Here is a 57,087-nt window from a genome sequence, read left to right as displayed (position 1 = left end):
ACACCGGCAGCACCGGTTCGGCGTGCTCGGCATGGCCCGTGACGGGCGAGAGCCAGTCGACGAACACGTCGCCTATCGCGAGCAGCCCGCCCAGTGCCACCGAGCCGACCGCGAGGACGATCATGGGCGCCGTCATGAGCGCGGGCGACTCGTGCGGGTGCTGCACGGGGCCGTCGGTCGAGAGAGGCCCCGTGGGGTTGCCCGACCCGTCGTTCCAGCGCTTGTGCCCGTGGAAGGTCATGAAGAACAGGCGCGACATGTAGAACGCCGTGATGCCCGCTCCCAGCAGCGCGACGCCGCCGAAGACCCACGCGCGCCACTCCTGGCCGTCGATCGGCACGAACGCCGCCTCGATGATCTTGTCCTTGGACCAGAACCCGGAGAACGGCGGGATCCCGAGGATCGCGAGCCAGCCCAGGCCGAACGTGACCCAGGTGACCTTCATGTACCTCGACAGTGCGCCGAAGCGGCGCATGTCGACCCCGTCGTCCATGCCGTGCATGACCGAGCCCGCCCCGAGGAACATGCCTGCCTTGAAGAAGCCGTGCGTCACGAGGTGGAAGATCGCGAACGCGTACCCGATCGGTCCCAGCCCGGCCGCGAGCATCATGTAGCCGATCTGCGACATCGTCGAGGCCGCCAGGACCTTCTTGATGTCGTCCTTGGCGCAGCCGACGATCGCCCCGAACAGGAGCGTGACCGCGCCGACGAGGACCACGACGAGCTGCGCCGTCGGGGCTCCGTCGAAGATCGGCGCCGAGCGCACGACCAGGTAGACGCCCGCGGTGACCATGGTGGCCGCGTGGATGAGCGCCGAGACGGGCGTGGGGCCCGCCATGGCGTCACCGAGCCACGCCTGGAGCGGGAACTGCGCCGACTTGCCGCACGCGGCGACCAGGAGCGCGAGGGCGATCGCGGTCAGCAGCGCCGTGCCCGCCCCCGGGGCGTCGGCGAAGACCGTCGCGAAGTCCACCGCGCCGAAGCCCGCGAACATGAGCATGAGCGCGACGATCAGGCCGAGGTCGCCCACGCGGTTCATGATGAACGCCTTCTTGGCGGCCACCGCGTTGGCCCGCTCGTGGTTCCAGAACCCGATCAGCAGGTACGAGGCCAGGCCCACGCCCTCCCAGCCGACGAACAGCACGAGGTAGGAGTCCGCGAGGACCAGGACCAGCATGGCCGCGACGAACAGGTTGAGGTACGCGAAGAACCGGCGCTTGTCCTTGTCGTGCTCCATGTACGCGACCGCGTAGACGTGGATGAGCGTGCCGACGAACGTCACGAGCAGCACGAACGTCATGGACAGCGGGTCGAGCCGCAGGCCCACGCCCACGTCGAGCCCGCCTGCAGCGATCCAGTCGAAGAGCCGGTGGTCGACCACCCGCTCGTCGGCGGGCAGGCCCAGCATCGAGAAGAACACCACCAGCGCGACGACGAACGCGCCGCCCGACATGAGCACCCCGAACCACGCACCCCACCGGTCGCTGCGCCGTCCCGCGAGCAGCAGGACCGCGGCCCCCAGGAGCGGCAGCAGGATCAGCAACGGGGCAAGCAGGAACGGCCCGGGCACGACGGTCGAGGCCGGGACGATCTCCTGGGTCGGCAGCGCGGCCGGCACGACGTGCGCGAGGGCTGGAAGCAGAGTCACCGTTGGCATGCCTGCCCTCTCAGTTCTTCAGCAGGTTGACGTCGTCGACCGAGGCCGAGCGGCGGGTACGGAAGATGGCCACGATGATCGCGAGCCCCACGACGACCTCGGCCGCGGCCACCACCATCACGAAGAAGGCGATGACCTGACCGTGGAGGTCACCGTGCATGCGGGCGAACGTCACGAACGTCAGGTTGGTGGCGTTGAGCATGAGCTCGATGCCCATGAAGACGATGATCGCGTTGCGTCGCAGCAGCACGGTCGTCGCGCCGATCGCGAAGAGGATCGCGGCGAGCACCAGGTAGTTGGTCAGCTCCATGTCAGCTCTCCTTCCCGTGCTCGGTGGTCGGCCCGGACGTGGTGTCGGTCGGGAAGGCCCCCGGCTCGGCCGCAGGCACCGGCGCCTCGCCCGACAGGTCCGCGGCGGCCTCCTCGTCGGTGGCGGCCGTGAGCTCGGGGAAGCGCCGGGCCGTCAGCTCGGGCTCGTGCTCGGCGAGCACGGCCCGCTCCTTGGCGAGGATCCGTCCCGCGGAGCGCTCCTGCCCGCGGATGCGCAGGATGCGCGAGACCGAGTGCTCGATGGGGCGACCCTGCGGGTCGAGCGCGGGGGTGTCCATCGCGTTGTTCTGCGCGTAGACGCCCGGCGCCGGAAGCGGGGTCAGGAGCCCGCCCTCGGCGAGCGCGGCGACCTTGGCGTCGGAGATCTGCCGCTGCCCGACGCGCGGCACGAGCCGGCGCCGGTGCGTCAGGACGAGGGCCGCGATCGCCGCGGTCACGAGCAGGATGCCGACGACCTCGAGCGCGAACACGTAGTCGGCGAACAGGATGCGGGCGAGCGCGACGGGGTTGGACTCGGCGTTGGCCGCCGTGAGCCCGACCGAGGGCGGGAACGTCGCCTGTGCGACGACCCCGACCAGCACCGAGCCGAGCCCCAGCCCGAGCAGCACCCCGATGAGGCGCTGGCCGCGGATGGTCTCGACGAGCGAGTCCGACGCGTCGACGCCCACGAGCATGAGCACGAACAGGAAGAGCATCATGACGGCGCCCGTGTAGACCACGATCTGCACGACGCCCAGGAACGCCGCCTCCTGCGCGATGTAGAGGATCGCGAGGCTGATCATGACGAACACGACGCAGATCGCGGCGTGCACGGCCTTGCGGGCGAACAGCAGGCCGAGCGCGGCCAGCACCATGAGCGGGGCGAGGACCCAGAACAGGACGACCTCTCCCCCGCTGACGGTCACCGGACCACCTTCCGGACCTCGGGGCGCCGTGCGGCGGCGGGGTCCTCGACGGGCGGCAGGGTCGGGTCGTCGGGCCGGTGCGCACGCACCCAGTCGATCTGCTCGGGCACGGGCCCGGTCACCTCTCCCCGGTAGTAGTCGGTGTCGGTCGTCCCGGGCACCATGGGGTGCGGGGCGGCGAGCATGCCCTCGCGCAGCGGCGCGAGGAGGTCTTCCTTCTCCCAGATCAGCCCTTCGCGGGTCGGTCCGGTGAGCTCGTACTCGTTGGTCATCGTGAGGGCCCGCGTGGGGCACGCCTCGATGCACAGCCCGCAGAAGATGCAGCGCAGGTAGTTGATCTGGTAGACGCTGCCGTAGCGCTCGCCGGGCGAGCGGTACGCCCCGTCGGGCAGCGCGGAGTTGTCCGCTCCCTCGACGTAGATCGCGTCCGCGGGGCAGGCCCAGGCGCACAGCTCGCACCCGATGCACTTCTCGAGGCCGTCCTCGTACCGGTTGAGCTGGTGGCGACCGTGGTAGCGGGGCTTGGTCGGCACCTTCTCGAACGGGTACTGCTCGGTCACGGTCGGCTTGAACATCGAGGAGAACGTGACCCCGAATCCGGCGACGGGCGCGAGCAGCCCGCCGAGCCCCTTCCTCTGGGGGATCAACGACTCGTAGTCAGCCACGGGGGACCTCCTCGTCCTGGGCGTCGGGAGCTGCGAGGCCCCCGCCGGATGGCGGGCTGCCCTCGGGGACCAGGCGCCGGGCTCGGCGCGAGGCGCTGGGCAGGGACTGGCCGGGCAGCGGCGGGACGGGGAAGCCGCCCGCGAAGGCGTCGAAGGGCTCGGGCGAGGCGGTGGCCGCCTTGCGATAGGGCGAGGTGCCCGACGGCGTCGCTCCCCCGGCGTCTCCGGCTCCCCCTCCGGGTTCCTTGCGGGCGGGCCACAGGAAGATCGCGAGCAGCGCGACGGCGAACAGCGCACCGGCAGCGACGAGGATCGTGCGGTTGTCGACGTCGCCGAAGCGGATCATGCCCTGGACGACCGCGAGCACGACGATCCAGGCGAGCGCGGCCGGGATGAGGATCTTCCAGCCGAACTTCATGAACTGGTCGTACCGCAGGCGCAGGAGCGTCCCGCGGACCCACACGAACACGAACATGAAGGCCCAGACCTTGACGAGGAACCAGAGGATGGGCCACCAGCCCTCGTTGAACATGCCGTCGTTGATCGCGGACAGCGGCCAGGGGGCGCGCCACCCGCCCAGGAAGAGCGTGGTCGCCACGGCCGAGACGTTGATCATGTTGATGTACTCGGCGAGGAAGAACCAGGCGAACTTCATGGACGAGTACTCGGTCATGTAGCCCGAGACGAGCTCGCCCTCGGCCTCCGGGAGGTCGAACGGCAGGCGGTTCGTCTCGCCGATCATCGCGATGATGTAGATGACGAAGCTCGGGATGAGGATGAGGGCCCACCAGACGCGCGTCTGGGAGTCGACGATCTCCGAGGTCGACATCGAGCCGGCCATGATGAACACGCTCACCAGGGCCAGGCCCATCGCGAGCTCGTAGCTGATGACCTGGGCCGTCGAGCGGACCGCGCCGAGCAGCGGGTAGGTGGAGCCCGAGGACCAGCCGCCGAGCACGATCCCGTACACGCCCACCGAGGCGCACGCCAGGATGTAGAGCACCGCGACGGGGAAGTCGGTGAGCTGTGCGGGCGTCGAGTAGTCCGTGAACGGGATCGTGACGTTCGGCCCGAAGGGGATGACCGCGAACGTCAGCAACGAGCAGAACACCGCGATCATGGGCGCCAGGATGTACACGAACTTGTCCGCCGCGGAGACCGTGAGGTCCTCCTTGAGCAGCAGCTTCATGGCGTCCGCGAGCGACTGGAGCAGCCCGAAGGGCCCGTGCACGTTGGGTCCGGGACGGACCTGCATGCGGGCCACGACCTTGCGCTCGAACCAGATGGCGATGAGCACGCTCGTGAGCAGGAACACGATGATGAGGACGGCCTTGACCAGGTAGGTCCAGCCGTTGTCCTGCGAGAAGTCGGCCGCGATCCCCGGTACTCCCGGAGTCTGTGTGACCAGGGCCGCCTCGGAGGCCAGGGCCAGGTTCAGCAGGCCGGTCATGATGCTCCCCCGTCGGTGGGCTGGGTGGACCGTGCGGTCACGGTGGACCGCGCGGCGGGCTCGATCCGCACGAGCGTCCCCGGCGCGACGCCGAGGTCGCGGTGGACCTGCGACCCCTGCGAGCCGAGCGGGAGCCACACGACGTGCTCGACCATGTCGGTCACCACGACGGGCAGCTCGATCGACCCGCGGTCGGTCGAGACCCGCACGACGTCGCCCTCGAAGAGGTCGGCCGCAGCGGCGGTCGTCGCGGACAGGCGGGCGACGGGGCGCTTGGCGGTGCCGGCGAGGAACCGCTCGCCGTCCTGGCCGCGGCCTGCGTCGAGGAGCAGCCGCCACCCGGCGAGCACCGCGGTGCCCGGCGCGACTGCGGGCGGCTCGGCGGCCGCGGCGGCGGGTGCCGCCGAGCGTTCGCCGTCCCAGGTGCCGAGCTGGTCGATCTCGGACCGGACCTCGTCGAGCGTCCGGGTCCCGAGCGTGACTCCCGCGGCGTCGGCGAGCGCGTCCAGGACGCGGTGGTCGGGCATCGCGGTCGTGGCGAGCGCCGCGGGGAAGGTCCGCACGCGGCCCTCCCAGCTCACGAACGACCCGGCCTTCTCGACCGGCGGGGCCACGGGCAGGACCACGTCCGCGAGCGCCGTGACGTCCGAGGCACGGACCTCGAGGGACACGACGAAGCCTGCGGTGCCCAGCGCGCGACGCGCGTGGTCGGGGTCGGGCAGGTCGTCGGTGTGCAGGCCGCCGACGAGCACCCCGCCGAGCTGCCCCACGGACAGCGCGTCGAGGATCTCCCCCGTGTCGCGTCCGGTCGCCTCCGGGAGGTGCTCGACGCCCCAGGTGACGGCCACGTCGACGCGTGCTGCGGCGTCGGGCACGGGGCGTCCGCCCGGGAGGAGGCCCGGCAGCGTGCCTGCCTCGACCGCGCCGCGCTCCCCCGCCCGGCGCGGGACCCACGCGAGCCGTGCTCCCGTGCTCTCGACCAGGCGCAGCAGCGCCGAGTACCCCCCGGGGACGCCGGCGAGACGCTCGCCCACGAGGACCACGGCTCCGGGCCGTGCGAGCGCTTCGCGCAGGGCCGAGACCTCGGTGGGCTCGTCGACCGACTCGGGCGCGTCGGGGCCCACGGCGCCCTCGTGGCCGAACAGGGTCTGCGTGCCCGAGGCGAGCGCGTCGAGCCACTCGGGCTCGGTGCCGGGCGCTGCCCGCAGGAGCGTGCCGTCGAGGCGCTGCACGCCCCGGCTCGCGAAGGGGGCGATCGAGAAGACCCGCAGGCCACGCTTCTGCACGCCCTTGCGCAGGCGCAGGAACGTGACGCCCGCCTCCTCCTCCGCCTCGAGGGCCACGAGGAGCACGGCGGGAGCCTTCTCGAGCTCGTCGAACGTCACGCCCAGCCCCGTGCCCGCGACGCGGTGGGCCAGGAAGTCGGCCTCCTCGGCCGAGTGCACGCGGGCGCGGTGGTCGACGTCGTTGGTGCCCAGGACCACGCGGGCGAACTTGCCGTACGCGTAGGCGTCCTCGACGGTCAGGCGACCGCCGGGGAGGACCCCGACGCCGCCCGCCGCGCGGGCCCGAGACAGTCCGTCGGCCGCGACCTCGAGGGCCTCGGCCCAGCTCGCGGGGCGCAGCTCGCCGCGCGCGACACGGCCCTCGGTGTCGACCTCGCGGTCGCGCACGAGCGGGTGGGTCAGGCGGTCCGGTGCGTCCTGCCAGTGGAACGCGAAGCGGTCCTTGTCGGTGATCCACTCCTCGTTGACCAGCGGGTCCTCGCCCGCCAGGCGCCGCAGCACGACGCCGCGGCGGTGGTCGACGCGGATCGCGGACCCGCACGCGTCGTGCTCGCCGACGCCCGGGGTGGAGACCAGGTCGAAGGGCCGCGAGCGGAAACGGTACGCCGCGCCCGTGAGGGCCCCGACCGGGCAGATCTGCACGGTGTTGCCGCTGAAGTAGGACGCGAACGGGCGACCCGACTCGTCCTCGAGGGCCGCCCCGACGGGGGCCTCGAACCCGGCCTGCGCGCCGTAGGGCATCGCCGCCGCGGGAGTGCTCGGCTCCGCGTCACCGTCCGCGAACCCCAGGACGCGCGCGTCGTACCGGCCGATCTGCTGCTGCGCGCCGCGCTTCTGCAGGTCGATGAACGCGTCGCCCGCGATCTCTGCGGAGAACCGGGTGCAGCGCTGGCACAGGACGCAGCGCTCGCGGTCGAGCAGGATCTCGGTCGAGATCGCGATGGGCTTGGGGAACGTGCGCTTGACGTCGACGAAGCGGCTCGTCGCGCGCCCGTTGCTCATGGCCTGGTTCTGCAGGGGGCACTCGCCGCCCTTGTCGCACACCGGGCAGTCGAGCGGGTGGTTGATGAGCAGGAGCTCCATGACGCCGTGCTGCGCCTTGTCGGCGACCGCGGAGGTGTGCTGGGTCTTGACGACCATGCCCGGCGTGGCCTCGAGCGTGCACGAGGCCTGCGGCTTGGGCATGGGGCGGACGTTGCCCTCGCGGTCGGGGGTGGCGACCTCGACGAGGCACTGGCGGCACGCGCCCGCGGGGGCGAGCAGCGGGTGGTCGCAGAACCGCGGGATCTGGATGCCGACCTGCTCGGCGGCACGGATGACCAGGGTGCCCTTGGGCACGGCCATCTCGATGCCGTCGATCGTGAACGACACGTCGTCGGGGCGGGCGGGGGGCTTCGCGCCTCCCGCCGCGACCGCGCTCGACGGGCCGGGCGTCGTGGTCGTCATCAGTGCGCTCCTGCCGTCAGGGCCTGCGGGGCACGCCGGGGCGTGTAGTCGAACAGCGCGGCGGCCGAGGGGTCGAACGGGCAGCCGCGCCCGGTGATGTGCGCCTCGTACTCCTCGCGGAACAGCGCGATGCTGCTCGTGACGGGCGAGGTGGCACCGTCGCCGAGCGCGCAGAACGCGCGGCCGAGGATGTTGTCGCACGTGTCGAGCAGGACGTCGAGGTCGCCCTCGGTGCCCGTGCCGGTCTCGATGCGGCGCAGGATCTGCTTGAGCCAGTACGTGCCCTCGCGGCACGGGGTGCACTTGCCGCACGACTCGTGCGCGTAGAAGTCCATCCACCGGCTCACGGCCCGCACCACGCACGTGGTCTCGTCGAAGATCTGCAGCGCGCGCGTGCCGAGCATCGAGCCCGCCGCCGCGACCGACTCGTAGTCGAGCGGGGTGTCGAGGTGCGCGTCGGTGAACAGGGGCGTCGAGGACCCGCCCGGCGTCCAGAACTTCAGGCGGTTGCCGCCGCGGACCCCGCCGGCCATGTCGAGGAGCTCGCGCAGCGTGATGCCGAGCGGCGCCTCGTACTGTCCCGGACGGACCACGTGCCCCGAGAGCGAGAACAGCCCGTGCCCTGCGGAGCGCTCGGTGCCCATGGACTTGAACCAGTCGGCGCCCTCGTTGACGATCGCCGGGACGCTCGCGACCGACTCGACGTTGTTGACCACGGTGGGCCGCGCGTACAGGCCCGCGACCGCGGGGAACGGGGGCTTGAGTCGCGGCTGGCCGCGCAGGCCCTCGAGCGAGTCGAGCAGCGCGGTCTCCTCGCCGCAGATGTACGCCCCGGCGCCCGCGTGGACCGTGACGTCGAGGTCGAAGCCCGAGCCCTGGATGTCCTTGCCCAGGTACCCGGCCGCGTAGGCCTCCTCGACGGCCCGCAGCAGGCGGCGGTACACGTGCAGGACCTCGCCGCGCACGTAGATGAACGCGTGGTCGCACCCGATCGCGTACGACGTGATGGCCACGCCCTCGATCAGGAGCTGGGGGCTCGCGAGCATGAGCGGGATGTCCTTGCAGGTCCCCGGCTCGGACTCGTCGGCGTTGACGACGAGGTAGCGGGGGCCGCCGTCGGGCGCGGGCAGGAAGCCCCACTTCATGCCCGTGGGGAACCCGGCGCCGCCTCGGCCGCGCAGGCCCGAGTCCTTGACGACCTGCACGACGTCCGCTGGCGGCTGCGCGAGGGCCTTCGCGAGGCCCGTCCAGCCGCCGCCGGCGACGTAGGCGTCGAGGGTCCAGGAGCGGTCCGCGTCCCAGGTCTCGCTGAGGATCGGGGTCAGCGGGTCGATCGTCTTCTCGCTCACGGCTGCTTCCCCTTCGAGGCGTCGGGCTTCTCGCCCGTGGCGTCGGCGGGCGTGGTGGGCGTGCGCTCGGCGCTGGACTGCTCCCGCCCGACGGCGGAGGCGCCCGCCGCGGCCGCCGCACCCGTGTCCGTGGCCGGCTCGTCGGCCTGCTCCGGTGCCGCACCGCCGGGGGCGGTCCAGTCGTGCTCGCGGGCCAGGCGCAGACCGGCGAGCGTGGGGCCGCCGGCCCCGACGCCCTCGTCCGCGCGGCCGTCCGAGAACCCGGCGAGCACGCGGCTCATCTGCTTGAACGTGCAGACCGAGGCCGCGCCGCGCGTGGGGGCGACGTCCTCTCCGGCACGGAGGCGGTCGGCGAGCTGCGTGGCACCCGCGGGGGTCTGGTTGTCGAAGAACTCCCAGTTGACCATCACGACGGGCGCGTAGTCGCACGCCGCGTTGCACTCGACGCGCTCGAGGGTGATCGCCCCGTCGTCCGTCGTCTCGTCGTGCCCGACGCCCAGGTGCTCCGAGAGCTCGTCGAAGATCTCGTCGCCGCCCATGATCGCGCACAGCGTGTTGGTGCACACGCCCACGGTGTAGGTGCCGTTGGGGTGGCGCTTGTACTGCGTGTAGAAGGTCGCGACGGCCGACACCTCGGCGGCCGTGATGCCGAGCTGCTCGGCGCAGAACGCGATGCCGTCGCGCGAGACGTAGCCGTCCTCCGACTGCACCAGGTGCAGCATGGGCAGCAGCGCGGACCTCTTCTCCGGGTACCGGGCGATGATCGCCGCGGTGTCCGTGGCGAGGCGCGCGTACGTCGCCTCGTCGTATCCGGACCTCCTGGCCTCGAGCGTCATCGGTCCACCCCTCCCAGCACCGGGTCGAGCGAGGCGACCGCGACGACGACGTCGGCGACCTGGCCGCCCTCGCACATCACGGCGACCGCCTGCAGGTTGTTGAACGAAGGATCACGGAAGTGGGCCCGGTAGGGGCGCGTGCCGCCGTCGGACACCAGGTGCACGCCGAGCTCGCCACGTGGGTGCTCGACCGACTGGAACACCTGCCCGACCGGGACCCGGAAGCCCTCGGTGACCAGCTTGAAGTGGTGGATCAGGGCCTCCATCGAGGTGCCCATGATCTCGCGGATGTGGTCGAGCGAGTTGCCCTGACCGTCCGCGCCGACCGCGAGCTGAGCGGGCCACGCGATCTTCTTGTCGGCGACCATGACGGGCTGGCCCGCCGTGGCCTCGAGGCGTTCGAGGCACTGCTCGACGATCCGCAACGACTGGTAGCACTCCTCGAGGCGCAGCACGACGCGCGAGTAGCAGTCGGCCTCGTCCGAGGTGGGGACGTCGAAGTCGTACGTCTCGTAGCCGCAGTACGGGGCGGCCTTGCGCACGTCGTACGGCAGGCCGGTCGAGCGCAGCACCGGGCCCGTGATCGCGAGCGCCATGCAGCCCGAGAGGTTGAGGTGCCCGACGCCCTGGAGGCGTCCCTTGAAGATGGGGTTGGCCAGCATGAGGTCGCCGAGCTGGCCGAGGTAGCCGCGGATCAGCGGGTCGGCCTTGCGGATCTGGGCGACGACGTCCGGCGGGACGTCCTGCGCCACGCCGCCGGGGCGCACGTACGCGTGGTTCATGCGCAGGCCCGTGACGGCCTCGAAGACGCGCAGGATCTCCTCGCGCGCCGTGAAGGAGATGGTCATGACGGTCGTCGCGCCCATCTCGTTGCCGCCCGTGCCCAGGCAGACGAGGTGCGACGCGATCCGGTTGAGCTCCATCATGAGGACGCGGATGATGCTCGCGCGCTCGGGCACGTCGTCCGTGATCCCGAGGAGCTTCTCGACCGCGAGGCAGTACGCGGTCTCCTGGAAGAGGGGGGCGAGGTAGTCCATGCGGGTGCAGAACGTGACCCCCTGGGTCCACGTCCGGTACTCCATGTTCTTCTCGATGCCCGTGTGCAGGTAGCCGACGCCGCAGCGGGCCTCGGTCACCGTCTCGCCGTCGATCTCGAGCATGAGCCGCAGCACGCCGTGCGTGGACGGGTGCTGGGGGCCCATGTTGACGACGATGCGCTCCTCGCCCAGGGAGGCGGCCTCCACCGCGTTCTTGGTGATGTCCGCCCAGTCGCCGCCCGAGGCCTCGAAGCTGGGGATGCTCGGGTCGAAGTCCCCGTACGGCGCCTTCGTGGCGTGGGGGGTGGTGGTGCTCACGAGTACGACCTCCTCTGGTCCGGCGGGGGCACCGTGGCGCCCTTGTACTCGACCGGGATGCCGCCGAGCGGGTAGTCCTTGCGCTGCGGGTGGCCGGGCCAGTCGTCGGGCATCTCGATGCGGGCGAGGGCCGGGTGGCCGTCGAACACGATCCCGAAGAAGTCCCACGTCTCGCGCTCGTGCCAGTCGTTGGACGGGTAGACCGACGTGCTCGACGGGATGTGCGGGTCCGCGTCGGGGACGGAGACCTCGAGGCGCAGGCTGCGCCCGTGGGTCACCGACGTCAGGTGGTAGACGGCGTGCAGCTCACGGCCCACGTCGTGCGGGTAGTGCACGCCGCTCACGCCCATGCTCAGCTCGAAGCGCAGGTCCTGCTCGTCACGCAGCGCGCGGGCGACCGTCACGACGTGGTCGCGGCGCACGTGCAGCGTGAGCTCGGCGTGGCGCCCCGGGGGGTCCACCACGACCTGCTCGACCGCGTCCTCGAAGCGCACGCCACCCTCGGCGAGGACCTCGGCCAGGACGTCGACGGCCTCGTCGAACCAGCCGCCGTACGGACGAGCGCTCGGCCCCGGCAGCACCACGGGCCGCACGAGCCCGCCGTACCCCGAGGTGTCGCCCGAGCCCTTGGCCCCGAACATGCCCGTGCGGACCTCGACGACCTCGAGCGGCTCGCGGCCGCCCGTGGCCGGCCCGGTCACGAGCTCGTCGCCGGGGACGTCGCCCTTCGCGACCTTCTCGCGCTGGACGTCGTCCGCGGGCCGGCCCGTCGAGCCGTCGTTGGTGCTCGTCACCGCAGCAGTCCCTTCATCTGGAACGTGGGGGTCGCCTCGAGGGCCGCGGCCTCCGCGGCCTTCGCCGCCTCGCGCCGGTTCACGCCCAGCGGCTCGGCCTGGATCTGCTCGTGCAGCGCGAGGATCGCGTTGATGAGCATCTCGGGGCGCGGCGGGCAGCCGGGCAGGTAGATGTCGACCGGCACGATGTGGTCGACGCCCTGCACGATCGCGTAGTTGTTGAACATGCCGCCGCTCGACGCGCACACGCCCATCGACAGCACCCACTTGGGCTCGGACATCTGGTCGTAGACCTGGCGCACCACGGGCGCCATCTTCTGGCTCACGCGACCCGCGACGATCATCAGGTCGGCCTGCCGCGGCGAGGCCCGGAAGACCTCCATGCCGAAGCGGGACAGGTCGTAGCGCGACGCGCCGGCCGCCATCATCTCGATGGCGCAGCACGCCAGGCCGAACGTCACCGGCCACAGCGACGCCTTGCGGAAGTACCCCGCGAGGTTCTCCACGCTCGTGAGCAAGAAGCCCGAGGGAGCCTCTTCGATCCCCATCTGCGTTCTCCCTAACTGGTTCCGGCTAGTCCCACTCGAACCCGCCACGGCGCCATTCGTAGACGAACGGCACGGTGATCAGGGCGAGGAAGCTCAGCATGGCGACGAGCCCGAAGGTGGCCAGGACCGTGAAGTCCACCGCCCACGGGTAGAGGAAGACCACCTCGATGTCGAAGATGATGAAGGTCATCGCGACGAGGTAGTACTTGATCGGGAAGCGCCCTCCGCCGACCGCGTGCGGCGTGGGCTCGATGCCGCACTCGTACGCGTCGAGCTTGGCGCGGTTGTACCTCTTGGGGCCGATCACGGCGCTCGCGGCGACCCCGCCGAGAGCCAGGACGGCTCCGATCCCCATCAGGACGAGGACGGGCACGTACGGGTTGGTCATCGGTCTGCTCTCCGGGGGGTGCGCTGGGGCAAGTCGGGAGTGCTGCCGCCGGGCGTCCGCGCATCGTTGCGTCGGCCCGGGTCCGAGGGGCTGGGTGGTGACTGCGTGAACAGCGATGACGGCTTCCTTGCCGTCGCACCAGGATCGGTCATGCCGATGGCACCACCCTCGTCAGGCCCGCGATGACGCGGTCGACGACGTCGCCCCCGCGGGGTTCGTAACAGTCGGACAGCAGCTTGAGGACGAAGCGCATGACGAGCGGTCGAGGCAGGCCGTACCTGGTGCACAGCCGCATGATCTCGGGGTGCTCGATGAGCCGCACGAAGTACCGGCCGAGCGTGTAGTACCCGCCCAGGTCGCGGCGCATGATGTCGGGGTAGGTCGCGAGCGTGCGCTCGCGGGCGGCGTCGGTGCTGCGGGCCCGGGACTGGGCCACGACGTCGGCCGCCACGCGCGCGGCCTGCATGGCGTAGGCGATGCCCTCGCCGTTGAACGGGCTGACCATGCCGCCCGAGTCGCCCACGAGCACCACCCCGCGCGAGTAGAGCGGCTTGCGGTTGAAGCCCATGGGGAGCGCGGCGCCGCGCACGGGGCCGAGCTGGTTCTCCGGGGTGAACTCCCACTCCGCGGGAGCGTTCGCCATCCACCTGGCGAACAGGTCCTTGTAGTCCACGTTCGCCGCGGACTGGCGGGCCGGGGTCGAGTTGACCGAGCCGAGCCCGACGTTCGCGGTGCCGTCGCCGAGCGCGAAGATCCACCCGTAGCCGGGCAGCAGGTTCGACCTTCCGGCCGGGCCGTCCCACAGCTCGAGGTGGGACTCCATCCACTCGTCGTCGTGACGAGGGGTCGTGAAGTAGGTGCGGACCGCGACGCCCATGGGCCGGTCCTGGCGCTTCTCGAGGCCGAGCGCGAGCGCGAAGCGGGACGAGACGCCGTCGGCCGCGATGACGACCGGGGCGCGCAGCTCGTACTCGTCGCCGGCGCGGCGACCGTTCTCGTCGAGGGGGCGGGCCGTGACGCCCACGACCCGGCCGGTGCGCTCGTCGAGGAGCGGCCCGGTCACGTTGGTGCGTTCGAGGAGCTTGGCCCCCGTGCGCTGGGCGTGCTCGGCGAGCGTCTGGTCGAGGTTCATGCGGGAGCGGGCGAGCCCGTAGGAGGGGTGCGCCTTGAGCTCGGGCCAGGGCAGCTCCCACTGGCGACCGCTCGCGACGACGCGCAGTCCCTTGTTGCGGATCCAGCCGTCCTCGGCGCGCGTGGGCACGCCCATGCGCACGAGCTCACCCACGGCGCGCGGCGTGAGGCCGTCGCCGCAGATCTTGTCGCGGGGGAAGGAGGCCTTCTCGAGGAGGAGGACGCTCAGGCCGGCGGCCGCGCAGTAGTGGGCCGCGGTGGCACCGGCGGGGCCTGCGCCCACGACGATGACGTCCGCGTCGTCGGTCCGATCACGCACGTTCTCACCTCGTTCCGCCCTGGGGCACACCTCGGAAAGACCCTTGTGAAGTCGCTCACAATGGACATCGCCACTCTAGCCACACATGCTCGCGATTGTGTAGCAAGGCAACCCTTCCTTGTGCGACGAACACCCTGGTCGCAGGGGCAGGAGGGCACGACGGAGCGAGGCGGGTCCGTGCGTCGGGCCCGCCTCGCTCCGTGCTGGTGCGTCAGGCGGGGCGGATCCCGCGGTGCAGCGCGACGAGGCCACCGCTGAGGTTGCGGTACGCGACGCCCTCCCAGCCGGCGTCGAGCATGAGGTGCGCGAGCTCGGGCTGCGTGGGCCAGGACTTGATGGACTCGACGAGGTACTCGTACGAGCCCTTCTCCTTGGTCACGGCCCCGGCCACGACCGGCAGCATCCGCATGAAGACGTCGGTGTAGAGCACGCGGAACGGCTTCCACGTCGGCTCGGAGAACTCGCAGACGACCAGGCGCCCGCCCGGGCGTGTCACGCGCAGCATCTCGCGCAGCGCCGCGCTCGTGTCCACGACGTTGCGCAGCCCGAACGAGATGGTGACGGCGTCGAACGACGCGTCGGCGAAGGGCAGCGCCGTGGCGTCCCCCGCGACGAAGGGCATGTCGGGGCGGCGGCGCTTGCCGACCTGGAGCATGCCGACCGAGAAGTCGCACGGGACGACCTCGACGCCCTCGTCCGCGAACGGTTCGCTCGACGTGCCCGTCCCGGCCGCGAGGTCCAGGACGCGCTCGCCCGGCAGGGCCGCGACGGCGTCGACCGTGTGCTTGCGCCACCGCCGGTCCTGCCCGAGGGAGATGAGGTCGTTCGTGAGGTCGTAGCGACGGGCGATCCCGTCGAACATGGAGGCGACCTCGGTGGGCTTCTTGTCCAGGCTGGCTCGCGACATGCCGCCCATCGTTTCACGCCTACGCTGGAGACGATGACTGAGCACTCCCACCTCCCGGCGGGCTCCGACGACCTCGGCGCTCCCCCGGCAGGCTCTCCCCGCACCGGCTCCCCCGGGTCCCCCGCAGTCCCTCGCCTCGTCGTGCGCACGACGCGGCTGCCCGGCGGGCTGCCCGACGACCTCACGGCGCTGACCGACCTCCTGCCCGATGCCCGACCGCTCGCCTGGGTGCGGCGCGGCGACGGCCTCGTCGGGTGGGGCGAGACCCTGCGGCTCGAGGCGTGGGGGCCGGGCCGCTTCGCGGACGCCGAGGCCGCGTGGCAGGAGGTGCTGGGCGCGGCCGTCGTGCACGACGACGTCTCGCTGCCCGGCAGCGGCCTCGTCGCGTTCGGGTCGTTCGCGTTCGACGACGCGTCCGGGACCTCGGGCGACGCCCGACCGGGCGGGACGATCGTGGTGCCGCGCGTCGTCGTCGGGCGTCGGGGCGGGCCGGGCGGCACGGCGTGGGTGACCAGCATCTCGGAGGGCGACTCCTTGCCCGACGACGTCGCGTCGGTCCTCGACCCGGCGCACCGCACGCCCGTGGTCGGGCCGGGCCGCGTGACCACGGTCGACGGCTCGCTCAGCGCGGGCGACTGGACCGCGGTCGTCGCCGAGGGCGTCGAACGGATCCGCCGGGGCGAGCTCGAGAAGGTCGTGCTCGCACGCGACGTGGTCGCGACCGCCGAGCACGCCGTGGACCCCCGCTGGATGCTCGGGCGCCTCGCGGTGGCCTACGACGCGTGCTGGACGTTCTCGGTCGACGGCATGGTCGGCGCGACCCCGGAGCTGCTCGTGCGCAGCGAGAAGGGGCTCGTGACCTCGCGGGTGCTGGCCGGGACGATCCGTCGCTCGGGCGGCGCCGAGGCCGACGACGACTCGCTGCTGCGGGCAGCGCACCTGGCCCGCTCGTCCAAGGACCTCGAGGAGCACGAGTACGCGGTCGCGTCGGTCGCCGACGCGCTCGCGCCCTTCTGCTCGTCCATGAACGTCCCCGACGCGCCGTTCGTGCTGCACCTGCCCAACGTGCTGCACCTGGCGTCCGACGTCACGGGCGTCCTCGCGTCGGGGACCGACGGCGGCCCCGCGCCCACGAGCCTGGCGCTCGCCGCCGCGCTGCACCCCTCGGCCGCGGTGTGCGGGACGCCGACCCTCGCGGCACGCGACCTCATCCGGGAGATCGAGGGCATGGACCGGGCCCGCTATGCGGCTCCCGTCGGCTGGTTCGGCGCGGACGGTGACGGAGAGTGGGGCATCGCGCTGCGCTCGGCCGAGCTGTCCTCCGGCGACCCGCACCACGTGCGCCTCTTCGCGGGCTGCGGGATCGTCGCGGCCTCCGACCCGGCGGCCGAGCTCGCGGAGTCCGAGGCCAAGCTCGAACCCATGCGGTACGCGCTCGGGGAGTGAGACGGGCGTCCGCACGGTGGACGCGTGACCACCCTGGGAATGGCGTCAGGACGCCGAACTCCACCGGTAGTTTCGTGAAGTACGCGACGAATGGACCGTTCGACGGACACCTTCCGGAAGTGTGCGGTTCCGCCTGTTAAGTTCACCCGGTGACCGACGCGACGACGATGACTCTGGCCCCCACGCACGACGACGTCACCGTACGTCGCGCCACCACCGCCGACCGCGAGGACCTCTGGCTCCTCGTCGTCCGTCTCCAGCCGGACGCGCCGGACCGCGCCACCCACGACCGCGTCGTCGGCCCCCTGCTCCGGGCCCTCGACACGCTGCTGCTGGTCGCCGAGGACGCGACGGGCGTCGTCGGCTACCTCCTGGCCAGCCAGCGCCTGACGTTCACGGCCAACGGAGCCGTCGTCGAGATCGACGAGATCGCGGTCGACCCCGCCGCCGACCGGACGACCGTCGCCAGCCAGCTCGTCGCCGCGGTCGAGGCCTGGGGCCAGGAGTTCCGCGCGACGCGCGTCACGCTCGCCGACGTCCTGCCCCGCGAGGTCGCCGACGGGCTCGGGTACACGACGACCGAGGTCCGCTCGACCAAGGCCCTCGTGCTGCTCGACGCCGACCCCGTCCTCACCTCTCCGTGGGACGGACCCGCCGTGCCCGCCCGGCCGACCCCGGACGACGAGGCGCTGCCGGTCCGCGACCAGTAGGCCTGGCTGCCCCGAGCACGACGACGCCCCGGCCCGTACGGCGAACCGTACGGACCGGGGCATCCGTGCCGAGGGGCACCTGCAGGGGAACAGGGCCGCACCTCGGCGGTCCCGCCGGTCGACAGGGGGGAACGCGGACCGGGGGACGGTCGAAGGACCGCGGTGGCGTCGGCCCACGGCGGGCACAGGGGGAGGTTCCCACCGTCACCGCCGACGCCACCGGGTCCGGCTCGTGCTGCCTCAGCCCTGACCGTTGAACCAGTCGAAGGGGTTGGGCAGGTTGTTCGGGTTGGTCTGGTCGGACTGACCCTGGCCGGAGCCGTCCTGGCTCGAACCGTCCTGGCCGGAGCCCGGGAGCTGCTGGCCGGAACCGCCCTGGTCGGAACCCGAGCCCTGCTGGCCCGAGCCGCTCTGGCCGTCCGTGCTCGTCTCGGTCGGCTTCGCGGCGAGCGTCACGTCGACGTCGACCGTCTTGCCGTCCCGGACCAGCGTGACCTTCGCGACGTCTCCGGTCGCACGCTCGCGCACGAACCCGGTCAACGACTCCGCGCCGCTCACGGGGTTGCCGTCGATCGCGACGATCACGTCACCGGTCTTGATGCCGGCCTCGGCGGCCGGGGAGCCGTCCGAGACGGACTTGACCTCGGCGCCGCGGCGCGTGACGCCGTCGGCCGTGGCCGTCGCGTCCGTCATGCTCACGCCCAGGAACGCGTGCTCGGCCGTGCCGTTCTCGATGAGCTGCGCGCTGATGTTCTTCGCGAGGTTCACCGGGATGGCGAAGCCCAGGCCGATCGAGCCGGACTGGTTCGAGGTCGTCGCGATCGACGAGGTGATGCCGATGACCTCGCCCTGCGCGTTGAACAGCGGCCCGCCGGAGTTGCCGGGGTTGATCGCGGCGTCGATCTGGATCGCGTTCGTGACCACGGTGCTGCCGCCGTCGGAGCCCGACGCGGCGACCGGGCGGTCGAGCGCGGACACGATGCCGGTCGTGGCCGTGTTGGCCAGGCCGAGCGGGTTGCCGACGGCCAGGACCGACTCGCCCACGGTGACGTCGTCGGAGTCGCCGAACGAGGCCGGCGTAAGGTTGCTCGGCGGGTCGACGAGCTCGACCACCGCGAGGTCGGTCGTCGGGTCGAGACCCACGATCTTCGCCTCGTACAGGCGGCCGTCGCTGAGCGTGACCTGGACGGTGTCGTCCTGCGCACCCTCGACGACGTGGTTGTTCGTCAGGACGTGGCCCTCGGTGTCGATCACGACACCGGATCCCTCGGCTCCACCCGCGGCCGTGGTGACCTGGATCGAGACGACCGACGGCGCGACGGCGCTCGTCACGGCCTGCCAGTTCGGGTTCTCCGACGTCGAGTCGGCGATGGGGACCGTCGAGTTCTCCTTGGTCTCCCCGACCGAGGCCAGCGAGCTGGGCGACGAGCCGTTGCCGTCGAGCACGCCGAGCAGACCGGCGGTGCCGGCGCTCGCGAGGACGGCGGCCGCGGCGGCCGCGCCGACCACGGGGATCCAGGTCTTGCTCTTCCTGGTCGCGACCTGGGGCTGCTCGGGCGCCACCGGCGCGGGCGGCATGCCGGCCGCGGAGTACGGGGTGCTCGTCGGGGCGCCGTGCTGAGCCTGCGCCCCGTAGGGAGCCTGCGCGCCGTAGGGGGCGTGCTGCGGCTGCTGCGGTGCGTGCTGCGCGGGCGGCGCGGGCACGGGCGCCGGGTGCGGGGCCGCGAAGTGCTGCTGCGCGGGGGCCTGCGGCGCGGGGGCGGCAGGGGCCGTCGGGGTGACGGGAAGCTGCTGCGTGGGCTGCGCCTCGATGCGCTGGGTGTCGCCGTCGCGCGGAGCCTGGTGCTCGGGGACCTGCGGGGTGTTCTCGGTCATGGGGTGTTCCCTCCTCGTTCGTTCTGAGGACTACTTCACACCCCGGCGCTGGAACGTCGCTTGAACGATCCTGTGAGTTCGCTGCGAGTTCCGGACGACTCCTGGGAGGGTTCTCAGGCGTCCCGACCTGCGGCGTCCTGGCCCTCGCGCCCCCGCGGGAGGCTCCGCGCGACCGCGGCGCCCACGTCGGCCGCGAGGGATGCGCCCTCCGCGCGGCGCCCCGCACGTTCGACCCGCACCTCGACGACCTCGACACCGTGGGACGGGCGCGCGAGCTCCGCCCGCAGGGCCGCGGTGTCCGTGACGAGCCGGTGCCGGACGCCGTACCCCGCGCACAGTGCGGCGAGGTCCGCCCCGTGCGGGGTCGAGAACACGCGCTCGAACGCGGTCGCCGTCTCGGGGGCGTCCTCGGCGAGCGCCCCGTACTCGAGGGTCGCGAAGATCGACCCGCCGTCGTCGTTGACCACGACGACCTGGAGGTCGGCGGCCGGCTCGTGCGGTCCGCGCAGGAGCCCGCCCACGTCGTGCAGGAACGTGAGGTCGCCCACGAGGGCGCGCGTGCGCCGTCCGGCACGCGCCGCGGCGAGCGCGACGCCCGTCGCGGTCGAGAGCATCCCGTCGATGCCCGCGAGCCCGCGGTTGGCGAGCACGAGCGGCGACACGTCCCAGTCGACGACGAGGTCGAGGTCCCGCACCGGGTTGCTCGACCCGACCACGAGCACGTCGTCGGGGCCCGAGGCCTCGGCGACCGCCGCGGCGACGGCGAGCGGCGTCGTCGGGCCGGGGGCGGACACCCGGTCGGCGACGACCTTCCGGGCCGCCTGCCCCGCACCGCGCCACGCGTCGAGCCACGTCCGGTCACCCGTCGGCCCCGACCACCACGCGTCCGGGACGCCGGGCAGGATCGCGCTCGCCGAGCGTGCCGCGTCGGGCCAGGGCCCTCCTCCGGGCGCGACGACGAGCACCTCGACGTCCTCGCGCGCGAGGAGCTGCTGGACCGGGCGCGAGAGCGTGGGGCGTCCCAGGACGACGACGCGCTCGACCCCGTGACCGAGGCTCCCCAGCACGAGCCGGTGCGCGGCGACCGCGTGGCTGCCCGCGGCCGCCCCGGACGACGCCTCGGCGAGCAGGGGCCAGCCCCGCGCCTCGGCGAGCCGCCGGGCGTCCGCGCCGGCACCATCGCCCGCGACGAGCACGGTCGCCGGGGCGGGGTCGAGCGGCCACGGCCCGACGTCGTCGCGCGCGCCCGCCACGAGGGCCCGGTCGGGCGAGACCCCGGCCTCGTGGGCAGCGGACGGCAGCGCTCCCAGCGGTGCGGGCGGCACGAGGGGCTCGCGGAACGCCACGTTGACGTGCACCGGCCCGGGGTACCGGGACCGGGTCCCGCGGGCCGCGACGAGCGCCCGCACCAGGAGCGCACGCAGGTCGCGCAGCTCGCCCGGACGCCCGTCAGGAGCCGGGACGTCGGCCGACTGGCGCACGGCGGTCCCGTACAGGCCGACCTGGTCGGTCGTCTGGTTCGCCCCCGTGCCGCGCAGCTCGTGCGGCCGGTCGGCCGTGAGCAGCACGAGCGGGACCCCCGCGTGATGGGCCTCGAGCACCGCGGGGTGCAGGTTGGCGGCAGCGGTGCCCGACGTCGTGACCACGGCGACGGGGCGCAGGCCGCCCGGTCCCTCGGCCTGCGACCCGCGCGAGAGCCCCAGGGCCAGGAAGGCTGCGGCCCGCTCGTCGATCCGCACGTGCAGCGTCAGCAGGCCCGCCGCGTCGGCCGCGGCGAGCGCGTAGGCGAGCGCCGCGCTGCGGGACCCCGGCGACACGACGACGTCGCGCACCCCGTCCGCGACCAGGCCCGCGACGATCTCGCGCGCCGCGGCGACGGCCGGCGGCAGCACCGGGGAACCGGCTGGCACGGCGGGCACCGCGGCGGCGCTCATGCCGCTGCTCCGTCGAGGAGGGCACCCACGCGCCGGTACCGCTCGGCCCAGCGCTCGGCCGTGGCCGGCTCCGCGCGCGCGAGCGCCAGTGCGGCGGCCGACGGCTCGGGACGCCGCACCGCGATCTCGCCGCCCACAGGGAGCAACGGCTCGTCGACCACGTCGTGGGCCAGGAGCTGGGACGTCGCGAGGCCGCACGCGAAGGGCAGCTCGGGCAGCGCGGCAGCGAGCGCCAGCCCCGCCGCGAGCCCGACCGAGGACTCGAGCGCCGACGAGACCACCACGGGCAGACCGACCCGCTCGGCCAGGTCGAGGCACGCCCGGACCCCGCCGAGCGGCTGGACCTTGAGCACCACGACGTCCGCGGCCTCGGCCCGCAGCACCTCGAACGGGTCCTCGGCGCGGCGGATCGACTCGTCGGCCGCCACCAGGACCGACGTCGCACGTCGCACCGTCGCGAGGTCCGCGACGCTCGCGCACGGCTGCTCGACGTACTCGAGGCCGCCGGCCGCGCGGTCCAGCAGCGGCAGTCTCCGCAGGGCCTCGTCGAGCTCCCAGCCACCGTTCGCGTCGACCCGGATCCGGCCCCCCGGCCCCAGGGCGTCCCGCACCGCCTCAAGGCGCGCGATCTCCCGGTCGACGGACTCGACGACGCCGGCGGCGTCGCGCTGGGCGACCTTGACCTTGGCGGTCCGGCACCCGTCCGACGACGTCACGATGTCGTGCGCGCGCCGTGGGTCCGTCGCGGGGACCGTGACGTTGACCGGCACGCTCGCCCGGACGGGCGCCGGCCAGCCGAGGTCCGCCGCCTCCCGCGCGGCACGCAGCCACGCCCCCGACTCGGCGTCGTCGTACTCCCAGAAGGGCGAGAACTCGGCCCAGCCCGCCTCGCCCCGCACCAGCAGACCGTCCCGGACGTCGAGCCCGCGGAAGCGGGTGCGCAGGGGCGTGGACCAGGCGACGAGACGAGGGGTCCGGCTCGAGGGGGACGTGGGAGGCACGGTCACAGGCTATCTCCGCGACCGCGCCGAGGCCGCGCAGCCCCCGCGTCAGGAGGTGCCGAGGAGCTCCGTGACGCAGTCGACCGCGAGGTCGCGGACGTTGCGCCCCTCGCACAGCGCGGTGACCGCGGCGCCGTCGACGACCGCGATCAGCAGGACCGCGGAGAAGCGCAGGCCGAGCTGGGCGAGCAGTGCGTCGACCACGACGTCGAGCTCTCCCCTGCCCTGCGCGAACGCCGAGGCGAGGACCGGGCTGCGCCCCGCGCTGACCACGTGCTCGTAGAAGCCCAGGAGCTCCCCGTGGTCCCCGGGCGGGAGCACGGCGTCGACGAGCAGGAGGGCCCGTGACCGCGTGCTGAGCGCGTCGACCCCGCCGTCGGTGACGGCGTCCGCGACCGCATGGCCGATCGCCTGCGCGCGCTCCGCCCAGTCCCGGACGATGCGCTGCCCCGCCGCCGCGAGGAGGTCGTCGAGACCCGAGAAGTAGTAGGTCGTCGCGGCGAGCGGGACGTCGGCCTGCGCGGCCACGGACCGGTGCGTCACGCTCGAGGGACCGTCACGCAGGATCAGCTCGGCCGCGGCCGACACGATGAGGTCGCGGCGCTGCGTGCCTCGGGCCTGCCTGCGGGGGACGTGCTTCTCGGACTCTGGCGCCATCAGTGACTTCCTCCGGGACGGTACGAGGCCGTCGATCCCGCCACGACGAGGACCAGCGACATGATCTTGAACACAGAAAGGGCTTCACCGAATTACACGACCGCACGCATTGCCGTCAAGACCTCCAAGGTCCCCACCCCCACACCGTAGGGCACGAGGACGGGCCACGACGCCCGGGTCCGGGCCCGCGCGGTCCCCGCCACGCGGTCCGGCGCCCGGTCCGGCGCGCCGCTCACCTACCGCCACGGGCGGCTAGGGTGACGGTCGTGAGCAGCATCCCCGCACAGGTGTCCGAGACGTTCGACCCCCAGGCATGGCGCACCGTCGCCGGCTTCGAGGGGCTCACCGACATCACCTACCACCGTGGTGTCGAACGCGGCACGCGCGACGGCGTGGCGCACGAGCGCGACCTGCCCGTCGTCCGTGTCGCCTTCCACCGGCCCGAGGTCCGCAACGCGTTCCGTCCCCACACCGTGGACGAGCTCTACCGGGTGCTCGACCACGCGCGCATGACGTCCGACGTCGGCACCGTCCTCCTCACGGGCAACGGCCCCTCGGCCAAGGACGGCGGCTGGGCGTTCTGCTCGGGCGGCGACCAACGCATCCGTGGCCGTGACGGGTACCGGTACACGACGAGCGAGGACGCCCAGACGGCCGACGCGATCGACCCTGCCAAGGCGGGGCGGTTGCACATCCTCGAGGTGCAACGCCTCATCCGGACCATGCCCAAGGTCGTGATCGCGGTCGTCAACGGCTGGGCCGCGGGCGGCGGGCACTCGCTGCACGTGGTCGCGGACCTGTCGATCGCGAGCCGCGAGCACGCCCGCTTCAAGCAGACCGACGCCAACGTGGGTTCGTTCGACGCGGGCTACGGCTCGGCGCTCTTCGCCCGGCAGGTGGGCCAGAAGCGCGCGCGCGAGGTGTTCTTCCTCGCCCGCGAGTACTCGGCCCAGGACGCGTACGAGTGGGGCGCGGTCAACGAGGTCGCGGACCACGCGGACCTCGAACCGCTCGCGCTCGAGTACGCGCGGATCATCGCGACCAAGTCTCCGCAGGCGATCCGCATGCTCAAGTTCGCGTTCAACCTCGCGGACGACGGTCTTGCGGGTCAGCAGGTCTTCGCCGGCGAGGCCACCCGACTGGCGTACATGACCGACGAGGCGGTCGAGGGACGTGACGCGTTCCTCGAGCGCCGGGACCCGCAGTGGGACGAGTTCCCGTACTACTTCTGACGGGCCAGGTCCCGACGGGTCGGCTGGCGGACCGGTCAGGAACCGGCGGCGAAGCCGCTGAGCATCTCGACGATCCCGCGCCCCGCGAAGGCCACCGCGACGGCCAGGCCGAACAGCAGGACGATCGAGACGACGACCGGCCCGATCGACGCGGCCGGGCGTGCGCCGGTCTCGTCGTCGTCCGGCTCCTCGGCGCGCAGGGCAGGGCGGGTGGGGGCGATCGAGGGCGGGAACGGGGTGACCGTGGGCGCGGGCTCGAACGGGCTCTGGGTGGGGTTCATCGTTGCCATGCCTCTACGTTCCCGCGGACCCCGCGGTCGCCGCATCGGCCCAGCGTCTCGACCTCACCGGTGCGCCGTCAGCCTCAGGGGTGAGCGCGTCCTCCCCCGTGGGGATGAGGGGTGGGCGGGGCTTCGGGCGCCTCTCACGGCGCGACCCGTGGCGACCGCCCGCACGCCCCTCGCGCGGGGCGATACGGTTCCGGCATGACCGTTCTCGACGACGCCGCGGCGTCCGACCGCTCCGCCGCACAGTCCCTCGACACGCTCCCACCGGTGACCAGGGTCGTGGTGGTGCACGGTCTGGGCGCCACGGCCGACAACCACTGGTTCGGGGCGGTCCGCGACCGCTACGCGGCCCAGGGCCTCGAGGTCGTCGTCCCCGACCTGCCGCACTCGCAGGCGCCCGACCTCGACGTGTGGCTCGTGACCCTCGCCGGAGTGATCGGCCCCCTCGACGAGGGGACCGTGCTCGTGGGGCACAGCCTGGGCTGCGTCACCATCCTCCAGCACCTCGGAGCCCGGCAGGACGACTGGCGGCTCGGTGGGCTCGCCCTGGTCGCCGGGTTCGTCGACGAGGTCCCGGGGATCCCCGAGGTCGACCGTTTCGTCGAGCGTCCGCTCGACCCGGCCGGCATCGCGGCCCGCACCGCACGGCGGCACGTCGTGGTCGCCGACGACGACCCGGTCGTCCCCCGGGGCCACACCGAGGCCCTCGCGCGGGTCCTCGACGCCGAGCTCACGGTCGTCGAGGGCGGCGGGCACTTCGTCGCAGGGGGAGGGTTCGACCGGCTGCTGGCCCTCGAGGACGTCCTGGACGCCTGGGTGTCTCGCCCCGGCCGGGACGAGCGCCTGACGACGGTCAGCTGACCGCGTAGCTCCCGGACCCGCGCGGGACGAGCTCGACCCAGGTCGTGCCCTGCTCAAGGAGGACGGGGGCGCCGTCGGGCCCCGTGAGGACCAGTGGCGCCTCGACCGCGTCCTTGGACCACGTCACCGCGACCTGCTTGCCGCCGCTCGCCACGAGCCCCTCCCCCGTGCCGACGAGCTTGGTCTCCGGCACGGGAGTTCCCGCCGGGTCCACGAACGTGGTGTTGACCATCTCGACGCTCAGCACGACCACGTTCGCCGCAGCGAGGCGCGCCCCCTCGGACGAGACCGCGGGGGTCGTGCCCTCGCTCCGCAGGAAGGCGTTCTCCGCGGTCCCCCACTGCCACTGCGCCCGGCTCGAGTGGGTCAGCTTGACGTCGAGGAGCGCGAAGGGCGCCCCGGCCACCGTGGCCGTACCCTGCCCCGGGGTCCGCGTGTGCCGGAACTGCTCGGGCGGGGCCGTGCGGTCCCCTTCTGCCTGCGAGAAGAAGTCGGCCATGGTGCCGTACAGGTTGTGCGGGGCTCTCTTGCCCTTCTTGAGGAAGAAGCCGCCGTCGCCCTCGTCGTGGACGATCGACTGCAGGCCCGCCTCACCGACCGCCGCGACGAAGGGCGGCTGCCCACCGCTGTAGACGAGGACGCCCGCGGTCGGGCCGAAGATCGACGGGTCCATGGGTCGCACGGACCGGATGGGACCGACGGTCTCCGGGACCTGGGAGTGGAAGACCGCGACGAACCGGGTGATCCCGCCCTCGACCACCTCCTCCCAGACCATGTCGGCCTGGTCCAGCCCGGTCTGGGGGCGGGCCGCAGGAAGGTTCTCGATCTTCACCGCCACCGCCGGGCGTGCGTCCACGGTCTCCGTGGCGACTCCCGTGAGCGGCCACACGACGGGCACGACGGGCGCGGGCGGAGAGGCCTTGGCCGCGTCGACAGCGGACGGGACGACCTTCGTCGTGGCGTCCGTCGGCGCGCCCCCGCCACAGGCGGAGAGCACCAGCAGACCTGCCACCACCGTCGTGGCCCATCCGACCCGCGACATCCTCACCTTGTCCATCCGTACCCTCACGCTCGTCGATCCCGCTAGTTCCCCGTCACCCTACGGCTCGATCTACGCTGGAGGGATGCCACGCGCCGAGGGAACCGCACCTGCTGACGTCGCCGACCTGCGGGCCGCGGTGGCCGACGCCCTCGCCGGGCGCGGACCGGCCGTCGCACCCTCCCCGCTCGCGTTCTCGGGCCCCCTCCCGGCGGGGACGGCGCTCGTGCTGCAGACCTCTGGCTCGACCGGGCTGCCCCGCGAGGTCGCGCTCGGCGCGGACGCGCTGGTCGCCTCCGCGCGCTCGACGCACCAGCGCCTCGGTGGGGACGGGCAGTGGCTCCTGACCCTGCCCCCCACGCACGTGGCCGGGCTCCAGGTCGTCCTGCGGTCGGTCGTCGCCGGGACGCGGCTCGTCGCCGCCGACCTCGACGCCCCGTTCACCGCCGCGGGCTTCGCCGCCGCCGCGGCCCGCATGGACGCAGGCCGTCGGTACGTGTCGCTCGTCCCGACCCAGCTCCACCGCCTCCTGCACCCGGGACCGGGGAGCGAGCCCGCGCTCGCCGCGCTGCGCTCGTTCGACGCGATCCTCCTCGGCGGCGCCGCGGCGTCGCCCGTGCTCCTCGCGCGAGCGCGCGAGGCGGGCGCCACGGTCGTCACCACCTACGGCATGACCGAGACGAGCGGCGGCTGCGTGTACGACGGCGTCGCGCTCGAGGGCGTCCGGGTGCGGGTCGTGGACGGGGCGTCCGGGCACGAGCTCGGGCCCGACACCGCGGGCGTCGTCGAGATCTCGGGACCCGTGCTCGCCACGGGGTACCTGGGCGACGAGGCGCTCACGGCCGCGACCTTCCGCACCGACCCCGACGGGACACGGTGGCTGCGCACGAGCGACCTGGGCGCTCTCGCCCCGGACGGCGTCCTGACGGTGCTCGGGCGGGCGGACGACGTGATCGTCACGGGTGGGGTCAACGTGGCGCCGGCAGCGGTCGAGGCCGTGCTCGCCGCGGCGCTCGCAGGCACCGACGGGCTGGGCGAGGTCAGCGTCGTCGGCGTCCCGGACGCCGAGTGGGGGCAGCGCGTCGTCGCCGTGGTCGAGACGACGACCGGCGAGCGACGCTCCCCGTCGGCGGACGGGGAGCTGCTGGCCCGGGCGCGCCACGCGGTCGCGACTACGCTGGGACCGCCCGCCGCCCCACGCGACCTGCTCGTCGTGTCGGCCCTGCCCCGCCGGGGGCCGGGCAAGATCGACCGGACGGCCGTGACCGAGCTCGCCGTCCGCACCGCACCACGCACCCACTGAACGGAGCACCATGGCCACCTCTGCCGAATGGGTCGCAGGCGCCCGCCTGCGGACCCTCCCCGCGGCGGCCGCACCCGTCCTCGTCGGCTCGGGCGCTGCCGCCCAGGTCGACTCCTTCGCGTTCTGGCCCGCGCTCCTGGCGCTGGGCGTCGCGCTCGCGCTCCAGGTCGGCGTGAACTACGCGAACGACTACTCGGACGGGGTCCGTGGGACGGACGTCGACCGCGTCGGGCCCATGCGGCTCACGGCCTCGGGGGCGGCCCTCGCGTCCCAGGTGCGCAACGCCGCGTTCGCGTGCTTCGGGGTCGCCGCCGTGCTGGGACTGGGTCTCGTCGCCCTCACGGGGCACTGGTGGCTCCTGGCCGTCGGGGCGCTCGCGATCGTCGCGGCGTGGTTCTACACGGGCGGCAAGAACCCGTACGGGTACCGGGGCCTCGGGGAGGTCGGCGTGTTCGTGTTCTTCGGGCTCGTGGCGGTCCTCGGCACCACGTACACGCAGGCCGACCGCGTGACGTGGGTCGCGGGGGTCGGGGCCGTGGCCGTGGGCCTCCTCGCGTGCGCGCTGCTGATGATCAACAACGTGCGCGACATCCCCACGGACGTGCTCGCGGGCAAGCGCACCGTCGCGGTGCGCCTCGGCGACTTCCGGGCCCGGCGCGCGTACGTCGCCATGATCTGGGTCCCGCTCCTGCTGGGCGTGGTGTGCGCGTTCGCCGCGCCGTGGTCGCTGCTCGTGCTGCTCCTGCTGCTGCCCGCGGTGCTGCTGACCCTGCCCGTGGTCGCCGGGGCGCGTGGCCCGCTCCTCGTCCCCGTCCTCGCGGGCACGGGGATGTTCGAGCTCGGGTACGGGGTGCTGCTGGGCCTGGGGCTCGCGCTCTAGGCGTCCGTGGCCGGGGTGCGCCCCGGTCGGTCCGCGGGCGCCTCGGCCGGGGTGGCCGAGGCCGTGGACCCGGCGGACTCGACGGCAGCGTCCTCGAACGCCGCGTCGTCCTCGATCTCCCGCGAGAACTTCTCGCCCGTTACCCTGCGCCGCGCGGCGCGGTCGGCGAGGTACTGGGCGGCACGCTCGCGCGGGCCGCGCAGCGCGAGGTAGGAGACCAGGAACGCCAGGACGGCCGCGATGACCGCGCACACGACCCAGTGACCCAGGTTCAGGGCGTACAGGACGACGAAGAGGACCGCGAAGATCGCCAGGCGCAGCGCGGAGTAGATGACCATAGGCACCCGTCCAGGGTAGGTGCCTTACCTGGGTGCGCCGAACCGTGCCCTCCCGTGCCTCCGGGTTGCCAGGACGCATAGGCTGGGGTCATGTCCCGCGTCCTGCTGACCCTGCTCGCCGTAGGCCTCGCGGTCTACGCCCTCTCCGACTGTGCCACGAGCGACGAGAACGACCGGAGCGGGATCCCCAAGGGCCTGTGGATCGTGATGATCATCTTCCTGCCCTTCGTCGGGCCGCTCGCCTGGATCCTCGTCTCGCGCACGCAGCGCGCCCGGCACGCGACCGCGGGCGGCTCGCCTGCGCCGGGCCGGGCCCGTCCTGGGGCACGTCGACGCCCGGCGGCCCCGGTAGCCCCGGACGACGACCCGGACTTCCTGTGGAAGCTCGAGCAGCAGCGCCGCCGCGAGGCACGCGGCGAGGGCACGGACCCCGGCCCGACGGCGGGCCCCACCCCGGGAGGCCCCTCTGGTTCCCCCCGCGGGACCTCGGACGACGACGGCCCGCGCGACACCTCGCCCGGCGAGACGGACGGGGCACCCGGCACGCCGTCGTCGGGCAGCGGCGACCCCGCCTAGACCACGTCTCGCAGGCCTCCTGGCAGCGGCGACCTGCGCCGCGCCTGCCGACGGGCGCCGTGCACGCTCAGCACGCGGCCTGGGCGTCGGCCGAGGTGATCGCCTCACCAGGCTTGCGGTCGGCCAGCGGGTCGACCGGCGCCGCCGGCTCGGGGGTCGTCGGGGCCGGCGGGACCGGGTCGGCTCCGTTCGGCGTGCTGGGCTCCTGGGGCGTCGTGGGCGTGGGTGCCACGGGTTCGGCCTCCGGCTCGGGGACGACCGGCTGGTCCGCCGCGAGCCTCGCCCAGACGTCGGCGGCGGCCGGCGTCAGGATCACGCGGTTGACGTTGCTCGGCTGGGGACCCGACGGGATCGTCAGGAACGTCACGGCGTCGGGCCGCACCGACCTCAGCGAGAACGCGAGGCCCTTGAGGTCGACTCCCCCGCTGATCGACAGCGAGCTGGTCGCGGCGTCCAGGAACTGGAGCAGGTTCGGCAGGTCCGTGAGGACGTTCTGCGACAGGACGGACCTCGTCATCGCCGCGAGCAACGCCTGCTGCCGGCCCATCCGATAGGTGTCGGACCCGTCGCTCAGGCCGTGCCGGGCGCGAGCGAGCGCGAGCGCCTGGGCTCCGGTCAGGGTCTGCGTCCCCGCGCTGAGGTGAAGGTTCGACTCCTTGTCGTCCATGTCCTCGGGGATGCACATCGGCACCCCGTCGAGGGCGTCGACCATGGTCTGGAAGCCAGCGAAGTCCACGACCAGGAAGCCGTCCGTCCGCACGCCCGACATCTTCTCGACGGTCATCTGCGTGCACGTCGCCGCCGACGCGAGGTCCTTGCCCCCGACCCAGCCCCGGGAGAACGCCTCGTTGAACGTCGCCTGGGACGACGCCCGCGTCGTCCCACCTCCCGTGACCGTGCACGACGGGATGGCGATCCGCAGGTCGCGCGGGACCGAGACGAGCTCGACGCGCGAGCGGTCGGCCGAGACGTGCAGGAGCATCGTGGTGTCCGAGCGCATGCCGTCCTCGGCTCCGCCGATCGCTGCGTTCGCCCCGGACCGGTCGTCCGACCCGATCAGCACGAGGTTGACGGGCAGCCCCGCGAGCGGGTCCTCGGGGTCGGGCACCGGGGCCGGTGGGCGGTCGGCCTCCGGGGCGACGAGCCCCTTGTTGTCGACCTGGTCGACGTTCCCCAACGTCTTGACGAGCACCGCGGTCGCCCCCGAGACCCCGAACGCGAGGACCGCCGTCGTGACGAGGCCGACGACCCTCAGGACGCGATGCTCACGCCGCGACCGGACGTGGCGCTCCCCCTGCCCGCCGCCTGCCGGCATGTCGCCGCCGCCCGTCTCGTGGTCCGTGCCGGACGCCTTGCGTCCCCCTCGTGCTTGTCTCACGAGGGGTCACGCTAGCGGTTCCGCGGTCCCGGCCGGGGGACGTCGCACCGGGAACCTGTCGACGTGCGGTGAAGGTCGGGTGCGGACCGCCCAGGAGGTGCCGCTCACTCCTGCGTCGTGATGCCCGAGTACGAGTGCTTGCCGTTGAAGATCAGGTTGACGCCCGTGAAGTTGAAGAGCACGCACGCGTAGCCGACGAGCACGAAGTACGCCGCGCGACGCCCCGACCAGCCGCGCGTGGTCCGGGCGTGCAGGTAGGCCGCGTACACGACCCACACGACGAAGCTCCAGACCTCCTTGGGGTCCCAGCCCCAGTAGCGGCCCCAGGCGTGCTCGGCCCAGATCGCTCCGCCGATGATCGTGAAGGTCCACAGCACGAAAGCGACCGCGTTGAGGCGGAAGCTCAGGGCTTCGAGCTGCGCGGGCCGGGGCGTCGTGTCGAGCCACCGCCAGGCCGGGTGCCCCAGGAAGCCGTTGCCGTTCTCGCGGGAGTCGCGCAGGAGCTGGATCGAGGACATGACGAACGCGACCGTGAAGATGCCCGTGGCGATGATCGCGACCCCCACGTGGATCACGAGCCAGTAGGACTGGAGTGCGGGCTGCACGCCCGTGGCGTCGAGGAAGAACGAGTTCTGCGCGACCACGAGGAACAGCACCGCGAGCCCCGTGACGAACGCCCCGAGGAACCGCACGTCGCGGCGCAGGCTCACGCCGAGGAAGACCGCCATCGCGACGAACGCGCCGACGAGCGTGAACTCGTACATGTTGGCCCAGGGCGCACGGCCCGCCGCGATGCCCCGGGTCACGATCGCGGCGAGCAGCAGGGCGGTGCCCAGCCAGCCCGTCGAGATGCCGATGCCGGCGGCCTTGCGCGAGACCGGCTTGGCGGGGGTGGCGAGGGCCACGGCGACCGAGGCGTCCCCCTCGGCGGCGGTGGTATCGACCTCCGCCGGGAGCGGCTCCTTGGCGCCCAGCCTGGACAGGTCGATCGCGAACGCGACGAACGCGACCGTGAGGGCGGTCGCGGCCGCCCACACCAGGTCGGAGCTCAGGTCGGCAACGGTCATCGGTCAGCCTTTCGTGGTCGGTCGGTGCGAGCCTGACCGGTCGAGCGGGGGGAGGACGGGGTGCGTGGCGCAGCGGGGCGCTCGGCGGGTGGGTCGGTCGTGGGCGGGGCGCCGGGCAGCGACTCCACCACGCGGTCGACCTCGCCCTGGAGGCCCGCGTCGTCACCGCGGGCGAGGCCCGCGACACTCACGACGGTACGCCGTGCGGACGACGCGCCGTCGGGCGTCTCCTCGCTCCACACGCGCAGCCAGACGCGACGGCGCGGCGTGAAGAGCGAGACGGCGAGCCCTCCGAGCGCACCGAGCGCGAAGACGAGGATCCAGACGAGCGCGGGGTCGTGGCGCAGGTCGAGCGCGACGTAGCGCGGGACCTCGCCCTCGGCGAGCGTGATGGTGCCCAGTCCGTCGGGCAGCTCGACGGTCTCGCCCGGGGCGACGAGCACCCTCACGCGTTCCCCCTCGGCGTCGACCGAGGGCGTGAGCGTGTCCGTGTTGAGGCGGTACACGTTCTGCGGCAGGCCTTCGTCGAGACCCAGGTCGCCCCGGTAGACCTCGAGCACCAGCAGGGGGTTGATCGGTTGCGGGAAGGTAGAGCGCGCGCCGACCTCGTCGACCTCGGCCGTGGGCAGGAAGTACCCGACCAGCCCGATCTGGTCGAGACCGGCCGAGGTGTCCGGGACCTTCACGACACCGCGCGAGGTGTACATGGTGTCCTCGGGCAGGAAGGGCACGCGGCCGGCGAACGCGACCTGGCCCTCGGCGTCGTGGATCGTGATCTCGGGCGCGTAGCCGTTGCCCTGGAGGTAGATCTTGGCGCCGCCGGCCACGATGGGGTGGTTGACCTTGATCTGCTCCTGCTGGGACGTGCCGTCGGGGTCGCGCACCGTGACGTGGGCCGTGAAGTCGCGCGACTGCGCGAACGCCACGGCGTCCATCGCGAACTGCGCGTCGAACGAGTCGAGCGTCATCGAGAACGGGACGAGCGAGGACGGGCTGAACAGCGAGCCGTTCTCGAACGTGTCGTAGTCGACGACCGCGTTCGCGAACCCGCGCCCCTCGGTGATGATCGCCTGGCCGCGGAAGTGCAGGAGCTGGCCCGTGGCGACGGCCACGAGCAGCCCGAGGAGCGACAGGTGGAAGACGAGGTTCCCGGTCTCGCGCAGGTAGCCGCGCTCTGCGGCCACGGTCCGCCGCTCGGGCAGCCCCCGGGCCGGGTCGGCGGGCTCGGTCCCGACGTCGACGCGGAACGTCGGCAGCCAGCGCAGCCGACCACGCAGGTGCTTGACCGCCGCGTCCACGACCTCGTCGGGCGTCGCGGTGCTGGTCGTCTCGGCCTTGGCCGGGAAGCGGTCGAACCTGCGGGGGGTGCGGGGTGGGCGGTTGCGCACGGCCTGGAGGTGCGCCTTGGTGCGCGGCAGGATGCAGCCCACGAGCGAGACGAACAGCAGGATGTAGATCGCGGAGAACCACACCGACGCGTAGACGTCGAAGAACCCGAGCCGGTCGAGCCACTCGCCGGTGCCGGGGTTGTCCTGGAGGTAGGTGAGGACGGCGGCCGGGTCCTGGGGGCGCTGCGGCAGCACCGAGCCGGGGACGGCGGCGACGGCGAGCAGCATGAGCAGCATGAGCGCGACGCGCATGCTGGTCACCTGGCGCCACGTCCAGCGCAGCGTGCCGCGCAGGCCGAGCGCGGGGAGCTGCGGGGCAGGTCCGCCGGAGGCGTCGGTGCCGGTGGGCGTCGCGCGCCCCTTCCGGCCCGACGGCGCCGCTCCCGTCGGCGGGGTCGTCTCGCCGTCGGTCCGGCCCGCGTCGGGCTCGGGGTGGCTGAACGCGTCGTCGATGCCCTCGGGGCGGTACAGGTCCTTGTCGCTCATCAGATCACCGTCTCGAAGCCGGTGATGAGCCCGCTGAGGCGCGCGGTCCAGGTGCCCCAGACGCCCGTCACGAGGGCCAGGCCGATGAGGATGAGCATGCCGCCGCCGATGCGCATGATCGCGACGCGGTGGCGACGGAGGAACGCCACGGCCTTCTTGGAGCGCTCGAGCCCGATCCCGATGAGCAGGAATGGGATGCCCAGGCCCAGGCTGTAGGCGATCCCGAGGATCGCCCCCCGTCCCACGGTGGCCTCGTCGAGCGAGAGCGCCACGACGGCCGTGAGGGTCGGGCCGATGCAGGGCGCCCAGCCGAGCCCGAACACGATGCCGAGCAGCGGGGCGCCCCAGAGTCCGGCGGTGGGGCTCAGGTGCAGGCGGCGGTCGCGCTGGAGGAACGGCATGGCGCCCATGAACGCGAAGCCCATGAGGATCACGACGACCCCGAGGACGCGCGTGATGACGCCCTCCCACTCCTTGACGTGGACCCCGATGGCGCCCGCGGCGACCATGAGCAGCACGAACACGAGCGTGAAGCCCGCGACGAACAGCCCCACGCCGGTCACGACGCGCCATCGCCCGGTGGTCCGGGCCGTCTTCAGGGCGGTGCCTCCGCCACCCGCACGGGTGCCGGTCCCGGCGTTGGCCGCCGCGAGCCCGCTCACGTACCCGACGTAGCCGGGGACGAGCGGCAGGACGCACGGAGACGCGAACGACACGAGCCCCGCGAGGATCGCGACGGGCACGGCCAGGAGCATCGAGCCGCTGAACGCGGTCGTGGCGAACGTGCTGCCGACGTCGCCGGCGAACGAGAGGGGACCCATGCGTCAGACGCTCTCGGCGAGGAGGTCGTCGACGATGGCTCCGAGCGTCGAGCCCTCGGCGCGGCCGATGACGCGCGCGGCGACCCGGCCCTCGCGATCGAGCACGACCGTCGTCGGGACGGCCTGCAGCGGGACCGAGCCCTCGAGCGTCGCGATGGCCTCGCCGCGCGTGTCCTCGATCGAGGGGTACGGCACCTCGAACGTGCGCTCGAACGCGAGCGCCGCACCGGCGTCGTCGGTGCTGTTGATGCCGAGCAGGTGCACGCCCTCGGGGCCGCGGTCGTTCGCGAGCGCGACCAGGTCCGGCGCCTCGGCCCGGCAGGGCGCGCACGCGGCGTACCAGGTGTTGATGACGACCACGTCGCCCAACCACTGCGAGGTGTCGACCGCGCCGCCCTCGAAGTCCGTGCCGGTCAGGACCACGGGCTCGTCGCGGTCGGAGACCTCCCAGGTCTTGACCGAGCCGTCGCCCGAGACGTAGCCCTGGCCCACGACGTCGTCGGGGCTCGTGGCCCCCGACTCCTGGGAGCAGGCGGACAGGACCAGGCCGAGCGAGACGAGCGCGACGATCCCGGAGGTCGCGCGGGCGCGACCTGGCCGGGCACGGAAGGGGCGGATCATGGCAGCACTGTCTCCCACCTGCCTGGGCACAACCTGAGAAGCGGCTGGTGCGTCACGCGCCCGAGACCTTCGCAGCCCCGGGCAGCAGGTCCGCGACCGGCTCGGTGTAGTGGATGCCGACGAGACGGTCGCCGTCGAAGCGCAGCGACGTGAGCGACGCGAGCGAGCACTGGCGGTTGCGCGGGTCGTGCCACAGGCGCTTGCCCTCGAAGGCCAGGCGGGAGATCCAGATGGGGAGCTGGTGGCTCACGAGCACGACCTCGCGCCCCTCGGCCTGGGCGCGGGCGTCGTGGATCGCGGCGTGCATGCGCGCGACCTGCTGCTTGTACGGCTCGCCCCACGACGGACGCATCGGGTTCCACAGGTAGGGCCAGTGGCCGGGGTGGCGCAGCGAGCCGTCGCCGACGCCGAACTTCATCCCCTCGAAGTGGTTGCCTGCCTCGATGAGGCGCTCGTCCGTCCCGAGCGGCAGCCCGAAGGCCTCGGCGACGGGCGTCGCGGTCTCCTGCGCCCGCTGGAGCGGGGAGGCGATGACCAGGGCGACGTCGAAGGGTTCGGGCGTGACGTCGTCGGGCAGCGCGGGCGCACCCTCGGCGGGCTTGCCCGACAGGTGCCCCGCGACGCGACGCGCCATGGTGTGCCCGAGCTCCGAGAGGTGGTACCCGGGGATTCGACCGTAGAGGATGCCGTCCGGGTTGAAGACTTCACCGTGACGCATGAGGTGGACCGTGGTTGCGACCATGGGGACCAGTGTCCCAAAGTTCTGCCCGCACGGTGCACGCAGGCGGCGTGCTCCCGGACACAGCGCCCGCGCGCCCGAGCCCGTGCGCCTAGCGCGGCTCGGGCTCCTCCGCGAGGCGGCAGGCCTCGGCGATCGCCGCCATGGCCTCGCCGAGGTTGCGGAGCTGCTCGGGGGTCAGGACGTCGACCATGAAGCGGCGCACCGCACGGACGTGCCCCGGCGCCGAGGCGACGAGCTCGGCGTACCCCGCGTCGGTCATGACGCAGTTCACCCCGCGACGGTCGGTCTCGCTCGCGGAGCGGCGGACGAGGCCGCGCTGCTCCATGCGGTGCACGGTGTGCGTGACGCGGGACCGGGACCGGGCGAGCCCGTCGGCCAGTGCGGACATGCGCATGGTGTGGTCGCCGGCCTCCGAGAGCCGTACGAGCAGCTCGTACTCGCCGAGCGTGAGGGCCGAGTGCTCCTCGTGGTCCCTGCCGAGAGCTTCGACGAACCGCGCCGTGCCGTCGAGGTACTGGCGCCACGAGTGCTGCTGTCCCTCGTCGAGCCAGGGTGCGTCGTGCGGCGCGTCCGCGCGCCTGTCCTGCTGAACCGTCATCTCCGCCTTCATCCGCCACGCCCCCACCGTCCGAACAACCGTCCCAGTCTCCCATCCGAGAACTGGTCCGCCCACCAGGGAATAGAGGGGTGGGGGCTTGCGTTGATGCGTTCGTATGAAGTTGAATCTTCAACTAATGGCGCGTCGGACGGCGCGCCTGACGCATACGCACCACGACTTCCACAGGAGAGCACCCATGGCCACGACCCTTCCCGCCGGACTGACCGCAGGCACCTACGCCATCGACCCCTCGCACTCGCAGGCGACCTTCACGGTCCGCCACGCAGGCATCTCCAAGGTCCGCGGCTCGCTCGCGATCGCCGAGGGCACGCTGAACATCGGCGACGACGTCGAGTCGTCCAACGTCGTCGCGGCGATCGACGCCAAGTCCGTCAACACCGGCGACGCAGGGCGCGACGGCCACCTCCAGTCGGCCGACTTCTGGGACGCCGAGAAGAACCCCACCTGGAACTTCGTCTCGACCGCCGTCGAGGCCGACGACGACGACTTCGTCATCGCGGGCGACCTGACGATCAACGGCGTGACCAAGCCGGTCAAGCTCGAGACCGAGTTCACGGGCACCGCAGTCGACGCCTACGGCAACTCGCGCGCCGGGTTCGAGGCCGAGACCGAGATCTCCCGCAAGGAGTTCGGCCTGACCTGGAACGTGGCCCTCGAGGCCGGTGGCGTGCTCGTCGGCGACAAGATCAAGATCGCGCTCGACCTCTCGGCGATCAAGCAGGCCTGAGCCTCTCGCCCCCGACCGGCCCCCGCGTCCTGACGCGGCCCGGTGTGCCAGGAGCCGGCGACCCGTGACGGGTCGCCGGCTCCTGCGCTGTCCGGACGCCCCTAGGCGCCCTCGCTCTCGGCCCCTCGGCCCTCCTCGCCCCGGCCCCGGTTCGCGAGCGCCCTGGCCTGCGCGTGGAACGCCAGGATCTGCAGCTCGCTCCCGACGTCGACCGACCGCACGATCACGTCCTCGGGAAGCTGGAGCGCGCGCGGTGCGAAGTTCAGGATCTCCCGCACCCCCGCGGCGACGACCCTCTCCGCGACGTCCTGCGCCACGTGCGCCGGGGTCGCCAGGACGACGATCGTCACGTTCTCGCGGGCGAAGACCTCCTCGAGCGCGTCGACGTGCTCGATCACGAGCCCCGCGGCCTCGGTGCCGACGACGTGCGGCGAGGCGTCCAGCAACGCCGCGACCTCGAACCCTCGCGTGCCGTAGCCCGAGTAGTTCGCGAGGGCGTGCCCCAGGGAGCCGATGCCGACGATCGCGATCCGGTGCTCGTCCTCGACCCCCAGCGCGGACGTGATGTACGTCGCGAGCGAGTCGACGACGTATCCCACCCCGCGGGTGCCGTACGACCCCAGGAAGGACAGGTCCTTGCGCAGCTGCGCGGACCCGACGCCCGCGAGCTCCGCGAGCTCGGTCGACGAGGTCGTCTCGACGCCGCGCCCCTCGAGGTCGCGCAGCGCGCGCAGGTACGCGGGGAGGCGCGCCACGGTCGCGCCAGGAATGCCGGTATCACCCAGGGTCTCTGCCACCCGAACCACCCATGCTTCGTCATGTCGTCGTCATCGTTGACGATCTCGCTGTCCTGCTGTCTCGGATCATCCCAGGCTCGGCGCCCGCGGCGGAACGTCAGCCAGTGGCGCGCCCCCGCGAGAGCGCCCGGGCGAGCCTCGCTCGGTCGACCTGCCAGAACCCCTGCTGGACGCCGTCCACGGTCACGACCGGGACGTAGTCACCGTACTGTGCCGCGAGCGCGCCCGACGGGTCGGAGTCCACGTCGACCTCGGTCCAGCCCACCCCCTGGTCCGCGCACACGGAGCCCACCACCTCGCGGGCCTCCTCGCACAGGTGGCACCCGACGCGGCCGTAGAGCACGACGCGCACGGGCGCGCTCACGACCTGGTCTGCGTCACGTCCGGCGGCGGTCTCAGGAACCTGTCCTGCGGCGGGATCTGCGGGGCTCACGACCTCAGCCTACGCATCTCGGACACCCCCTTCCGCCGACCCCCCGGCGGCCGTGCCCGGTGAACGCCGTCGGCGAGGGTCTGCGAGCGCCGATAGAGTGGACGCCATGCCGACGTCTGCTCCTGGGTCCACCCATCCCACGGCAGCCTTCTTCGACGTCGACAACACGATCATCCGCGGCGCCAGCTCGTTCCACCTCGCCCGCGCGCTGTACCAGCGAGGCTTCTTCTCCACGCCGGACCTCGTGACGTTCGCCCTCCACCAGGCCCGCTACCTCCTCCTCGGCGAGAACAAGCGCCAGATCGACCAGGTGCGCAGCCGGGCCCTGGACCTCGTCGCGGGCCGCTCGGTCGCGGAGGTCGTCGCGATCGGCGAGGAGGTCTACGACCAGGTCCTGTCGCTGCGCATCTTCCCCGGCACCCAGAAGCTCCTCGACGAGCACATCGCGGCCGGCCACCAGGTGTGGCTCGTGTCCGCGACCCCGCTCGAGATCGGGCAGCTCATCGCCCGCCGCCTCGGCGCCACCGGGGCCCTCGGTACGGTCGCCGAGCACGAGGAGGGCCTCTACACGGGTCGCCTCGTGGGCGACATGATGCACGGACGGGCCAAGGCGGCAGGTGTGCGCGAGCTCGCCGAGCTCCACGGGATCGACCTGGCGTCGTCGTACGCCTACGGGGACTCGCTCAACGACGTGACCATGATGCAGTCCGTGGGGCACCCGTGCGCCATCAACCCGGACACGCGCCTGCGCCGTCACGCCAAGGACGTGGGCTGGCCCATCCGCGAGTTCCGCGGCAGGCGCCGTCGGGTCGCGGGGCGGGGGCTCAAGACCGCGAGCTGGGCCGGGGCCGCGTGGGTCCTCGGGCTCGTGCTGCGCTCCATCCGGCGCTCGATCAAGGGCCGCGCAGGACTCTGACCGGCCCTGGCGCCCGGCCCGGGCGCGCACGGCGGGATCGGTCCAGGCATGCGAAGAGCCCGGACCCCTGCGGGGACCGGGCTCTCGCGACAGCATGCGCGTGACCGCGCAGAGCTGCTACTTCTTGTTGCGACGCTGGTGGCGCGTCTTGCGAAGCAGCTTGCGGTGCTTCTTCTTGGCCATACGCTTGCGGCGCTTCTTGATGACGGAGCCCATGGGTCCTCACAATGCTGGATCGGTGTGCGATCGGGATCGCCCCGATCATGGTGGTCCACGGCTGATCGGGAACCGACCAACACGAGAAAAAGTCCGTCTCCTAGACTACCTGCTCCCGGCGGGTGGCCCGAAATCGACGCCGGGTGACGTCGTCGGGCCGCACGGTCCGGCGCTTGCCGTAGGCGCTCGGGTCAGTCGAAGTGTGCGTCCAGCCCCAGCAGCGGGAAGACCGCCTTGCGGGTCGCGACCACGGCGCGGTCCACCTCGTCCTCGGGGTCGTACCCCTTGCCCCACGCGCTGAACTCGACGTCGCCGTCGCCCATGAACGCGGGGGTCTCACGGTGCGCGACCGCACTGATGTGGTCCCGCCACGCCCCCGGTACGGGCGTCGAGGGGGCCACGGGCGCGTGCACGACCTCGGCCACGACGTTCGACCACGCGTACGGGACGACCGACGTGACCGAGTAGCCCCCGCCGCCCAGGGCGACCCAGCGCCCCCCGGCGAGCTCGTGCGCGAGCTCGTGGATCCAGTGCACGGCGGCACGCTGCGCGTCGACGCTCACGTCGAGGTCGCTCAGCGGGTCGTGACCGTGCGCGTCGCACCCGTGCTGGGACACGAGGACCTGCGGCTCGAAGGCCCGCAGGACGGCCGGGACCACGGCGTCGACGGCCCGCAGCCAGCGCGAGCCGTCGGTGCGGCGCGGCAGGGCCACGTTGACGGCCGTCCCCGCGGCCCGGGGGCCGCCCGTGTCGGTGGCGTGCCCCGTGCCGGGGAACAGCGTCGCGCCGCTCTGGTGCACCGAGACGGTCAGGACCCGCGGGTCGTCCCAGAACGCCTGCTCGACCCCGTCGCCGTGGTGCGCGTCGAGGTCGACGTACGCGACGCGCTCGGCCCCGTCGTCGAGCAACCGGCGGACCGCGGCCGCGGCGTCGTTGTAGATGCAGAAGCCCGACGCCGCCCCGCGCTGGGCGTGGTGCATGCCGCCGGCGATGTTGACGGCGTGCAGCGCCCGCCCCGACCACACGGCCCCGGCGGCCTCGTACGAGCCGGACAGGATGCGGGCCGCGGCCTCGTGCATGCCCGCGAAGACGGGGTCGTCCTCGGTACCCAGCCCCAGGGCCGGGTTCTCGACGCCGTGCTCCGAGGCCTCGTGGACCGCGGCGACGTAGGCCGGGTCGTGGACCAGGGCGAGCACCTCGTCGGACGCGGGCGACGTGCCGACGACCTCCACGCCCGGCGCGTCGAGCAGGCCCAGCGCGCGCACGAGGCGCATCGTCAGGTCGAGCCGCGTCGGGGACATGGGGTGCCCGTGCCCGAAGTCGTAGCCCAGGAGGTCCGGGCTCCACACGACCTGCGCGGCGAACGGCACGGCGCCTGGCTCGTTCACGTGCGCTCCTCGGTCCGGTGGTCGGTGGCGGGCAGGGAACACGGTATCCCCCGCACGGCCCGACGGCGCCCCGCGGTTCAGCCGGTGGGCACCGGCCGTCCTGTGGCAGAGTTGGGCGACACATCGGCACGCACGGCGACCGGTTCGGTCCCGCAGGGGCCCCGGCACCACCCGTCCACCCGGACGAGGACGCACGGACAGGGAGACGGAGGACCGATGGCCCAGGGCGTCTCCGGGCGTTTCTTCGCAGGTCGCGAGCTGGTCGACCGCCTCGCCCGACACTCCCCTGCCCGCCTCGCGGTGACGGTCTTCGCGGCCGTGATCTCCCTCTTCACGCTGCTCCTCATGGCGCCGTGGGCCACGACGTCCGGGAGATCGGCGCCGTTCATCGACGCGCTGTTCACGGCGACGTCGGCCGTGTGCGTCACGGGCCTCGTGGTCGTCCCGACCGGGACGTACTGGTCCACCTACGGGCAGGTCGTGATCCTCGTGGGGATCAAGATCGGCGGCCTGGGCGTCATGACGCTCGCCTCGATCCTCGGCATGGCCGTCTCGCGACGCATCGGCCTCACGCAGAAGCTGCTCACCGCCTCGGAGACCAAGACGACGCGGCTCGGCGAGGTCGGCTCGCTCGTCCGGGTCGTCATCATCACGTCGACCACCATCGAGCTGACCATCGCGCTCCTGCTCCTGCCGCGCTTCATCGTGCTCGAGGAGACGTTCGGGGAGGCGGCCTGGCACGGGTTGTTCTACGGGATCTCGGCGTTCAACAACGCGGGCTTCATCCCGACGGCCGAGGGCCTGACGCCCTACGTGGGCGACTGGATGCTGCTCATGCCGATCATCGTCGGCGTCTTCATCGGGTCGCTCGGCTTCCCCGTCATCCTCAACATCATGCGCAACCGCAGGCGCGCCTCGCGGTGGAGCCTGCACACCAAGCTGACGCTGACGACGAGCGCGGTCCTGGTCGTCGTGGCCGTGGTCCTGTTCGCGGCGTTCGAGTGGACCAACGAGAAGACCCTGGGGCCGCTGAGCCTCAACGAGAAGGTCCTCGCCTCGCTCTTCGCCGGGGTCATGCCGCGGTCGGCGGGCTTCTCGACGATCGACATCAACGGCATGCACGAGTCGAGCTGGCTCATCACCGACGCGCTCATGTTCGTCGGTGGCGGCAGCGCGTCGACCGCAGGCGGCATCAAGGTCACGACGCTCGCTGTCATGCTGCTCGCGATCGTCTCGGAAGCCCGCGGGGACCGCGACCTGGAGGCCTTCGGACGTCGCGTCCCGCGCGAGACCCTGCGGCTCGCGGTCGCCGTGTCGTTCATCGGCGCCACGGCCGTGCTCGTCGCGAGCCTCCTGCTCCTGGAGATCACGGGCTGGACGCTCGACGTGATCCTCTTCGAGACCATCTCCGCGTTCGCGACCGTGGGCCTGTCGACGGGCGTGACCGCCGACCTGCCGACGGCCGGCAAGTACGTGCTCGTCGTGTTGATGTTCATCGGCCGTACCGGGACCATGACACTGGCGGCAGCGCTCGCGCTGCGCGACCGGCGCCGCGTCATCCGCTATCCCGAGGAACGCCCCATCATCGGCTGACCGGCCCGGGCCGGCCGCCGCACAGGTCGCTCAGAACCCCTCAGAGACCCCAGTACCTACCCCAGCCTCCAGTACCCCTCTCGACGAAAGGCCCCCAAGGTGCCCGACAAGAAGGCCCCCGAGAAGAACGCGGGCGTGCTCGTGATCGGCCTCGGCCGGTTCGGGTCCGCGATCGCGGCGACGCTCGACCGGCTCGGGCAGGACGTGCTCGCGGTCGAGCGCTCCCCCGAGCTCATCGCGCAGTGGTCGGGCCAGATCCCCCTCGTCGAGGCCGACGCCTCGAACCCGACCGCCCTCGAGCAGCTCGGCGCGCGCGACTTCCCCGTCGCGGTGGTCGGCGTGGGCACGTCGCTCGAGGCGAGCGTGCTCATCACGGGCAACCTCGTGGACCTCGGGACCCCGCAGATCTGGGCCAAGGCCATCTCGGCCGAGCACGGGCGCATCCTGCAGCGCATCGGCGCGCACCACGTCGTCTTCCCGGAGGCCGACGCGGGCAGTCGGGTCGCACACCTGGTCTCGGGCAAGCTGCTCGACTACATCGAGGTCGAGGACGGTTTCACGATCGTCAAGATGCGCCCCCCGAAGGAGACGCAGGGCTTCACGATCGAGCAGACGAAGGTCCGCGAACGGTACGGCGTGACGATCATCGGCGTGAAGTCCCCGGGGCAGGACTTCGTGTACGCCGAGCCCAGCACGCGCATCTCGGCGAACGACCTGCTCATCGTCTCGGGGCACGCCGAGCTGCTGGAACGGTTCGCGGCCCGCCCCTGAGGGCCCGCCGAGGTGGCTCGCGCAGGCGCCCGGGCCCGACGGCGTCGCTCAGGTCGTGCGCGCGCGTCGCCGGCGTCGGGCTCCCGTGAGCGCGACGACGCCCGCGACGACGAGTGCTCCCGCAGCGGCGAGCGCCCCCACGACGGCCGCCCCGGTGAACGCCAGGCCTGCTGCGTCGTCCGCCTCGAGGTGCACCTTCCCGACAGCGACCGGCTCGGCGTCGAGCGGGCCGGTCGCCGCCAGGCCTCCGTCGTCGGCGCCGCCCACCACGGGTCCCGCCCCGGTGCCCGGCTCTGCGCCGCCCGCGCTCCCGCCGGGCTCGGCAGGCGCCCCGATCTCGAAGGGCGCCGTGTCGAGGTAGCCCCCGGTCCCGGGGTCGGTCACGCGCACGAAGTGCGTCCCTGGCTGCACCGAGCCGGGCAGGAGGGCCGAGAGCCCGAACGTGCCGTCGGCGAGGGAGATCGCGGTGGCGAGCCGGACGGGTGCCGCGTAGGCGGAGTGGAGGTGGACGTCGTAGGGCGTGAGCGGGACCAGCCCCGAGCCGCGGACGCCCAGCGCGCCGCCTGGCACCGCGCCCTGCGCGTCGGCCTCGACCTGCGACTGGCTGGTGACCCCTGAGACGTCGACCTGGAGGCCGACGCCCTGCGGGTCGCGGTCACCGGTGAGCGACCCCGCGCTCGCCGCAGCGGGTCCGGTGCCGAGCAGCAGGCCGCCGAGCAGCAGCGAGGCCGCTGCCGCACCGCCGAGCGGGCGGGAGCCTGCCCGTGGGTCCACGATTCGCACGTACGTACTCCTTTGTCGCTTTCCGCCCCCGAGCGCGCTGATCCTCCCACGGGGGTCGGCCCCGTCGGAAGGTGGGAGCGGGTGAGAAGTCGTCTGCTAGACCGTGCGGCGCCGCAAGGTCAGGGTCCCCAGCACGATCGCTCCGACGATGAACGCGACGATGACGGCGACGGCGCCGCTCACGTCCGCGAAGGTCCCGCCGGCTGCGACGTCCTGCAGCGCCGAGACGCCGTACGTCAGGGGCAGCACGCGGCTGATCGCCTCGAGCACCGCGGGCATCTCGTCGCGGGGCATGAGCAGCCCGCACGTGATGAGCTGCGGGAACAGGATCACGGGCATGAGCTGGACCGCCTGGAACTCCGAGCGCGCCAGCGCCGAGGCCGCGAGCCCGAGGCACGAGCCCAGGATCGCGTCGAGCACCGCGACGAGCACGACGACCCACACCGGTCCGGACACCTCCATGCCGCAGACCCACACGGCGAACGCCACGACGACGAGGGCCTGCACGGTCGCGAGCAGCGCGAACGCCAGGGCGTACCCGCCCACGAAGTCGCCCTTGCCGATCGGCATGGTCATGAGGCGCTCGAGCGTCCCGGACTGACGCTCGCGCAGCGTCGTGACGCTCGTGACGAGGAACATGATGATCATGGGGAACAGGCCCACGAGGATCGGGCCGAACTGGTCGAGCACGGGCGTGCCGTCGAACATCCAGGCGATGAGACCCAGCAGCACGCACGGCAGCACGACGAGCAGGGCGATGGTCCGCGGGTCGTGGCGGACCTGGCGCAGGACCCTGCCTGCGGTCGCGAGGGTCAGGCGCGGGCTGGCCGCACGCGGGGCCCGCCGGTCGGGCGCGGCTCCCTGGTGGGTCGACGTGCCCGTCGAGAGGGTGGCCGAGCCGCGTGCGTCGGGCGTGCTCACGACGACTCCCCTCCGAGGTGGCGCGGACTCCTGGCGGGCGCGGCGCCGTCGGGCACGGACGTGTCCTCGACGAGGCGCAGGAACGCGTGCTCGACGTCGTGGGCACCCGTGCGCTCCAGGAGCCCGGGGAGGGTGTCGTCCGCGAGCAGGCGACCGTCGCGCAGCAGCAGGAGCCGGTCGCACCGGGTCGCCTCGTCCATGACGTGCGACGACACGAGCAACGACGTCCCGGCGTCGCGCAGCCGGGCGAACAGGTCCCACAGGTCACGGCGCAGGACGGGGTCGAGACCGACGGTCGGCTCGTCGAGCACGAGCAGCCGCGGCTCGCCCAGGAGCGCGGCCGCGAGCGAGACGCGCGAGCGCTCGCCGCCCGACAGCGTGCCGACCCGGCGGCGAGCGTGCCGTGCGAGGTCCACCGCGTCGATCACGCGAGAGACGTCGCGGGGACCCACCCCGAGGATCGACGCGAAGTAGCGCAGGTTCTCGGTCACGCTGAGGTCGGCGTAGACGCTGGGCGACTGGGTCACGTAGCCGACCTGGTGGCGCAGCGTGGGGTGCCCCGCGGGCCGCCCGAGCACGTGCACGGTCCCGGCCGTGACCACCTGGACACCGACGAGCGTGCGCAGGAGCGTGGTCTTGCCGCTGCCGCTGGGCCCGAGGAGCCCGACGACCTGCCGCTCGGGCACCGTGAGGTCGAGCGCGTGCAGCACCGTGGTCCCGCCGCGGTCGACGCGCAGCCCCTGGACGCTGATGACGGGCCCGTTATTCCCCATGTGAGGAATTGTGCTCCTCGTGCGGACCCGGCACAAGACCCTCGTCCGCACCCTCGAGGAAGCGCTGGAGCGTCGGAGCGATCGAGAGCGCGAGCTCGTCCGCCGGCATCGACGCCACGGGCTCGAGGCGCAGCAGGTGACGCGCGACCAGCACCCCGAGCACCTGGCTCGCCACGAGGCTCACGCGCCGGGCCGCGACGGCCCGCGGCAGGAGGGCCGCGACCTGGTCGAACACCGTCCGCTGGAGGTAGCGCGGCAGCTCCTGGACGTGCTCGTCCGCCGACAGCATCCCGGACAGCACGAGCCGCAGCTGGACCTGGCCGTCCGGGGCGTCCCACACCGCGAGGACCGTGCGGGCCAGCCGCTCCCCCAGCCCGTCCAGCCCGCCCTGCGCGAACCGGCCCGCGAGCGCCTGCGGGTCCGCTCCTGCGGGGACGAGCGAGGCCGCGAACAGCTCGCCCTTGCCGTCGAAGTAGTGCCGGACGAGACCGGGATCCACCCCGGCCGCCCGGGCCACGCCGCGCATGCTGACCGCGTCGAAGCCCTTGGCGGCGAACTCCTCGCGCGCCGCGGCCACGATCGCCGCCCGGGTGTCCTCCCCCGCGGGTCGACGCCCCCGCCTCACCGCACCAGCGCTCATGCCCCGATTGTGCCCGACGGCGCGGCACGCCCGCGCTCCCGGGTGCGCCGCCCTGGGCGGCGACGCGAGTCGCGACGACTCTCGCGGAATCACGATCAACCCGTGTCGTCGAGCACCCGGGGGACGGCGACGCCCGGTCCGCTCCCGGCGCTCCGTCGCGCGGCCGGGGCGGACCGTGGGGCGAGGCAGGACTCCTCGCCCCACGGCTGCCGTCGGGTCAGCGCATCAACCGCACGCGAGGGCCGGGTACGAGGCCTCGATCGTCGCGGTCACGGGCGAGGCGCCCGTCGTGCTCGCGGTGATCGTGACGACCCCCTCCTCGACCGAGCCCTCGCGCGTCGCGAACGCCTGGGACGCCGACCTGCCGGGAGCCACGCCGGTGAACGTCTTGGACCCGAACGGCGAGGTCGCCTTGAGGTCGACCGGCACGTCCTCACGGTTGACCGCACGCACCGACACGGCGACCTTGCCCGCCACGCACTTCGCCGTGGCCGAGACCTCGACCGCGAGGTCGGGGTCGGGCTCGGGGTCGACGGGGGCCGTCACGGTGACCGTTGCGGCGGCCCGCGTCGTGATCGACGGACCGAACGACCCGCTGACCGCGAACGTGCCGGCCTGCGCCCAGGACCCGGGGTCGACCGCGTCCCACGTGACCGCGAGGTCCTTGGTCGCACCGTCGCCGTACGTCGCGGCGACCGTGGCCGGCAGCACGGGCGCGGTGCCCGCGGCCGTCGTGACCGTGACGGGGGCGGCCGAGGCCACGAACGCGTCGGGCTGGTAGTGCGCGAGCAGGCGGTCGTACTCGGCCTGCGTGACCGGGAGCACCGTGCCGTGGCGAGGGCTCACAGGCAGCGTCGCGGGCTCGGACTTGGTCCAGACCCCCGAGTCGAGGTCCGTCGACTCGAACGGGACGTAGCCCTTGCCGCCGTGGTAACTGGGCTGGTCCATGAAGACGTACCACTTCTCCTCGGTGTTGGACTTGAAGACCGTGGGTCCCTCGCCCGCCGTGAAGGTGCCGCCGTAGCCGTTGGGCTGCCCCACGCCGATGTTCTCGGTGATGAGGTCCCAGCTCGTGGCGCGCAGGTCCGTGGACTTCTCGCTCCGGACCGTCATGTACTTCTCGTCCTTGATGAAGCGGTAGTACGTGTCGCCCACCCTGGTCACCGAGGCGTCGATGATGCCGAGGCCCGTGCCGCGCTTGTTGTCGACCCAGATCCGCGGCTCGCTGAAGGTCACGAAGTCACGCGTCGTGGCGTACATCATGCGCTGGTAGCTCGTGGCGATCTTGCGGTCGCTGCTGTCGGTCGTCGGGTAGAGAGCCGAGGCCCAGTACACGACGTACTCGCCCGCGGCCTCGTCGTAGAACGCCTCGGGGGCCCAGGTGTTGCCCGCGTAGTCGCTCGAGACCTTGACCATGCGCTGGTCGGACCAGCTCACGAGGTCGGTCGACTCCCAGACCATGAGGCTCAGCGAGCCGCGCTCCTGCGCGTTGCCGAAGTTGTTGCCGCCGTAGATCTTGAGGTCGGTCGCGACGAGGAAGAACTTGTCGCCCTCGGGCGAGCGGATGACGAACGGGTCGCGCAGACCCTTCTCCCCCAGGCCCGAGCGCAGGACGGTCTTGTCGTCGTTCAGCTCCTGCCACTTGAGCGGGTCGTTGCCCTGGCTCGCGGCGAAGTAGATCTCCTCACCGTCGGCCGTGCTCTCGCCCTTGAAGTAGGGGAAGAAGTACGCCGCGGGCTCCTGGGCCTCGGGGGCCTGGCGGACCGTCGCGGTGCGGGGCTGGGTCGAGGTCGCGGTGCCCTTGGTCGCGGTGACCGTGAGCGTCACCTCGGTGTCGCCCGCGCCGTGCACGGGGCGGTGCACCACTCCCGTGTCGCTCACGGTGCCGGGCGCCGAGGACGTCCACGTCAGGGTCGAGCCCTGCGCACCCTTGGTCGGGAGCGTGAGGTTGCCGCGGACGTCGGCGATGTTGGTCACGACGGCGTGCTGCGCGTCCCAGGCGGCCGCCTGGGCGTCGTCGAGGGCCGGGGGGACGACCACGGTGAAGGCCCGCGGGAGCGTCACGGCGCCGCGCGTGACCGAGGCCGTCAGGGTCACGCTCGCGGCCGACCGGCCGGCGGCGGGCTGGGTGACCTTGCCCGACGACGTCACGACGTCCGCGTGCGAGGTCGTCCACGCGATGGTCGAGCCCTGCGCGCCCGTGACCGGGAGCGTGAGGTTGCTCGTGACGGCGCTCGTGTCGCCCAGGTCGAGGGCGGCGGCGTCGGCTCCTGCGGCCGCTGCCGAGGTCTTCTGCGCGAGGGCCGTGACGTCGTTGGCGGGCAGCGCCCGGTCGTAGACGCGGAAGTCGCGGACCTGGCCCTTGAGGTACTTGTCGCCCGAGTAGAGCGAGCGGCCGATGTAGTTGGCGGTCGTCGTCCCGGCGCCGATCGAGCCGGGGGTCGTGGTGACCGCGGTGTTCTGCGCGACCTGGACTCCGTCCTCGTAGAGGGTCCCGGTCGTGCCGGTCTGCGTGTAGGTCAGGTGCTTCCACACCCCGCGCGCGAGGTTGGTGCCCTTGGTCGTGTTCTGCTCGGTCGACCAGTTGCCGGACGCGATCCCGGTCCGGTAGGCGTTGCCCGTGGTGAACAGGTAGCCGTTGCCGTTCGAGCCGCTCGTGTTGCCCATGCCCCAGATGAAGTAGGGCGTGGCCTGGGCCGTGTCGACCAGGACGTCGAGGTCGACCGTGACCGAGGTCAGGTTCTTGAGCAAGCTGTCGGGGAGCCGGACGTGGTCGTCGGTCCCGTCGAGCGTGATGCCGTTCGCGCTGCGCGCGGCCCCGACGACCGTGGCCGCCCCGAACGTAGAGCCCGGCGCGGAGTTCGCGGCCGACGTGCCGCTCGCCTCGTCGAGCTTGTACCAGGCGACGAGCCCGGCCTCGGGCAGGGCCGGATCAGCGGCTGCCACGGCGGTGGTCGTCAGCCCGGTGCTCAGGGCGACGGCGACGCTCGCTGCAACGAGACGTCCCCTGGTTCTTCTCACGATGTGCTCCTTCGGTTCGTGGTGCGGGCGGGACCCTCGCCGAGAAGTGAGTAGATGCCCCTCTTGAGCCCACATCTGGGGCATCTACTCACTTCTCGGCGGGAGCCAGGTGGGTCAGCCGCAGCTGGTCGGTGCGTAGGTGACGTCGTAGGCCGTGGTGACCGGGGCGCCGTCGAGCACGGCCTGGGCCGTGACCGTGACCTTCCCGGCCGCGAGCGTCGCCGCGCGGGCCGAGAACGTCTGCGACGCGAGCCTGCCCGGCGCGACCTGGAGGAAGGTCTTGGTCCCGAGCGGCGTGGTCACGACCACGTCGACGGGCACCTCCTCGGTGTTCCGTACGAGCACCGTGAGCGCGGCCTTGCCGGCCACGCACTTGGGCGCGACCGTGACGTCGACCTCGACCTGGGCGGGCTCGGTCACGTCGAGCGGCGGCACGCTCTCGAGCGTCGGGACGACCTTCTGGATGAGGCCGTCCTCACCGAACGTGAGCCGGTCGATGGTCGTCTCGCGGTGGTTCCCGTCGCCGCCGGGGATCGCGAAGCGGTGGTACGCGATGTACCACTCGTCGGTCCCGGGGACCTGGACGATCGAGCTGTGGCCGGTCCCGAGGATGCCCTGGGACACGTCCTTCTCGAGGATCACGCCGCGGTAGGTCCACGGCCCGTCGATGCTCGTCGACGTCGCGTACCCGACCCGGTAGTTCTCCGAGCCCGTGTCGTCGATCGAGTAGGTCAGGTGGTAGGTCCCCTCGCGGTAGTTGAGGAACAGGCCCTCGCGGAAGTTCGTCAGACCACCGAACTTCGTGATGGTGTCCTGCTTGACCGAGACCATGTCGTCGTTCAGCTCGGCGTACAGCGGCGCGTTGCTGCCGTTGCCCCAGAACAGGTAGAACGTGCCGGTCTGCGGGTCCTCGAACGCCGCTGGGTCGATCGCCTGCCCCGTCGTGACGGCCTCCCCGTTGGTGATCATGGCCGTCGGCTGCGCGGTGAAGGGCCCCTCGGGGCTGTCCGCGACCGCGACACCGATCGTCTTGCGGTCGTAGGTCGGGTTGTGGCCCGAGAAGTAGAAGTAGTACTTCCCGTCGCGCTCGATGATGGTCGGCGCCCACGCGTTGCCCGTGGCCCAGGGGACGTCGCCCGCGGCGCCGTCGAGCGTGAGGAACGGCTCGGCCGAGCGCTCCCAGCTCGCGAGGTCGGTCGACTTCCACACGTAGAAGTCCTTGCCGCCCCAGCCGGGGGTGCCGTCCGTGGTCGCGTAGATGTAGTAGACCCCGTCGAAGACCGCGATGTTCGGGTCCGCGTACAGGCCCGGCAGGACCGGGCTGCGCATCTCCTTGGCCTGGACGGTCCACGTGCGCGCGACCCCGTCGGGGCCGGTCACGGTGTAGGTCACGGGCTGCGTGAGGTCCTGCACCGAGCCGTTGGCGGGCGTCACGGTCGCACGGTCGGACACGACCAGGCGAGGCGCGAGCGCGGAGCGGTCGGTGCCGGGCACCACGGGGAGCGTGACCGTGCTGGACCCGCCGTCGACGATCGCGGCGACCTTGAGCTCGGCGAGCTCGGCCCCCGTGACGGCCGAGTGGTCCTGACCGAGGTCCTTGACCTCGTCGGCGCTCAGGGCGTGGTCGTAGACGCGGAAGTCGCGGACGTCGCCCTTGAGGTACTTGTCGCCCGAGTAGAGCGAGCGGCCGATGTAGTTCGCGACCGTGGTGCCGTTCCCGATCGATCCGGGGGTCGTGGTGACGTCGGTGTTCCTCGCGACCTGGATCCCGTCCTCGTAGAGCGTGCCCGTGGTGCCCGACTGCGTGTACGTCAGGTGCTTCCACACGCCGCGGGCGAGGTTCGAGCCCTTGGTCGTGTTCTGCTCGGTCGTGTAGTTCCCCGAGGCGATGGCCGTGCGGTACGCGTCCCCCGTCGTGAAGAGGTAGCCGTTGCCGCTCGACCCGCTCGTGTTGCCCAGGCCGTAGATGAAGTAGGGCGTGGACTGGGCGGTGTCGATGCGCACGTCGAGCGAGACGGTGATCTCCGTCAGCCCCTTGAGCACGTCGTCGGGCAGCCTGACGTGGTCGTCGACCCCGTCGAGACGCACGCCGTCCGCGCCGTTGCGCGCAGCCCCGCCCACGACGGTCGCGGGCCCGACGGCGCTGCTCGGCGCCGAGTTCACGGCCTGCGTGCCGCTCGTCTCGTCCAGGCGGTACTGGACCACCAGACCGGGGATCTCCTTCGTCACGTCGATCGCGACGGTCGCGGTGCGCGCACCGTCGGCCGTCGTGGCGGTCACGGTCGTGCTGCCCGCCGCGACGCCGCGCACGGTGCCCGCGGAGGGCCCGTTGGAGACGACGGTCGCGACCGACGGGTCGGCGCTCGTCCAGGTGACGGTGCGGGCCGTGGCGTTAGCCGGGGTCACGGTCGCGGTGAGCGAGCGTGCCGCGCCGACCGTGACCTGCGTCGAGGTGGGCGAGACCGTCAGGCCCGTGACGGGGACGTCGCCCTCGACCACGGTCACGACAGCCTTGGCACGCACGCTCACGCCGGCGCCGAGCGAGCCCGTGACCTCGAAGGTCCCGGCCTGCGCGTAGCTCGCGGGGTCGATCGCGTCCCACGTGACCGCGGTCTGCGTGGTCGTGCCGGCTGCGGTGCGTGTGGCGACCGTGGCCGGCAGGACCGGTGCGTCACCGACGCTCACGACGGCCGTGACGTCCTGCGCCGACTCGACGAACGCGTCGGGCTGGTAGCCCTTGAGCAGCGCGTCGTACTCGGTCTGCGTCACGGGCAGGACCGTGCCGTGGCGCGGTCGCGAGGGCATCTCGTAGCCCGTGGACATCTTCCACTCGTCGGCGTTGAGGTCGGTCGTCTCGAAGGGCACGTAGCCGCGGCCGCCGAACTCGTCGATGAACAGGTACCACTTCTCCTCGGTGTTCGACTTGAAGATGGTCGGGCCCTCGCCCTGGTTGATGCCGCCGCCGAGCGAGTTGGCCTTGCCGATGCAGTCGGTGATGAAGTCGTAGCTCAGCGAGCGCAGCTCGCTCGCCTTCTCGCCCAGCACGAACTTGGAGCACGGCGTCGTGGACGTGTTGTTCCGCTCGTCCTTGGTGAAGCGGTAGAACTCGCCGTCGTGCTCGATCACGGTCGAGTCGATGACCGAGTAGCCCGGGTCGACCCACACCTGCGGCTCGGTGAACGTGTAGAAGTCGCGGGTCGTGGTGTACATCATGCGGTTGTAGGTGTTGGCCGTGTGGCCCGGGTCGTCCTCCTCGTAGAGCTTGGAGGCCCAGAACACGACGTAGGCGCCGATCGTCTCGTCGTAGTACGCCTCCGGGGCCCACGTGTTGCCCGCGGTCTCCGGGGAGACCTGGACGAGGCGCTGGTCGGTCCAGCTCACCAGGTCGGTCGACTCCCAGACCATGATCGACTTGGAGCCCGTGCGCTGGGACGCGTCCCAGTTGCCGTTGCCGTGGATCTTGAGGTCGGTCGCGATCTGGTAGAACTTGTCGCCCTCGGGCGAACGGATGACGAACGGGTCGCGCAGCCCCTGCTCCCCCAGGCTCGACGTCAGCACGGGCTGGTTGTCGTTGAGGTTGCGGTACCTGAGCGGGTCGTTGCCCTTGCTCAGGCCGAAGTAGACCTGCTCGCCGGTCGCGTAGCCCTCACCGATGAAGTAGGAGAACAGGTAGCCCGCGAAGTCCTGCTGCTCGGGGAGCGCGGGGACCGTCGCGGCGAACGCCCGCGTGGCCGTGGCCTGCCCCTTGCTCACGGTCGCGGTCAGCGTGACCGTCTGGTCGGCCTGGCCGTGCGCGGGGCGCGTGACCTCGCCCGACGGCGTGACGACCGTGGGGGCCGTGGTCGCCCAGGTGACCGTGGTGCCCTCGGATCCCGTGGTCGGCAGCGTGAGGTTGCCGCGGACGTCGTCGAGGTTCTTGACCTCGAGCGCGGCGGCCGCGGCGTCGACGACGCCCTGGTCGCCCGTGCCGGGCACCACGGTGACGTCGAACGTCCTGGTGGCGCTCTGGCCGCGCAGCGAGAGCGTCGCGGTCAGTGTCGCGGTGTGCGCCTGACCGACGGGCTGGGTGATGACGCCCGACGACGTCACGACGCTCGCGTCCGAGGTCGCCCAGGTGACGGTCGAGCCGCCCGTGCCCTTCGCGGGCAGCGTGAGGTTCTTGGCCACGGCGCTCGTGTCCCCGAGGGACAGGGCGCTGACGTCGGCGGAGAGCGACGCCGCGGCGTTCGCGGTGCTGAGGTCGGCGACCTCGGCGGCCGTGAGCGCGCGGTCGTAGAGGCGGAAGTCCTTGATGCGCCCCTTGAAGAGGTTGTCGGCCGCATAGGCGGACTTGCCGAGGTAGTTGGCGGTCGTCTTCCCGTTGCCGATCGAGCCCGGCGTGTGGGTCACGGCCGTGTTGACGCCGACCTGCGCGCCGTCCTCGTAGAGGCGCCCCGTGCCGGCGCCCTGCGTGTAGGTGACGGTCTTCCAGACGCCACGCGCGAGGGCCGCGGACGGCGACTTGGCCGTGTTCTGCTCGGCACCCCACGCGGCGTTCGAGACGGACGCGCGGTAGTTCGCGTTGCCCGAGGAGAAGAGGTAGCCGCTGCCCGACTGCGGTGAGCCCACGGCCGTGTTGCCCAGGTTGTAGAAGAAGTAGTTGCCGCTCAGCGACGAGTCGATCCACACGTCGGCGCTGACCGTCACGGCCGAGTAGCCGGCCAGGAGGTCGTCGGGGAGGTCCACGTAGCTCGAGCCGCCGAACGTGAGCCCCTGCCCGTCGGTCCAGTCTCCGCCGCCGACGAGCGTGCCGTCACGGCCCGAGCCCGAGGCGTCGTGGGCGACCGTGCCGCTCAGCTCGTCGAGCTTGTACCAGAGCTTCAGGCCGTCGGCCGTGGGGGTGGGGGCCTCTGTGGCACTCGTCTCGGTGGCGGCCGGCACCGCCGGGGCGAGCGCCGTCGTCGGGCGTGCGGGGGCCGGGGCCAGGGCCGCCGCCGGTCCTGCCAGGGCCATCGGGGCGAGCAGAGCGATGCTCAGCGCGCCCCCGAGGACGTCTCTCGCCCCGCGGGGGGCCCTCCGTCGGGCCGAGGGCGTGGTCTGCGCCGGGTCGTGTCGGGTGGTCATGTGGTTCGTGGCCTCTCGCCGTCTCGTCGTTGAGCGCCCCCTGCTGGGGGCCCGGGGGGGGGGGGGGGGGGCGGGCCGGCCCCGACGGTCCCCCGCGTCCTTGTGGTGCGGGTGGTGCAGGTACTGCAGGTCGTGCTCGTGCTGTCACCGGCCCGGGTGGACCGGAGGGGTCACGCCGGGTCCGCGAGGTGGTCCCGCGACCCCGGCGGAGCTGGTGCGGCCGTCAGCCGCAGGTCGTGGCCGGGTACTCGACGTCGAACGTGGTCGAGCGGGCCCCCGGCCCCGTGCCGATCGTGCCCACGACCGTCGCGGTCCCCGCAAGGACCGAGACCGCGCGCGAGTTGAACGACTGCGACGCGCTCTTGCCGGGTCCGACCGACGCGAACGTCTTGGTCCCGAACGGCGTCGTGAACGCCACGGTCACGGCTTCGTCCTCGCCGTTGACCGCACGCACCGAGAGGTTCGCGCGGCCCGCGACGCACTGCGCCTTGGCCGTGACCGCGAGGTCCACGGGCTCGGCCTCGGTGCCGGCCGCCTGCAGGCGCAGGAACGTGACCGAGTAGGCCGGGAACGTGTAGTCGAACGCGTTGGACGCCCCGCCCCAGGTCCGCTCGACGGGCACGATCGCCCGCGGGTTCGCCTTGGTGTTGGTGTCCGTGGGCGCGCCGACCATCTCGGTGACCGTGGCCTGGGCCGCGATCTCCTGGCCCGCGACCGTCACGGCCGTGTCCGCCGCGGTCGCGGTCGGGTTGACGACCTTGACCACGAGGTCGCCGGACTCCTCGTCGCGCGTGACGACCTGGTAGAGCGACTTCGCGGCGGGCTGCTCGTACGAGATCTGGAGCTGGCCGTCCAGGTAGAGCTCGATGGTGCTGCCCTGGACCACGACCTTGACCTTGTAGCCCTGGCCCGTCTCGACGCTCTTGTTCTCGACCGCGGCGATCTCGGCGGCGCTGCCGCCGTCGGCCCGCTGGAGGACCGAACGGGTGTTGTTCCAGCCGCCGATGTTCCACCAGTAGTAGTCGTCCGGGCCGCCCGCGGCGAAGCCCACCAGGAACCCCTCGGACCCGGCGATCTTGCGGGCGTCGAGCTCGAGCGTGTAGTTCTTCCAGTCCTTGGCGTACGCGCCCGTGACGATCGAGCGCGCGTCGGTCACGGACGTCGAGGACTGCGTGTAGACGCCGTCCTGCGCGGCCCACGTCCCGGTCACGGGAGACCACTGGGTGGCGTCGTCGAACCCGTCCTGGAACAGGACGTCGCCGCTCGCGTTGTCGGTGACCACGACGTTGTCGTACGACGCGCTGGTCGACCACGTGGACAGGAAGACACCCCCGTCCAGAAGACCGGCCGCGTCGCCCGTGCCTGCCGTGTGCACCGACGGGACGACCTCGTCACCCACGTTGTTCGCGAACAGCTCCTGGACGTAGTAGTTGGGCGTGCCCCACGACTCGTCGTTGTCGAACCAGATCGCGTCGGGCGACCACTGCACGTACGACTCGTTGGAGAGCAGCGGCGCGTACGACGCGAGCTCGACGACGTCGGAGTTGCGCTCGAGGCCCGTCATGAAGGCGGCCTCGGACAGCGCGTTGAAGAACGTGTTGCCGCGCGACGCGTACTCGCCGAGGAACACGTGCGGGCCCTCGCGGTCGTAGTCGTCGTAGCGGTCGGCGTTCTCGAGGAACCAGCTCGGGTCGTTGTAGTAGTGCTCGTCGACCAGGTCGACCTCCTGCGCACGGTTGAACTCCCAGAGCTCGTCGAACCGCTGGCCCGTGTCGTCCGGACCCGAGTTCGAGATGATCTGGACGTCGGGGTACGCGGCGCGCACGGCGTCCTTGAACTTCGGGAAGTTCGCCTCGAACGTCTTGGTGTTCTCCTCGTTGCCGAGTCCGAGGTACTTCAGGCCGAACGGCTCGGGGTGGCCTAGCTCGGCGCGCACCGCGCCCCACTCGGTCGTGACGTCACCGTTGGCGAACTCGACGAGGTCGAGCGTGTCCTGGACCCAGCGCTGGATCCGGACGTCGTCCTTCATCTCGGGGATGGTGCTGCCGCAGCCGTTGGCGCCGACCGACAGGACGGGCAGGGGCGTCGCGCCGAGGTCCTCGGCGAACGTGAAGTACTCGTAGTACCCGATCCCGTACGACTGGTTGTAGCCCCAGAAGTTCCAGTTCGTGGCCCGCTCCTCGACCGGCCCGATGGTCTCCTTCCACTGGTACGTGCGCCGACGGTCGGTGCCGTTGCTCTCGAGGTAGGTGTCGAACGTGCCCGCGTTGGTCACGCAGCCGCCCGGGAACCGCAGGAACTGCGGGTTCATGGCGTCGATCTTCTCGGCGAGGTCCTTGCGCAGGTGGGTCTTGCCGTTGACCGGCCCGACCCAGGTG

The 57,087-nt window shown here is 72.5% G+C and carries 50 protein-coding genes (2 of these 50 running past the window's edge); 11 read left to right on the top strand and 39 right to left on the bottom strand.

Features of this window, described 5'->3' with window-relative positions:
* The 14 genes from nuoL to H9640_RS15805 form a co-directional block, all read right to left on the bottom strand.
* Nucleotides 1-1,657: the 5' portion of an NADH-quinone oxidoreductase subunit L gene (gene nuoL, locus H9640_RS15870; protein ID WP_191791741.1), read on the bottom strand. The gene continues 383 nt to the left of window position 1, outside the view; the window shows 1,657 of its 2,040 coding nt (coding positions 1-1,657); it begins with the start codon at nt 1,655-1,657; its stop codon lies off the left edge, out of view.
* Nucleotides 1,658-1,667: 10 nt separating this feature from the next.
* Nucleotides 1,668-1,967, bottom strand: a complete 300-nt coding sequence (gene nuoK, locus H9640_RS15865) for an NADH-quinone oxidoreductase subunit NuoK (protein ID WP_138825647.1) — start codon at nt 1,965-1,967, stop codon at nt 1,668-1,670.
* A gap of 1 nt (nt 1,968) precedes the next feature.
* Nucleotides 1,969-2,892 carry an NADH-quinone oxidoreductase subunit J gene (locus H9640_RS15860; protein WP_191791740.1) on the bottom strand — a complete coding sequence of 308 codons (924 nt, stop codon included), beginning with the start codon at nt 2,890-2,892 and terminating at the stop codon, nt 1,969-1,971.
* Nucleotides 2,889-3,557, bottom strand: coding sequence for an NADH-quinone oxidoreductase subunit NuoI (nuoI, locus tag H9640_RS15855; RefSeq protein ID WP_191791739.1), 669 nt, complete (start codon nt 3,555-3,557; stop codon nt 2,889-2,891). Before nuoI ends, H9640_RS15860 begins: the two co-directional genes overlap by 4 nt.
* Entirely contained in the window at nt 3,550-5,007 is a 1,458-nt protein-coding gene (gene nuoH, locus H9640_RS15850) for an NADH-quinone oxidoreductase subunit NuoH (RefSeq protein WP_191791738.1), read from the bottom strand. Before nuoH ends, nuoI begins: the two co-directional genes overlap by 8 nt.
* Complete coding sequence (locus H9640_RS15845; protein ID WP_191791737.1) at nt 5,004-7,739, bottom strand: NADH-quinone oxidoreductase subunit G; 2,736 nt, start codon at nt 7,737-7,739, stop codon at nt 5,004-5,006. Before H9640_RS15845 ends, nuoH begins: the two co-directional genes overlap by 4 nt.
* The gene (nuoF, locus tag H9640_RS15840) at nt 7,739-9,073 is read right to left on the bottom strand and encodes an NADH-quinone oxidoreductase subunit NuoF (RefSeq protein ID WP_191791772.1); all 1,335 of its coding nucleotides are present in this window, start codon (nt 9,071-9,073) and stop codon (nt 7,739-7,741) included. Before nuoF ends, H9640_RS15845 begins: the two co-directional genes overlap by 1 nt.
* A gap of 11 nt (nt 9,074-9,084) precedes the next feature.
* Nucleotides 9,085-9,924 (bottom strand): NADH-quinone oxidoreductase subunit NuoE, encoded by an 840-nt coding sequence (gene nuoE, locus H9640_RS15835; RefSeq protein ID WP_191791736.1) that lies wholly within the window; start codon nt 9,922-9,924, stop codon nt 9,085-9,087.
* A complete protein-coding gene (locus H9640_RS15830; protein WP_191791735.1) occupies nt 9,921-11,279 on the bottom strand; it encodes an NADH-quinone oxidoreductase subunit D in 1,359 nt (452 codons plus the stop codon). The genes nuoE and H9640_RS15830 overlap by 4 nt, the downstream gene beginning before the upstream one ends.
* Nucleotides 11,276-11,980 (bottom strand): NADH-quinone oxidoreductase subunit C, encoded by a 705-nt coding sequence (locus H9640_RS15825; protein WP_318243805.1) that lies wholly within the window; start codon nt 11,978-11,980, stop codon nt 11,276-11,278. The genes H9640_RS15830 and H9640_RS15825 overlap by 4 nt, the downstream gene beginning before the upstream one ends.
* 89 nt (nt 11,981-12,069) lie before the next feature.
* Nucleotides 12,070-12,621, bottom strand: a complete 552-nt coding sequence (locus tag H9640_RS15820) for a NuoB/complex I 20 kDa subunit family protein (RefSeq protein ID WP_191791733.1) — start codon at nt 12,619-12,621, stop codon at nt 12,070-12,072.
* A gap of 25 nt (nt 12,622-12,646) precedes the next feature.
* Complete coding sequence (locus H9640_RS15815) at nt 12,647-13,009, bottom strand: NADH-quinone oxidoreductase subunit A (protein ID WP_030152013.1); 363 nt, start codon at nt 13,007-13,009, stop codon at nt 12,647-12,649.
* A 148-nt stretch (nt 13,010-13,157) separates the two neighbouring features.
* Entirely contained in the window at nt 13,158-14,459 is a 1,302-nt protein-coding gene (locus H9640_RS15810) for a geranylgeranyl reductase family protein (RefSeq protein WP_191791732.1), read from the bottom strand.
* A 211-nt stretch (nt 14,460-14,670) separates the two neighbouring features.
* Nucleotides 14,671-15,366 carry a demethylmenaquinone methyltransferase gene (locus H9640_RS15805; RefSeq protein ID WP_191791731.1) on the bottom strand — a complete coding sequence of 232 codons (696 nt, stop codon included), beginning with the start codon at nt 15,364-15,366 and terminating at the stop codon, nt 14,671-14,673.
* Between the two features lie 33 nt (nt 15,367-15,399).
* On the opposite strand from H9640_RS15805, the gene H9640_RS15800 reads away from it, so the two are divergent.
* Both H9640_RS15800 and H9640_RS15795 read left to right on the top strand, forming a co-directional pair.
* Nucleotides 15,400-16,812 (top strand): isochorismate synthase, encoded by a 1,413-nt coding sequence (locus H9640_RS15800; protein ID WP_191791730.1) that lies wholly within the window; start codon nt 15,400-15,402, stop codon nt 16,810-16,812.
* A gap of 149 nt (nt 16,813-16,961) precedes the next feature.
* Nucleotides 16,962-17,522 carry a GNAT family N-acetyltransferase gene (locus tag H9640_RS15795; RefSeq protein WP_191791729.1) on the top strand — a complete coding sequence of 187 codons (561 nt, stop codon included), beginning with the start codon at nt 16,962-16,964 and terminating at the stop codon, nt 17,520-17,522.
* 240 nt (nt 17,523-17,762) lie between these two features.
* Here H9640_RS15795 and H9640_RS15790 read toward each other — a convergent pair whose 3' ends face one another.
* The 4 genes from H9640_RS15790 to H9640_RS15775 all read right to left on the bottom strand — a co-directional run bounded on the left by H9640_RS15790 (nt 17,763) and on the right by H9640_RS15775 (nt 22,989).
* Entirely contained in the window at nt 17,763-19,397 is a 1,635-nt protein-coding gene (locus tag H9640_RS15790; RefSeq protein WP_191791728.1) for a S1C family serine protease, read from the bottom strand.
* Nucleotides 19,398-19,510: 113 nt separating this feature from the next.
* Nucleotides 19,511-21,331 (bottom strand): 2-succinyl-5-enolpyruvyl-6-hydroxy-3-cyclohexene-1-carboxylic-acid synthase, encoded by a 1,821-nt coding sequence (gene menD, locus H9640_RS15785; protein ID WP_191791727.1) that lies wholly within the window; start codon nt 21,329-21,331, stop codon nt 19,511-19,513.
* A complete protein-coding gene (locus tag H9640_RS15780) occupies nt 21,328-22,338 on the bottom strand; it encodes an o-succinylbenzoate synthase (protein WP_404821904.1) in 1,011 nt (336 codons plus the stop codon). The genes menD and H9640_RS15780 overlap by 4 nt, the downstream gene beginning before the upstream one ends.
* A 42-nt stretch (nt 22,339-22,380) precedes the next feature.
* Nucleotides 22,381-22,989 (bottom strand): TetR/AcrR family transcriptional regulator, encoded by a 609-nt coding sequence (locus tag H9640_RS15775; RefSeq protein WP_191791725.1) that lies wholly within the window; start codon nt 22,987-22,989, stop codon nt 22,381-22,383.
* 266 nt (nt 22,990-23,255) lie between these two features.
* Between H9640_RS15775 and H9640_RS15770 the strand changes: the two genes are divergently transcribed.
* Nucleotides 23,256-24,221 carry a 1,4-dihydroxy-2-naphthoyl-CoA synthase gene (locus H9640_RS15770; RefSeq protein ID WP_191791724.1) on the top strand — a complete coding sequence of 322 codons (966 nt, stop codon included), beginning with the start codon at nt 23,256-23,258 and terminating at the stop codon, nt 24,219-24,221.
* Between the two features lie 35 nt (nt 24,222-24,256).
* Here the strand turns inward: H9640_RS15770 and H9640_RS15765 are convergent, their stop codons facing one another.
* Nucleotides 24,257-24,511, bottom strand: a complete 255-nt coding sequence (locus H9640_RS15765) for a hypothetical protein (protein ID WP_191791723.1) — start codon at nt 24,509-24,511, stop codon at nt 24,257-24,259.
* 195 nt (nt 24,512-24,706) lie between these two features.
* Between H9640_RS15765 and H9640_RS15760 the strand changes: the two genes are divergently transcribed.
* Complete coding sequence (locus tag H9640_RS15760; protein ID WP_191791722.1) at nt 24,707-25,369, top strand: RBBP9/YdeN family alpha/beta hydrolase; 663 nt, start codon at nt 24,707-24,709, stop codon at nt 25,367-25,369.
* On the opposite strand, the gene H9640_RS15755 is transcribed toward H9640_RS15760, so the two are convergent.
* Nucleotides 25,362-26,426, bottom strand: coding sequence for a DUF3048 domain-containing protein (locus H9640_RS15755; protein ID WP_225227321.1), 1,065 nt, complete (start codon nt 26,424-26,426; stop codon nt 25,362-25,364). The genes H9640_RS15760 and H9640_RS15755 overlap by 8 nt on opposite strands.
* Before the next feature lie 67 nt (nt 26,427-26,493).
* Here H9640_RS15755 and H9640_RS15750 point away from each other — a divergent pair, with 67 nt between their 5' ends.
* Together H9640_RS15750 and H9640_RS15745 are read left to right on the top strand one after the other, a co-directional pair.
* The gene (locus H9640_RS15750) at nt 26,494-27,711 is read left to right on the top strand and encodes an AMP-binding protein (RefSeq protein ID WP_191791721.1); all 1,218 of its coding nucleotides are present in this window, start codon (nt 26,494-26,496) and stop codon (nt 27,709-27,711) included.
* A gap of 10 nt (nt 27,712-27,721) precedes the next feature.
* Nucleotides 27,722-28,591 (top strand): 1,4-dihydroxy-2-naphthoate polyprenyltransferase, encoded by an 870-nt coding sequence (locus H9640_RS15745; protein ID WP_138825685.1) that lies wholly within the window; start codon nt 27,722-27,724, stop codon nt 28,589-28,591.
* Here the strand turns inward: H9640_RS15745 and H9640_RS15740 are convergent.
* The gene (locus tag H9640_RS15740) at nt 28,588-28,929 is read right to left on the bottom strand and encodes a DUF4229 domain-containing protein (RefSeq protein WP_225227339.1); all 342 of its coding nucleotides are present in this window, start codon (nt 28,927-28,929) and stop codon (nt 28,588-28,590) included. The genes H9640_RS15745 and H9640_RS15740 overlap by 4 nt on opposite strands.
* 90 nt (nt 28,930-29,019) lie before the next feature.
* Here H9640_RS15740 and H9640_RS15735 point away from each other — a divergent pair, with 90 nt between their 5' ends.
* Nucleotides 29,020-29,505 (top strand): PLD nuclease N-terminal domain-containing protein, encoded by a 486-nt coding sequence (locus H9640_RS15735; protein ID WP_191791719.1) that lies wholly within the window; start codon nt 29,020-29,022, stop codon nt 29,503-29,505.
* Between the two features lie 67 nt (nt 29,506-29,572).
* Here H9640_RS15735 and H9640_RS15730 read toward each other — a convergent pair whose 3' ends face one another.
* The 7 genes from H9640_RS15730 to H9640_RS15700 form a co-directional block, all read right to left on the bottom strand.
* On the bottom strand, nt 29,573-30,883 hold the full coding sequence (locus tag H9640_RS15730) for an LCP family protein (protein WP_191791718.1): 1,311 nt from the start codon (nt 30,881-30,883) through the stop codon (nt 29,573-29,575).
* Nucleotides 30,884-30,987: 104 nt separating this feature from the next.
* Nucleotides 30,988-31,950, bottom strand: a complete 963-nt coding sequence (gene ccsB / locus H9640_RS15725; RefSeq protein ID WP_191791717.1) for a c-type cytochrome biogenesis protein CcsB — start codon at nt 31,948-31,950, stop codon at nt 30,988-30,990.
* A complete protein-coding gene (gene resB / locus H9640_RS15720; RefSeq protein WP_191791716.1) occupies nt 31,947-33,824 on the bottom strand; it encodes a cytochrome c biogenesis protein ResB in 1,878 nt (625 codons plus the stop codon). Before resB ends, ccsB begins: the two co-directional genes overlap by 4 nt.
* Nucleotides 33,824-34,645: a cytochrome c biogenesis CcdA family protein gene (locus tag H9640_RS15715; protein WP_191791715.1), complete on the bottom strand. Its 822-nt coding sequence runs from the start codon at nt 34,643-34,645 to the stop codon at nt 33,824-33,826. Before H9640_RS15715 ends, resB begins: the two co-directional genes overlap by 1 nt.
* 3 nt (nt 34,646-34,648) lie before the next feature.
* The gene (locus tag H9640_RS15710) at nt 34,649-35,266 is read right to left on the bottom strand and encodes a TlpA family protein disulfide reductase (RefSeq protein ID WP_191791714.1); all 618 of its coding nucleotides are present in this window, start codon (nt 35,264-35,266) and stop codon (nt 34,649-34,651) included.
* 52 nt (nt 35,267-35,318) lie between these two features.
* Complete coding sequence (locus H9640_RS15705) at nt 35,319-36,008, bottom strand: histidine phosphatase family protein (RefSeq protein WP_138825696.1); 690 nt, start codon at nt 36,006-36,008, stop codon at nt 35,319-35,321.
* A gap of 88 nt (nt 36,009-36,096) precedes the next feature.
* The gene (locus H9640_RS15700) at nt 36,097-36,606 is read right to left on the bottom strand and encodes a MarR family winged helix-turn-helix transcriptional regulator (RefSeq protein WP_191791713.1); all 510 of its coding nucleotides are present in this window, start codon (nt 36,604-36,606) and stop codon (nt 36,097-36,099) included.
* Nucleotides 36,607-36,802: 196 nt separating this feature from the next.
* Here H9640_RS15700 and H9640_RS15695 point away from each other — a divergent pair, with 196 nt between their 5' ends.
* Nucleotides 36,803-37,354: a YceI family protein gene (locus tag H9640_RS15695; protein WP_191791712.1), complete on the top strand. Its 552-nt coding sequence runs from the start codon at nt 36,803-36,805 to the stop codon at nt 37,352-37,354.
* 101 nt (nt 37,355-37,455) lie between these two features.
* Here H9640_RS15695 and H9640_RS15690 read toward each other — a convergent pair whose 3' ends face one another.
* Both H9640_RS15690 and H9640_RS15685 read right to left on the bottom strand, forming a co-directional pair.
* Entirely contained in the window at nt 37,456-38,151 is a 696-nt protein-coding gene (locus H9640_RS15690; protein ID WP_191791711.1) for a redox-sensing transcriptional repressor Rex, read from the bottom strand.
* Nucleotides 38,152-38,248: 97 nt separating this feature from the next.
* Nucleotides 38,249-38,584 (bottom strand): glutaredoxin family protein, encoded by a 336-nt coding sequence (locus H9640_RS15685; protein WP_318243801.1) that lies wholly within the window; start codon nt 38,582-38,584, stop codon nt 38,249-38,251.
* Nucleotides 38,585-38,690: 106 nt separating this feature from the next.
* On the opposite strand from H9640_RS15685, the gene H9640_RS15680 reads away from it, so the two are divergent.
* Entirely contained in the window at nt 38,691-39,500 is an 810-nt protein-coding gene (locus H9640_RS15680; protein ID WP_191791710.1) for an HAD family hydrolase, read from the top strand.
* Between the two features lie 117 nt (nt 39,501-39,617).
* Here the strand turns inward: H9640_RS15680 and H9640_RS15675 are convergent, their stop codons facing one another.
* Nucleotides 39,618-39,716 carry a 30S ribosomal protein bS22 gene (locus H9640_RS15675; RefSeq protein ID WP_003792170.1) on the bottom strand — a complete coding sequence of 33 codons (99 nt, stop codon included), beginning with the start codon at nt 39,714-39,716 and terminating at the stop codon, nt 39,618-39,620.
* A gap of 191 nt (nt 39,717-39,907) precedes the next feature.
* A complete protein-coding gene (locus tag H9640_RS15670) occupies nt 39,908-41,104 on the bottom strand; it encodes an acetoin utilization protein AcuC (protein WP_307823978.1) in 1,197 nt (398 codons plus the stop codon).
* 216 nt (nt 41,105-41,320) lie between these two features.
* On the opposite strand from H9640_RS15670, the gene H9640_RS15665 reads away from it, so the two are divergent.
* A complete protein-coding gene (locus H9640_RS15665) occupies nt 41,321-42,697 on the top strand; it encodes a TrkH family potassium uptake protein (protein WP_191791709.1) in 1,377 nt (458 codons plus the stop codon).
* A 99-nt stretch (nt 42,698-42,796) separates the two neighbouring features.
* Nucleotides 42,797-43,468, top strand: a complete 672-nt coding sequence (locus H9640_RS15660; RefSeq protein ID WP_191791708.1) for a potassium channel family protein — start codon at nt 42,797-42,799, stop codon at nt 43,466-43,468.
* A gap of 48 nt (nt 43,469-43,516) precedes the next feature.
* Here the strand turns inward: H9640_RS15660 and H9640_RS15655 are convergent, their stop codons facing one another.
* The 7 genes from H9640_RS15655 to H9640_RS15625 all read right to left on the bottom strand — a co-directional run.
* Nucleotides 43,517-44,251: a hypothetical protein gene (locus H9640_RS15655; RefSeq protein WP_191791707.1), complete on the bottom strand. Its 735-nt coding sequence runs from the start codon at nt 44,249-44,251 to the stop codon at nt 43,517-43,519.
* Nucleotides 44,252-44,347: 96 nt separating this feature from the next.
* A complete protein-coding gene (locus H9640_RS15650; protein ID WP_191791768.1) occupies nt 44,348-45,067 on the bottom strand; it encodes an ABC transporter permease in 720 nt (239 codons plus the stop codon).
* A gap of 101 nt (nt 45,068-45,168) precedes the next feature.
* Complete coding sequence (locus H9640_RS15645; RefSeq protein WP_191791706.1) at nt 45,169-45,945, bottom strand: ABC transporter ATP-binding protein; 777 nt, start codon at nt 45,943-45,945, stop codon at nt 45,169-45,171.
* Entirely contained in the window at nt 45,935-46,585 is a 651-nt protein-coding gene (locus tag H9640_RS15640) for a TetR/AcrR family transcriptional regulator (protein ID WP_191791705.1), read from the bottom strand. The genes H9640_RS15645 and H9640_RS15640 overlap by 11 nt, the downstream gene beginning before the upstream one ends.
* Before the next feature lie 225 nt (nt 46,586-46,810).
* Nucleotides 46,811-49,606 carry an immunoglobulin-like domain-containing protein gene (locus H9640_RS15635; protein WP_191791704.1) on the bottom strand — a complete coding sequence of 932 codons (2,796 nt, stop codon included), beginning with the start codon at nt 49,604-49,606 and terminating at the stop codon, nt 46,811-46,813.
* 114 nt (nt 49,607-49,720) lie between these two features.
* Nucleotides 49,721-54,598 carry a family 43 glycosylhydrolase gene (locus tag H9640_RS15630; protein WP_191791767.1) on the bottom strand — a complete coding sequence of 1,626 codons (4,878 nt, stop codon included), beginning with the start codon at nt 54,596-54,598 and terminating at the stop codon, nt 49,721-49,723.
* 334 nt (nt 54,599-54,932) lie between these two features.
* On the bottom strand, nt 54,933-57,087 hold the 3' portion of the coding sequence (locus H9640_RS15625; RefSeq protein WP_191791703.1) for an alpha-L-arabinofuranosidase C-terminal domain-containing protein. Its footprint extends 1,676 nt past the window's final position; only the last 2,155 of its 3,831 coding nucleotides appear in the window; its start codon lies off the right edge, out of view; its stop codon occupies nt 54,933-54,935.

Origin of the sequence: Oerskovia gallyi, from assembly GCF_014836745.1 — a bacterium.
GTDB classification, from domain to species: Bacteria; Actinomycetota; Actinomycetes; order Actinomycetales; family Cellulomonadaceae; genus Oerskovia; species Oerskovia paurometabola.
The sequence above is the reverse complement of the archived record's forward strand: the minus strand, read 5'-3'. Positions and strand labels throughout refer to the sequence as shown.

Excerpts from the sequence above, each read along its gene's own strand:
- H9640_RS15745 (WP_138825685.1), top strand. The coding sequence starts at position 27,722 with ATGGCCACCTCTGCCGAATGGGTCGCAGGCGCCCGCCTGCGGACCCTC.
- ccsB (WP_191791717.1), bottom strand. The coding sequence starts at position 31,950 with ATGACCGTTGCCGACCTGAGCTCCGACCTGGTGTGGGCGGCCGCGACC.
- H9640_RS15675 (WP_003792170.1), bottom strand. The coding sequence starts at position 39,716 with ATGGGCTCCGTCATCAAGAAGCGCCGCAAGCGTATGGCCAAGAAGAAG.
- H9640_RS15665 (WP_191791709.1), top strand. The coding sequence starts at position 41,321 with ATGGCCCAGGGCGTCTCCGGGCGTTTCTTCGCAGGTCGCGAGCTGGTC.
- H9640_RS15700 (WP_191791713.1), bottom strand. The coding sequence starts at position 36,606 with ATGACGGTTCAGCAGGACAGGCGCGCGGACGCGCCGCACGACGCACCC.
- H9640_RS15640 (WP_191791705.1), bottom strand. The coding sequence starts at position 46,585 with ATGAGCGCTGGTGCGGTGAGGCGGGGGCGTCGACCCGCGGGGGAGGAC.
- H9640_RS15775 (WP_191791725.1), bottom strand. The coding sequence starts at position 22,989 with ATGGCGCCAGAGTCCGAGAAGCACGTCCCCCGCAGGCAGGCCCGAGGC.
- H9640_RS15820 (WP_191791733.1), bottom strand. The coding sequence starts at position 12,621 with ATGGGGATCGAAGAGGCTCCCTCGGGCTTCTTGCTCACGAGCGTGGAG.
- H9640_RS15805 (WP_191791731.1), bottom strand. The coding sequence starts at position 15,366 with ATGTCGCGAGCCAGCCTGGACAAGAAGCCCACCGAGGTCGCCTCCATG.
- H9640_RS15755 (WP_225227321.1), bottom strand. The coding sequence starts at position 26,426 with ATGGACAAGGTGAGGATGTCGCGGGTCGGATGGGCCACGACGGTGGTG.
- H9640_RS15765 (WP_191791723.1), bottom strand. The coding sequence starts at position 24,511 with ATGGCAACGATGAACCCCACCCAGAGCCCGTTCGAGCCCGCGCCCACG.
- resB (WP_191791716.1), bottom strand. The coding sequence starts at position 33,824 with ATGAGCGACAAGGACCTGTACCGCCCCGAGGGCATCGACGACGCGTTC.
- nuoK (WP_138825647.1), bottom strand. The coding sequence starts at position 1,967 with ATGGAGCTGACCAACTACCTGGTGCTCGCCGCGATCCTCTTCGCGATC.
- H9640_RS15630 (WP_191791767.1), bottom strand. The coding sequence starts at position 54,598 with ATGGCCCTGGCAGGACCGGCGGCGGCCCTGGCCCCGGCCCCCGCACGC.
- H9640_RS15740 (WP_225227339.1), bottom strand. The coding sequence starts at position 28,929 with ATGGTCATCTACTCCGCGCTGCGCCTGGCGATCTTCGCGGTCCTCTTC.
- H9640_RS15790 (WP_191791728.1), bottom strand. The coding sequence starts at position 19,397 with ATGACCGAGAACACCCCGCAGGTCCCCGAGCACCAGGCTCCGCGCGAC.
- H9640_RS15735 (WP_191791719.1), top strand. The coding sequence starts at position 29,020 with ATGTCCCGCGTCCTGCTGACCCTGCTCGCCGTAGGCCTCGCGGTCTAC.
- nuoE (WP_191791736.1), bottom strand. The coding sequence starts at position 9,924 with ATGACGCTCGAGGCCAGGAGGTCCGGATACGACGAGGCGACGTACGCG.
- nuoH (WP_191791738.1), bottom strand. The coding sequence starts at position 5,007 with ATGACCGGCCTGCTGAACCTGGCCCTGGCCTCCGAGGCGGCCCTGGTC.
- H9640_RS15715 (WP_191791715.1), bottom strand. The coding sequence starts at position 34,645 with ATGGGTCCCCTCTCGTTCGCCGGCGACGTCGGCAGCACGTTCGCCACG.
- menD (WP_191791727.1), bottom strand. The coding sequence starts at position 21,331 with ATGAGCGCCGCCGCGGTGCCCGCCGTGCCAGCCGGTTCCCCGGTGCTG.
- H9640_RS15680 (WP_191791710.1), top strand. The coding sequence starts at position 38,691 with ATGCCGACGTCTGCTCCTGGGTCCACCCATCCCACGGCAGCCTTCTTC.
- H9640_RS15815 (WP_030152013.1), bottom strand. The coding sequence starts at position 13,009 with ATGACCAACCCGTACGTGCCCGTCCTCGTCCTGATGGGGATCGGAGCC.
- H9640_RS15695 (WP_191791712.1), top strand. The coding sequence starts at position 36,803 with ATGGCCACGACCCTTCCCGCCGGACTGACCGCAGGCACCTACGCCATC.
- H9640_RS15750 (WP_191791721.1), top strand. The coding sequence starts at position 26,494 with ATGCCACGCGCCGAGGGAACCGCACCTGCTGACGTCGCCGACCTGCGG.
- H9640_RS15845 (WP_191791737.1), bottom strand. The coding sequence starts at position 7,739 with ATGACGACCACGACGCCCGGCCCGTCGAGCGCGGTCGCGGCGGGAGGC.
- H9640_RS15705 (WP_138825696.1), bottom strand. The coding sequence starts at position 36,008 with ATGGTCGCAACCACGGTCCACCTCATGCGTCACGGTGAAGTCTTCAAC.
- H9640_RS15710 (WP_191791714.1), bottom strand. The coding sequence starts at position 35,266 with ATGATCCGCCCCTTCCGTGCCCGGCCAGGTCGCGCCCGCGCGACCTCC.
- H9640_RS15760 (WP_191791722.1), top strand. The coding sequence starts at position 24,707 with ATGACCGTTCTCGACGACGCCGCGGCGTCCGACCGCTCCGCCGCACAG.
- H9640_RS15800 (WP_191791730.1), top strand. The coding sequence starts at position 15,400 with ATGACTGAGCACTCCCACCTCCCGGCGGGCTCCGACGACCTCGGCGCT.
- H9640_RS15645 (WP_191791706.1), bottom strand. The coding sequence starts at position 45,945 with ATGGGGAATAACGGGCCCGTCATCAGCGTCCAGGGGCTGCGCGTCGAC.